Here is a 57,671-nt window from a genome sequence, read left to right on the forward strand (position 1 = left end):
ATATTTAAATGGTTATCAAATAAATGAGGATTAAGGTTGATGCTTAAAGAAGTTCTTTTTAAATTATCGGTTTTTAAAATACCGTCTTGGTTTAAAAAGCCTGCAGAAATTCGATAAGGCATATTCTTTAAAGCCCCTGATACACTTAATTCATTATTCTGTCCTAATGCAGTATGGTAAATTTGTTTCTGCCAATCGGTATTCGCATTTCCCATTAAAGCAATTTGAGCCGGTGTACCATTAGCATTTACATACGCTCTGAACTGTGAAGGACTTAATACCGGTACTTCTTTGGTTGGTGTGTAAACTTGCAGTTGAGAAGTAAAACTAAACTTAGGCTTACCTGATGAACCGGTTTTAGTAGTAATAATAATTACACCATTTGAACCCCTTGCACCATAAATAGCAGTAGCCGATGCATCTTTTAATACCGTAAAACTGGCAATGTCATCGGGATTGATTAATGATAAAGGATTAGCTTGACCGGAAATTTGATTGTTCGACAAGGGTACTCCGTCAATTACAATTAAAGGGTCATTACTGGCGTTTAATGACGCACCACCACGAATACGAATGGTACTTCCTGCACCAGGCGCACCGCTATTTGAGGTAATTTGAACACCGGCTGCTTTACCCATAATTAATTGTTCGGGAGTTGTAATGCTTCCCTTATTAAAATCCTTCGCCGTAAGATTAATAACAGAACCTGTCAAATCTTTTTTCTTGCTGGTTCCATAACCAATTACTACCACTTCATTTAAAGCAGTACTAACAGGTGATAAAGCAATACTCATTTCGCCGGTTTCAATATTTACTTCGCGAGTAGCATAACCAATACTTGAAATGGTAAGCTTTTTGGCATCGGCAGGAACTTTTAAGCGAAACACACCATTGGCATCAGTAGCAGTAGCTATCTGCGTTCCGGCAACAGCAATGGTTACACCTGCTAAAGGACTTCCATCCTTTACATCGGTTACTTTTCCCGTAACCTCCTTGTTTTGTGCTAACGCAGGCACACTAAAGGCAAACATAGCCAACGTTACAGCAACAAGCAGTCGTTTTAAATTCATAGTTGTATGTTTTCTGTTGTTTAAGTAGTAAAAAATTTATTTTGCTAGTAAAAATTTTTGCACTTTTCTGTTTCCATTTTGTTCCAACACAATAAAATACAATCCGTTTGGCAAACCAGCATTCGTAAAATTGTTGCTGTAAAGCGAAATGGTTTGTATTCCCTTTGGTTTAAACCCATTCCAAATATTAGCCATATATTGACCTTCAATATTGTACACATCAATCCTTGCATTACCGCTTACCGGTAATTCAAATTGTACTGTTGCATTGGCCCCTGCAGGATTGGGCATTACCTGAAGTTGCATATTCTCCAATGGATTGGTAATAGGCGGAATAGCTGTTACAACGGTATTATTCACATTCTTATTGGTATAAACATAATATTCACCCGGTTGTAAAGTAATATTATCAGCACCACCGGATGCGGTAATGGTTTTAGAGGTTAAATAGCTGTACCAAGTACCGGCAGTGGGAAAAGTAACGGTAGCGGATTGCTGATTAACATCAAAATTTCCAACAAACACAACGCTTAATGAATCGCCGGTTACAATTAATTGTTTAAAAGCATTACCTAAGTTGTAGCTGATATTTTTGGGCGAAGCAAAAGTTGAACTGTATATAGGATTAGTACGCAACTTAAACAGTTGGGCATATACATTATACAATGCCAAACGGTTGGGTTGGGTTAAGTAGTCCCATCGCAAAGGTTTTGGGTCTGTTCTGCAAGTGCCGGATGGGTCAACTGTGTTCGTTGACATACAATAATTAATACTGTAATCATACCCTAGTTCGCCAAATTGCCACAACATTTTGGGGCCGGGTATCATTGCCCATAATGCAGTAGCCATGGCATTTCGCTTTAATCCGGTTGCCGTGTCTTTTATATTATAACTTCCATTACTGTTGCCATATTGCTCATTTTTATACATCAATCGCTCCTCGTCATGGCTTTCCATATACGTAATTAAATTGGGTTGACTATAACCTCTGTTGGTGTAAACGCCATAACTGATATCCCATGATGGATTACTATACCCCATGGTTGCCTGATTAAAGTTGCTGTTTAAGTTTCCCCATAACATCATACCATAATTGGCTTCCACCAACTCTTCCGAATTATCTGCAAACATTTCCAAAATACAATAAGCACCACTGGAAACGGATTGAATTTTATCGTAAATATTTTTCCAGGTAGCCACTCTACCACTATCATAATTACCCCAGGCAGCTACATTACAATTATTACCATAAGCATCACAAGTATTTTTTTGGGTGAAGCCTTTTGCCAAGTCCCACCTAAATCCGTCAATCTTGTATTTGGTTAACCAGTAAGTGATTACACGATTCCGAAAATCGATTGTAGCCTGACTTTGATGATTAAACTGATAACCCACATTGTAAGCATGGGTGGGATATTGATTGAACCAAGGGCTATTGGCTGCAGGAATATTGTTGACAGGATCCCAATACATTTGCACCATAGGCGAAGAACCAAAAGAATGGTTCATTACCATATCCATTATAACGGCAATGCCTTGCTGATGACAAGCATCTATAAATTGTTTTACAGCTGTTTCAGTTCCATAAACTTTATCGGGGGCAAAATAAAAGTTAGGATTATAGCCCCAGCTACTGTATCCTTCAAAATTATTGAAAGGCATTACTTCAATAGCATTTACACCTAATCGTTTCAAATAGGTTAAGGTGTCTTGTAATCCTTTCCAGTTTTGTGTAGCAGTAAAATCGCGAATCAGCAATTCATATATTAACAAGTTGCGTTTGTCAGGGCGATTGAAGTTTGTTACCTGCCAATTATAAGCCGGTTTAGCGGTTTGCAGTACACTAACCAATGAACCTACAGCCCCTGCAGGGAAAGGTTTTAAATTAGGATAAGTTGTAGATGGAATTTGCGGATCAACATTTTTGTCTAACACCTTTTCCGTATTATAATCGGCAACGTATAAACTGCCATCTATTTGGTATTGATAGGCATATTCCACACCGGGCGTTAATCCTGTTATACGAATCCAAAACCGTAAACTATCCGGTGTTAAATTCATTTGGTAATTCAAGGAAGGAGTCCAATTATTAAAATCGCCCAGCACAATAATTTTATTTTTATGTGGCGCAAATAATACCAATGTTACCGATGTATCACCCGGCTCATAATTTATCCCATCGGTTACACCATTAGGAAGCGGTGCAATATTAGTGCCACCCGAAACCAAAAAACTTACTGTATCTCGCGAAAAGACTGTACCGTTATATGCCTCAGCTATAACTGTTTGCGTGCCTGCAGCAGCAATAACAGGTCTGGCCGACAATGTAACAGCAGGGCTATCTTGCACAATGGCACTACCGTTATAATAAATAGTTAAGCGAGAAGGTTGACTTGCCTTAGCATTGATAACCAAAGTGTCACCAATATTTTTAGTAAAAGGTTCAAGTATGGGAATATAAGTAGGTTGTTTCAGCGGTGTATCAATTCTGGCATACAAGCCATTATCATAAACAGGAATATACATATCCGACCCATCAGCATTTGCCTGTTTTAATGAACCATTTCCATTACGGAATAAAATAGCAATTTTTAAAATTTTTTCATTTGGATTGGTAATATTAAAAAAGTTACGCAAACCGCCGTTAATGGTATACTGCCACAAATTTGTTCCAACAGATGGCGCATTTGCTGCCAGATTTGTAGTACCCCAAGTAAAAGGCACATATTTCCAATCGGTTGAAGAAGTACTGGCCGTTGTAATAACCCCAATGTGTACATACACATTAGTAACAGGTGTATAATTTAACAAGCCTTTATTCCCTTTAGTAGCATCGCAGGTTATGACTATTTTACTGCTGGTATCTTGTATGAAGGCGGGCGACCAACTTAAAAGCTGCGCATGAGCAACAAGAATGCCTAAACATAAAAATGGTACAAGTAGAAATTTTTTCATACGGTCAAAGTTGATCTGCAAACGTTTGCGGCAATGTGTACAAAAAACACATTGACATACAAATTTGTGTATTTTTTACACAATACAAAAATTTTTTGAGTCATTTTTTTAAAGAAAAATGAAATATTTTAAAATCTAGCTTATTCCTGTTTAACGCATAAAATGTAAACATCAAACGATTGCGCTTTTTGGCAGTAATTATTCATAGCTTGTTAAACATTATCTTTAAGTGCTAGACGAATTGAAAAACTGCTGCTGCTTAACTCGAATAAACTAAAGCCATACAATGCGTTTTACAAAACCAACCTTAAGCTTTTGGCAAATTATAAACATGAATGTTGGCTTTTTCGGCATTCAATACAGTTTTGGTTTGCAACAAACAGCCATTAACCCCCTTTATACTTTTTTGCATGCCAAACCGGAAGAGTTGCCATTGCTGAATTTAGCTGGCCCCATGACCGGGTTATTAATTCAACCGCTGATTGGTGCCATGAGTGATAGGACTTGGCATCCACGGTGGGGAAGACGGAAACCCTACTTTTTAATAGGTGCCATTTTTTGCAGTCTTACCCTTTTTGCATTTCCATTCAGTAAAAGCTTATGGATGGCTGCCGGATTACTATGGATTTTAGACGCCGCCAATAATACAGCCATGGAGCCATACCGGGCTTTTATTGCCGATAAATTACCTGAAAAACAAAGGGCCATGGGCTTTTTAACCCAAAGCTTTTTTACCGGCTTAGGCATTACTTTAGCTAACTTATCATTAGGCTTTTTCAAAAACATTATTACAGGTGAAAGTACTACAAGTGATGGGCGCTCGGGTATTCCTTATTGGGTATTTGGTTCCTTTTTTGTTGGAGCTATTTGTTCAATTGTGAGTGTGGTATGGTCGGTAAGCACTACACCTGAAATTCCGCCTACACAAGAAGAATTAACTGAATTAAAAGCCAAACAAACCGGATTGATCGCTTCCATTAAAGAAATATTTGCTGCTATTGCAGACATGCCGCGCATCATGTGGGTTTTAGCCCTCATCTATCTTTTTCAATGGTATGCTATGTTTTGCTACTGGCAATTTGTATCATTGAGTATTGCCGATTCCATTTTCCATACAACCCCCGATGGCAATCCTGCATTGTATGAGCAAGCTGTTGTATGGGCCGGGAAAGTAAATGGCTTTTATAATATTGTAACTTTTTTATCAGCGTTCTTATTGGTTTGGTTGGCCAAAAAAATAGGTGCCAAATATGTACACATTTTATGCTTATTAATGGCCGGTGCGGGACTATTGATATTCCCGCATATTGCACAAAAAGAATTATTGTTTATTCCCATGATTGGCTTTGGCATTGCCTGGGCCAGTATGATGGGCGTTCCATATATTATAGTAGTTGGAAGCATTCCTAAAGAACGCTATGGCGTTTATATGGGTATTATAAATATGATGATTGTAATTCCTATGATTTTACAAACTACTACGTTTGGCTTTGTTTATCATTGGTTATTAAACAGTAAACCTACTAACGCTATTGGCTTTGCGGGCATATTATTATTACTGGCAGCATTTGCCACAACCTTTATTAAACCATCAAAAGCTATTTCTAATGAAGCAACTGTGCCATTTGCATCTGCAGGGCATTAAATGCACAACATTGTTCCGAACGATGCAGTGAGTGACACAACAGGCGATGCCATGAAATACAAAAGCTTACAACAAAATAATACATTATGCAAAAAATAACTTGTATTGGAGAAGCCCTTATTGATATGATTTGTACCGATAAAGGCAAAACGCTAGAGGCAGGTGAACATTTTTTGAAAAAAACAGGCGGTGCCCCAACTAATGTGGCTGCTGCAATTGCCGCACTTGGCGGTAAAGTTGAACTTGCTGCTAAAGTGGGTAACGACCCCTTTGGAATGCAGCTTATACACACTATGCAAGAATTTGGTGTGAATACAGAATATATGATTGCTACTAAAGAACAGTTTACCACTTTTGCTTTTGTATCATTAAAAGAAGATGGTGAACGCGATTTTGTATTTAACCGTGGGGCTGATGGATATTTAACCCTAGATGAAACCAAAAGCTTATTACACAACGGTACCGGCATTGTGCATTTTGGCTCAGCAACAGCTTTCTTGCCCGGACATTTACAGCAAACATACCATAGCTTATTAAACGAAGCAAAAGAAAAAAATTATTTCATTAGCTTTGACCCAAATTACCGACATTTATTATTTGCACATCAACAACAAAGCTTCATAAAGCAATCAATACAGTTTATACAACACTGTCACTTTTTTAAAGTAAGTGATGAAGAAGCACTTTTAATTTCGGGTATGCCAACAGTTGCAGAAGCAGCAGATTGGTTATCACAACAATCACAAGCAACTTTTTGCATTACCTTAGGCAAGGAGGGTACGTTATTAAGCTATAAAAAACAGCAAATTACCATTGCAAGTATACCTGTAAATGTTGTGGATACAACCGGCGCAGGCGATGCGTTTGTAGGTGCATTACTTTATCAATTAAGCACACTACCCTTTACACAACTTAATCAATTAAAGTTTGAAGACTGGCAGCAAATGGTGCTTAATGCCAACAAAGCAGGTGCTAAAACTTGTACTTATATGGGTGCCATGGAGGCTTTTAAACATTTAAGCAACCAAATTTTTCATACATAATTTTTTTAATTATTAAATTTTTGAGGCGTGTTTAAAAAAGAATTACACAACCATATAAGTGAACTGTTACAACAACAGTTCAAGGAAAATACCAACACTCATCAAGCATTTTTTACAAGGTTTATTGCCAATGCCACTGCTATTGAGGCATTGTATCAACAATTGTATGGAAATCATCCCAATGCATTAATGGTATGGAATAATCTGTTACAACTTATTATTAAGACTCACCAACATAGGCCTGTTAACTTACTAAACAAAGACACCCAAAAATTGAAAGAAGATTATTGGTTTGTAAGCAATGAATTGGCAGGTATGAGTTTATATGTTGACCGCTTTTGCGGCAATATAGAAAACCTGAATAAACACTTACCCTACTTCGCTGAGTTAGGTGTAAATGTTTTGCATTTAATGCCTTTATTTGAAAGCCCTGCAAAAGAAAGTGATGGTGGCTATGCGGTATCTAATTTTAGAAAAATAGATAAGCGTTTTGGAAATTTAGATCAGTTGCGTCAGTTACAACAAAATATGGAGCGGCAAAACATGTATTTAATGCTGGATATTGTTTTAAACCACACCTCAAACCAACACGAATGGGCACTGAAGGCAAAACAAGGAGATGAGTATTACCAGCAATTTTATTACATGTATAACGACAGACAAATACCTGACCGTTATGATGAAACCATGCCGGAAATATTTCCGGAATCGGCACCCGGCAATTTCACATTCATTCCCGAATGTAACAAGTGGGTAATGACCGTATTTCATCAATACCAATGGGATTTAAACTATACCAATCCGGAAGTATTTTTAGCCATGCTGGACAATATTTATTTTTACGCCAATTTAGGCGTTGATATATTGCGCATTGATGCACCTGCATTTATTTGGAAACAATTAGGAACAACCTGCCAAAATTTACCCCAAGCACATACACTATTACAATTAATTAAATGCTGTGTAGAAGTTGCAGCTCCGGGCATGGCTTTATTAGGTGAAGCAATTGTAGCACCTAAAAAAATTATGCAATACTTTGGCAATGGCTTATATACTGCACACGAATGTGATTTTGCTTATAATGCTACCCAAATGGCATTACAGTGGGATGCCTTAGCAACACAAGATGTTAGAGTAATGTTAGCGGCGCAGGAAGATTTAATTAAAAAACCTGTTGGCACCAGTTGGATAACGTACACACGCTGCCATGACGATATTGGCTTAGGCTATGAAGATGCCAGTATTCAAAAAGCAGGATATAACCCTTTAGAACACAGACGATTCTTAAAAAATTATTATTCCGGAAACATTGAAGGTTCGCCTGCCCGAGGTGCTTTGTTTTCAGTAAACCCCAAAACACAAGATGCACGTATAAGTGGCACATTAGCCTCATTGTGCGGATTGGAATTGGCAGAAAACACTCAAAATGAAACAGCAATTCAAGAATCTATTGCAAAAATTATTTTAATGCAAGCGCACTCTTTTTTTATTGGTGGATTGCCCATGTTATTTTATGGTGATGAAGTAGGTTATACCAACGATTATTCTTATTTATCTGATCCATCAAAAAATTATGACAACAGGTGGATGCACCGCCCACTCATTAATTGGAATAAAAATGAAAAAAGAAATAAAGCAGGAACTGTTGAGCAGCAAATCTTCTCTAAAACAAAACAATTATTACAACTTCGAAAACAACTGTCGGTGTTAAGTGATTATAGCAATATTGTTTGGTTAACTCCACACAATATTCATGTGGCTGGTTTTATACGTTACAATACTCATCAACGAATTTTTGCCTTGTTTAATTACAGCAACAAAGCAGCTTATTTAACCTGGTATGCCTTTAAAGAAAATGGAGATGCCCCAAAACAGTTACTGAATCATGTAAATCGTCAGGTGTATACCGTTGGTGCCGATTATGAATACTTAATACTAGCCCCCTATGAGTTTGCCATAATGGAACCTTTATCAGTATAACATAAAGCAGTAGTTATGGTTAAACCAAACTACTGCTTTTGATAAACCATATAGTAGTAGCACTGGCAATTAATACTACATTTTTTACAATATACTGTCCTGTTAAGGTTAATACAAAAGCATGTTGCCAGGTATCGCCGGGCAAAAAAAACAGGGGTAAAAATGTTGTAAACATATGTGCAATAAAACACAAAAATGCCAGTTTAGTAAGTTTAGGAAATAACCACAAAATACCCACTGCTACTTCTATCATCCCCAATAAAGTAATAAATACATTAATAGGAATATAATGAACAACCGTTACACTATGTAAATGCTGCACCAGGCCTTCGGCAGGTGATACATGAATAACTTTTAAGTAACCAAACCAAATAAATACTAAGGCCAATGCTAATCGGTTTAACCAAATTACAATATTCAATGCTTTGGCAGAGGAAAAATTATTGGCCGGGTAGTTGGAAGAAAGTGTTGGCTGTTGCATAGTACTATAGTTTACATTTTTACTGAAAAGCTTACGTAAAAAGTTCTGCCATCGGCAGGAAGTATACCGGGTCCGGGATAAAAAGTAATTCGCTGACTAAAATAACTTAAGTTCAACAGGTTATTAATTCCGCCGGTAATACGATATTTTTTTGAGAAAGCATATCCCATTGACCAATCCCATAATGCATATGATGGTATAATTCCCGTAACACCATTTGCACTGCTAATGGTATTTAAGGCATCATTATAACTTTTGTCGGTATAACTAAATTGAAGCGTAGTTGTAAATTGTTTAAACAGTAATGTTAGGCCGGCTCTGTCTGCCCACTGCGGTACATGTTCAACATAATTTCCGGTTAGGTTAATATTTGTACCATTTGCACTTAATTCACCACTGGTATAACGGGCATGTGTATAGGCTAAAGAATTAAACAGTCTAACATCCTTTAATTTATTATTGCCATTAAACAATGCAACCAATGAAACTTCACCATAAGCTTCAACGCCTTTTGCTACTGCATTTCCAATATTAGTGGTTAATAAATATGGATTATTATTCGCATCTTTTTGGGTAATTAAGCCAACTCTGTTTCCAAAAAATACACGAAACACGTCCACATCAAACTGTAGAATATTTTTAATATTGCCACGATAGCCTACACTAATGTCATAGCCTTTGCTATCTTTTAAATTGGGGTCAATTACATCTACCCTGTCGGCAGGTGTAATTTGGGAGTACAAATAAGGTCGGTATTCCTGCGAAATATTACCATACAATTGTGTGGATTTAGTAAGTTGATATTGCAAACCGGTACCAAATAAAGGGAAGCTTCTGTTGCCATTATAAGCAACCGGAACTGTAGCATGGGAAATTAAACCGGTGTAGTCAGACTGAATAAGTTCATAGCGAAAACCGGGAGTGATAGAAAATTTGGGTGTAATTTGAAAAACATTTTCGGCAAATACAGCGGCATTATTGGTATGGAAACGCAACACTGTACCATAAGGTGCTACTAATGATAAATCAAAATTGCTGCCTGTAGTGCCTACTCCTAATTGATCACGGCGAGTAACCTCTGATGATAAGCGAAAACCTGCAGCTAATGAATTGGTAGTTTTCCCAATTTTATAAGTATGCAACAACCTGGCTTCTGTGCTAAAGCTGCTGTAATAATCCCTATCCACCTGGCGCGGATTATAAGTGCCCAACTGTAAATTAACCGTGTCGGGAATATTGGGTGTATTGATGTATTGAACACTGTTGCGTTGGCCAAACAAGGCATTTGAAATTACTTGTAATTTGGTATTGGGTGAAAATGCATATTTGAATATAATAGCAGGAATATTTATTTCGGGATTAAAGAAATTTCTATTTCTAAGTGATTGGCGGGGATTTTGTGCAAATTGAGCATCGGTTAAACCTCCGGCAATTTGTTGCACATAATTCATGCGTGAAAATTGCAAAGCAATACTTCCATTATTATTGAAACGATATTCTATGTTGGCATAGTAAGCCTGATAATCGAACGCTTGTGAAGGTCGCCAACCATTACCGTGTCGATTGTCATAGTAAGCATAATAATTAATTTTTCCTACTGTTCCGCCAACAGCATTATAGGAATTAAAAAAACCATTGCTACCGGCAGTTTGAATACTTTCAACGGCAATAGGTTTTGTACTATCGCCCTGCTTAATAATAAAATTCATCATACCGCCATATTGGCTTCCATACTGCAAGGCTGCAGAACCCCTTACAAATTGAATTTCCTGCACCGCTTCGAGTGGTAAAGTATAGTGATTTTCGGGATAGCCAAAAATATCGCTATTGGTAACATAGCCATTTTGGCGCATGTTCATTTCTATGCTTCTATGCGAGTCAACACCTCTTGAGCCAATGTTTAATTGGGTGCCTGCACCATCCATATCCCATGTAGTAACACCGGGTACTTTTGCAAATAATTGCCTAACATTGTTTTGAGCTAAATTAGCCTGTGTTGAATTGGGTATAACAATGTTGGTTTTTTTCCCTGCAAAAACATACACTCCTTTTACTTCGGGTAAGTATTGTATGGAATCGCGAAGTGTAGTGTTTACTATTACCTCCTGTAATTCATTTACCGGAATAGTATCGGTTTCGGGGTTTTTAGTGTTGTTTTGAAGATTTTCTTGAGCAAATGTGTGAGAACTGGTAATTATTACTAAAAAGAAGCAAAATACCGTGAAACGTAAAATTTTCATATCAATCAAAATATTAAAAGTGAACTATCAAAAAAAAGTTTATTTTTAAGTAATAATTTTAAAAAAGCCCCCGTGTAGAAACACAGGGGGTACGCTAGATGAACTTAATCGAAAAAATTTAATATTTTAATCAGCACCATCCTGTTTAGCTCTTAAAACAGCATAATTGCCTACTTTACTACCTACAACTAATCCACTATCACAATCTATTTTATAATGAATACCTCCCTCTAACCGGGACATTGAAGCTTGATTAGCTAGTGCCCAATATTTATTGGCCTGATCGGGAACTATATGTGCCAATATTGTAGCCGCAGCCCCACTGAAAGTAGAATGCCCGGAGATGTAAGAGGGGAAATTCGGAATACCCGTTAATGTTTTTATGGAAGGGTTTATTTGTGTTGGGCGAGGATTGAAATAATAATATTTCACATCCCAACAAACAATAGCAGCATCCATTAATGCCATGTTTACCAAAGCATAATTACGAGCCCATCTTACCTCACTAAAATTTTTGGTAATGAAATCCTGTGCAGCAATGGCATCCCAATGTCCCGGAGGTGTAAATGTACCAACACCATCAGCCCAAAACTGAACGTGTTGTATATTTTCGCGAGAAGGAGATTTAATTTTATTGTACACTTCAGTTGCCGCATCCATTAAAGTTTGACTTTTTGTTGAAGGCGGAGGTCCGGGACGCAAAGTAGGTACCGTTGCTGCAGGAAATAAGAAAGGTGTTACTTTTCCAAACAAAGGTAACATGGGAGGGCGTTTGGGTGTTTCCAAACTATACCAAGGTGTTTCACCACGAGCCAATGTTACGGTTTCAAAATTTTTCCAATCGGTGGGTGTACCAACTGCTTTACCGGCATTATCGGCTTTTGCTCGTGCAATAAATGCTTCTGCCACCTGGCGACCCAATGCTTCCCCTGCGGCTATATCGCTACGGGTTGCAGCACCGGCCATCATCATTGCTAACTCTTGTTCATGTGCTTTTTGTTCAATATTAGCAATTTCGGTAGGAAATAATAATTTCATCATTTCGGCAGTTACACCGGCCATTACTGCTGCTTCAGACGGATATGATGGCAAAGTTGAAGTGGGCACTTTCGCTTGTATTGTATTGTCATTGGCATAAGGCGCAGCTCTGTTGTATAATTTTTTATAATACCAGCAAGCTACCAATGCATCATATTGTGCGGCACTAACATAGGCATACGCCCTGGCAGCATACGGTGGATTTGCAAATGGGAATAAAGGATAAGCAAATGGGTTAGCAGCGCTGGGTATAGGGTAAGTTCCATCGGGATTTTGATATGCGGGTAAATTGTATTTAGTAACCAAACCACGCATTATTTCATTCCAACGCAATACACCACCGGCAGCCCAATATTTTATTGTATTTAGTTGAGCAGAAGTTAAACTTTTTTGATATCCTTTTATTTCATTCAATTCGGCAATATAATCGGCTGAAGTAACAGCTGAGGGAGCCGCTACCGCAAAAGTATCGGGGCGGGTAAGTAATATGGTTTTCCAGGTGCCTGCATTTAGATCAATATTTTGTGGTTGCAATGGTGGTACATCGGCTGTAATATCCGGTGCATTTTTATTGCATGCATAAATAATTAATCCGGCACTAATGGCAATTGTTATATATATAAATAATTTTTTCATACAGTTAGTTGTTGGTTTGGTGATTGATTTGTTTTTGACGTGCAGAAGCAAAATCGAATACTTTAAAAATGCCGATTGAAGCGGTTGTTGCCTGACCAACATTACGGCCGGCAACTACATAGCTAATTCCACCTGTAATGGAAATGCGATGAAAATGAGGAATGGCATATTTCCCATCAATGCCTACAGTTGTAAAATTCATTTTATTACTTGGGAAAGGCATATCATTTTTACGCATATCAAAACCACCTAACGTGGTATTATTGACGATAGCAATTTCTGCAAAATCTTCTTTCTTTCTATAACCAAACCTTAAAGCAGCATTCATTACATCGGGCATTGCCACTTCATTGGTATAATGCATTTCAGTAGTGTAATAAGCAAATCTGTCAATATAAATATTTTGTCTGTTAGCATAAGCAGCAGTAGCTGTTACAAATACATTCTTTTTTTGATAATCCATGATTAAGCGAATAGAGGCTGTTTTACTTCTTAAACCAATAGCCAATGGCAAGAAATCGGCCTGATAATTGGTAGTGGGGAATGAATAGCCTCCAGTTACATACAAGGCATATTTTTGTTGTTGAACTTTTTTCTGCCAAACTTGCCATTTCAACCAAATACTTGCATCTTGTAAACCTTCCATATCGTGTAATGTACCGGCAGAAGCGTGAGTGTGTACGTAGGGTAAACTATACAATACATTTAACTTGCCGGTAATTCCATAGGCACCCATAAAAGCCAATGATTGGGTAGAAACAGTTCCTAAATTGGCATTGCTTCGTTTAAAAGTACCTTCCCAATAGTTATTCCAACTACTGTAATTATAAACAAAACCGGTACACCAATTTTCTTTGGCCATCATAATACCATCTTGTTCAGTTTGTGCTTGTATGTTTTGAAATGTTAGCATAAATACAATTCCAACAAGTAAAATTTTCAGGGTTACTCTCATAGTTGTTTCGTTAGTTTTGATTGATTGTGGTTTTGGAAAAGCAATACAATACCGTTAGCCAATAACGGCTGTCACTTGCTGTAGGTGCAAGAATTACCCACGATGTAGGGAAAACTTATTTTTTCATTTTAAGTTTTTGTACCACTAAAGTGCCAACTTTAATACCGCTGTTATGGCCTTGTCCGCAGGAATTCCAGTAATGCAAGCCACCATAAAAACGAGCTTTTTCATTTTCAAGTGCAGCTTGTCGGAAAGATTGATAACTCCTGCTTGGAATACCAAATTCTAATTCTGTAGAATCGGTGTAAGGGAAGTTATCGCCATAAATGCTGGTAAGGGCCTCGGCAGCCGATGCCGAAATGGTACAATGTCCACAGGTATATTCAGGGAAAGGCGGAGTTTGCAATTCGGGACGCCAATTTGCATCAAAATATTTATTAATAACAGATTCGGGTCTTATTGTGTTATAAGTATATTTTTCATTCCAGCACTGTATAAATGCGTCGAATAAAGCTATAGCGGTTTTCGCTGTTGCATACACGGTTTGTGCAAAGTCGGCACCTGCTTTTTTTGAAGCAATACCGGCAATGCTCATCCAATGTCCTGCGGGTGAAAACTTTTTAAACACAAACATGGCATGGCCATTTACATTTAGTTTACCCGGATTGTCATCCCAAAAATTTGCAATGTGTTTTTGTTCTGGTGTTAAATTCGTACAACTATCCAACATCATTTTTACTTGTAAATAGTAAGGACTTTTTTTATCCGTTACATTAAAGGGTATAGCTTTTTCTGCTCTGAACTGAGATGCACTATCCATAACCATTGGTCTAATTAAATTCCAATGCGGTTCCATAGCCTGGGCATAAGCCGGCGGAGTAGGTACCCAACGACCGGGACTGTCAATTACCGTAAACTTAGGCATACTGCGTGTTTCAGCGTAATTATCTTTTTTACTCCAGGCAATGATAGATTGCGCAACTGCATCTGCATATTGTTTGGTAGCATTATACATTGCTTCGCTCATTCCATTCTTTTTAACCAACTGTACTAAACTATCAACATAGGTTTTCATACTCCCTTCCGGGAAAGTTACCGCTTCACCCACTTTACAATATGCTAAAATAGCGGCGAAGTTGTAGTTGATAGGTTGTGTTGTGTCGGGCTTAGCTACCGAATTTAAACCGTTTAATTGTCCTTGCAATGATTGATATTGTTGTGGATATCCTGCTGCTATTACTTCATAAGCGGCAATAGCTGCATACGCATAGTTGCGTGATGCTACTACCGGCCCAAAATTATTCCCCATTACTACCGTATTTAATTCGTGCACTGTATTGGTAAACAATTGTGGGTTATTGACTATTTTTTGATAGGCATTATTATTGTTACATGCCATTAAAAATAGGAACGAAAATACCAAAGCAAATATCCTTCTTACAACCATTCTATTACTTTTTGGGCATTGTTATCTCAGTTTTTACAATGCCGGTTATTTTGATGTGAATGAAATTTAGTAAACACCTTTTTGAAAATGAATATACTTGTGTTCTACGGTTTGTATTAGTTGCCACCGTATTAATCAATTAAACATGATTAACCGAGCAGCTAATACAATACCAAATGAAAAACGCACACTAAGCAAGTGTGTTAAGGGGAGATTTTGGAGGTTTGTCTAAACTTTTAATAAGAATGAACTGGTATGCCTGTTGCCTGTAAGCGGCAAAAACAGAAGTCATTTGCAATGCAGGATGCTGAGCACTGTAGGCAACCGGACTTGTATAATCTTGCACTACAGGTTTAACGGAGTGCGCTTGATGGCCTGCATCTTTTTTTGAGGAACCACTATTCACAAAATCATTCGCCAATTTGGCAAATGCATCTCTGGCATTTTTTATACCGGTTTTAGCAAAATTCGGAATACACAACACTTCCAAACTATCTTGGTAAAAACGGCGCTTAACATAAGAATAAGTAATACCGTTAACGGTAATTTCTCCATTTACCCTTTCAAATTTCGGCGAACTGGCACCATAAGGTAACGCGGCAGGAACTTTTATACTGATTAAATCGTTTTGATTGTATTGATTATCATCGAGTTTCTCCTGAAAAGCAATATCGGCACGGTTTTCAAAATAGTCCATCAAAAACCGATAGCCTATCCAGTTAAACAGCAACATGCCCAATAATAATATGGCAACAATCTTTTTCATTCAAAAAATCGGCATGAAAATAGGATATTTTACTGAACCGTAAAAGTTTTTTTCTGAGTACCTACACCTGTTATGGTTAACTTTTTCCATTGCTTAGGTAAAGCAGAGGGAATTTGAGTAATTCCACTTTCGGTTATATTCAGTCCGCCAAATCCCATTAAAACACTTTGAATAATACCGCCTGCACCGGTTGCAAAGTAGGGATTAGTGCCTCCTTTGGTTTCAGCAATTACTCGGAATGGTGGATTTAAATTAGGAATATAAGCGTCTTTAAACCAATGATAAGCTTTTTCTCCATCGCCTAAACGGGCATACAACAAAGCAAATATAGCTTGCGTCATTGCCGGTGTTCCTGCATCGGGCACTCGAGTTGAATAGTATTCTAAATCTTTTTTAATTTGTTGGGGCTGTGTAATTTCTTTTAAAGGATACGCCAATAAATTCACATCTGCTTGTTTAATTCCTTGTCCATTATATGTTGCGTATTCTTTTGTTACGCCATCGGGAAATTGCAGAATTGGAATATTCCTGGCAACATATAACCAATCCGTATCTGCTTTCTCGCCAATTATTCCGGCAGCAGTGGTGGCATATTGCAATACAGCTTTTGCGGCAGCATTGGTAAAAGCATCATTGTCCACATTTTCGGCCCATTCATCAGCCGCCACTACATCTTTAATATCAAAATGACCGGGACCATTTCGTTCTACCCTACTACTCCAAAATTCTGCAACAGCTTTCAATAACGGCCACCCCTTTTCTTTTAACCAGGTTTTATCTTGTGTTACTTCGTAATACTGCCAGGCAGCAATGCCTACACAAGCAGTTATATGGTGCTCAAACGGGCCGCTTAATGCCCATACAGGTGTTTCCTCTACCCCGCTTGCTGCACTTTCCCAAGGGAACATGGCACCTTTATATCCATGTTCAAAAGCATTTTGTTTAGCAGCGGCTAAGCGTGCATAACGGTACTCTATCATGCTTTTAGCCATTTCGGGGTGTAGAACCAATAATGCAGGGAACATCCATAAATCTGCATCCCAAAAAACGTGACCATTATAGCCTAAACCCGATAAACCCATGGGTGAAGGACTTAAATCAGATCCTTCACGCACAAATGAATATAGATGATACAACATACTATGCACATCTTGCTGATCTTGCGCATTGCCATTGATGGTTATGTCGCTCTTCCATAATGCATCCCATGCTTCATTATGAAAATCAATTAATCTTTTACGCCCTTGTAGTTTAGCATAAATGGTTAACCGTTGTGCTTCATTTAGCGGATCGGCATTATGAGCCGAAGTAATAGAAGAACCTACAATACTAAAAGTGTACGATTCACCTGCCTTTAATGATTTTGAAAATTTCATTAAGTGCATATTATTATCCCACATTTCATGAATAATTTGAGGTTCCTGCCCATGTGGTTCATCAAACATAAAACTGTTAGCAGCACATAACAATAATTTACCCGTAGGACTTTTAGCGGAAGAAGTTAAAAGGCTGATAAGCGTATGCGGCCTATCAATTTGGTTATAATAATTCTCAACATCACGTAAAGCATCGGGTGCCTCCATTACACTGGCAGCGCCCAATGTTAAAGGTTGTTTTGCTGTAATGGTAACGGTCATTAATACCGTAAATGGCAATTGTCGCAATGAATAATAAGTATAACTTATTTGCGCCTTATTTTCGAATTGAAAGGAAGTAGTAAAATTGGCATGGTGCATATCTAACACCTGATGCATTTGTGTTACATTATTTTTGTTAATCTGTTCACCATCAATACTCATTTGCATGTTTAATAAATTAAAGCTGCGCAGGAAATTGCTGACCATACCACGGCCATATGTATCATATGCACCTGCCAATACCACTTCTTTTACCTTAAAAGGTTCGGGTGCAGAAACCACACCAATCATTCCATTGGCTACAGTTACGCCATAATAATTGGCTGCATTAATGGAATCAGCCGTTATCTTCCAAGGATCAACAGAGCTTTGTGCACAAACGGAGAAAGACAGTGGAAGGAGTAAAAGTAGCAGAAAATTTTTCATGCTTATTTATTTTAAATGAACATTGGTTTAGATAAGATGTGGTTACTTTAACCCTTATTAAGTGAATATTCTCGCATAAGAATTAGGCTTAAGCAATCACCGGCATTACATATCTGTCAATGCCCCTGCAATTTATTCATAAAAATAAACAGCAAATAACTTATTTAAGTAAGCGGGATAAAAACTTTTACACTGCAACCGTTTCCGGGCGATGATTGAATGCGTGCATAACCGGAGAATAAAGCAGCTCTGCGTTGAATATTCGTAAAATGAATAAAATTTTGTACGGATTTTGTGTCATATCCAATACCATTATCGAACATGTATAATTCTACCCCTGATTCATCTACATTTAAACTCAATTCAATCAAAGTTGCTTTTGCATGCTGATGAATAAAATTCATGTTTTCCTGCACAATGCGATAGAGAATCAACATCAAATCATAAGGCATTTTACAGTTGTTAGGAATATTGTGTACAAACTCTATACTATACTGATGATGGATATTTATCTTATTCAGCAAAAGTTCCAAACTTTCACTAAAACCAATATAATTGAATGTTGGTGGTGCCAGGCGATGAGATATTTGGCGAATGGTTTCAATGGCTTGACGTGTATGTAGCTGAACGGATTTTAGACTTTGTTGGCACTGTGGTAACATTGTTACTGAAAGTGACTGCTGCAAAGAAAATACTGCACCGGTTAAAATTTGGTTGACGTTGTCATGTAATTCGGCACTGATTTCAAAACGCTCTTTTTCTTGTGTATCAAAAATGGCTTTGGAAATTTTATTTTCTGCCTCATTTCTTTCTGTTACATCTAACACTGTAATCATCCTAGCAGGAATGCCTTCATAATCAAAAGGTACACCTCGCATTTCTACATCAAAAAAATTTCCATGCTTTGTAATATGCCTCGTTGAACCTTGAAGCACTTCCGATTTTACCCTTAAATTTTGAACAATCTCCTTAACATTGTCTCTATAAAGAGGGTGAAAAATATCAGTATATTTAATATTTAACCATTCCTTTTTATTATACCCATATTTGATTATAGCCGCATGATTTACCTGAAGAATTGATAAGGTTTGCAAGTCATAAATAATTTTAGGCAACGGGCTCAATTCAAAAATATTCCTATATTTTCTTTCTGATAGTTTAATTTGCTGTTGCAATAAATAGTTTTCAGTAAAATCATTTAAATACAATTCAGCATAACTCAATTTCCTTTGTTTATAATAGAGAACGAAATTCCCTTTTACTATTAAGGGGGCCGTCTTATTTACATAAAGTTTTGTTTTTGGAATTGAGATTATTTTATTAGAAACCGCATTGTTTAATAATTTGTTTCGATTGAAAATAATGGCTATTTCCGGTAATATATCTGACAAATTAAAAACAGAAGTGTTGTAAAAATTATTGATTAATTTAATTTTTAAATTTTCATTCATTAATTCTACAACACCATCAGCATTCACCATTAAATATAATTGACTAGAAACTTCTATTAATTTTTTATACTTCTGACGTGAGAATATCAATTTAGTATAAAATTTTTTACTACTATAATAGGTAAAAAGCATCAGAACCGCCAACCCAAATAAAAAACCAGCCATTAATCTAGCCAGGTTTTTAAATTCTTTCTGTTTGGTTTCGGTTATTTTAGCTAACCTATCCTGCTGCTCTTGCGTTTCTTGTTTTATCAGTTGTGTAAGGGTTTCAATTAATTGCTCCTGTTTTTCAAACAGATCATGCTGAGAAGACAGATAAATATATTCGGCTATATCTCTATTATCGTTTTTTAAATACCTTAAAATTTGCCTGACATATGGAATATTCGCATTCCAGCTTTGATGGAGTTTTTTTAAATGCTTTACAACTATATTATTTTTTTCAAGATCCAGTAATTGATGAATATCCGATTCTACATCACTCCTATTTCTTTCAACTTTTTGTGAATACGTTTGTAATATATTATGATTAATGTTAGTTTTTTGCAACAATAGATGCAGCAAATTTGCTTGAAGAGAATCAGTTTCTTTGCGTAAATCAATTAAAAGCATTAACTTATTAACTGAAATTTCAGTTGATGTATTAAATTGCTTTGTAAGGTTTACTATATTTCTGTATTGGCTTATTTGAACTGTGATAATTAAGCCAAATACTAGCAAATAGCTGCAAATTATGCCTCCCAGTAATAGGGATGGTTTTTTTGCAACATGCATATTGGTTCTTTTAGGAACTGTGGAATAGGTTTATGATTAATGATTAGTTTAATAAATCATTCATAACAAAATTAAATGAAATGGAATAAATAATCCAAATAAATTCACAAAAAAATGAAATATTTTTCCTCTAATTTGGAATTTTTAAGAAAGCGGAATGGATTAAAGCAATTAGAGATTCAAGAAAAATTAGGCATAGAAAGAACCACTTGGAGTAACTATGAAAGAGGAAGATCATTTCCAAACTTGAAATTATTTCACGAAATATCAAAATATTTTGGAATTAGCGAATATGATTTACTGAATACCGATCTTACCAAGTTAAATTACCCGCCTTCTGAAAAGCTAATTATTTCAAATGGCACCCCCCATGAAAAAAAATTTCTAACGGATAGTGCTATTACAAACCATTATTGCACATACTGTATTTTAAAAGATGAAATAATACACAGTAAAGAACAAATTATAGAGGCTTTACAAGGTCAAATTGAAGCATTAAAAATAGCTGCTTTTCATATGGAAGAAAGAATTAAACATTTGTCAGCGGGATAAAAACTTTTACACTGCAACCGTTTCCGGGCGATGATTGAATGCGTGCATAACCGGAGAATAAAGCAGCTCTGCGTTGAATATTATTTAATCCAATACCTTTGCGTTGTGCTTTCATATCAAATCCGCGGCCATTGTCATAAATATACAATTCCACTTCCTTGTCATCAACATTTAAGTTTACCTCAATAATGGTAGCATTTGCGTATTTCTGAATATTATTGAGCTGCTCTTGCAAAATTCTATACAAATTCACCATTAGGTCATCGGGTAGTTTTATTCCTTTTGGCACGTTGTAAACATATTCAATTAGATATTTTCCATCGTGATTAATGCCATTCAACAACATTTGAATACTATCACTGAATTCTACCAAATTAAAGGAAGGAGGTGCTAACCGATGCGAAATTTTACGAATGGTTTCAATTGCCATACTAATGTATTTGTGGGCGGTAGCAATAGCCTCTTGCTGGGGGGCGGGTAATGATTCCTTTTTTAATAATCCTAATGTAAATACGGCACCTGTTAATATTTGATTTACATTATCATGCAGTTCAGCACTAATTTGAAAACGTTCTTGCTCTTGCGTTTCCATTATTGCTTTTGAAATTCTATTTTCTGTCTGGTTGCGTTCGGTAACATCTAAAATAGTAATTAAACGAGCTTTATGTCCTTCATATTCAAAAGGCACTCCCCTAATTTCCACATCTATCAAGTTTCCACCTTTTGTAATGTGCTTCATTTTACTTTCAAAAGCTTCTGAGTTTTGTTGCAGTTGCAATAATGCTGCTTTTGCTTCCGGTAAATAATTAGCCGCAATAATATCGGTAATTTTTAAACTCAACCACTCTTTGTTGGTATAACCATAATGTTGAACAGCAGCAGGGTTTACTTGTAAAATTTCATAGGTATTTATATCGTACATTATTTTAGGCAAAGGACTTAATTCAAATATGCTGCGGTATTTTTTTTCAGAAGACAAAAGCTGTTCCTGCAAATTATATTTTTCTGTAATATCATTGAAATAGGCTTCGGCGGCAACACACCTTCGATTTTTGTATTCTAAAATAATATTTCCCTCTACCCTAATTTTTTTGCCCGACTTAGCTATGTAAGTTTTTTGAACATTTTTTAAAAGAGTACCGTCTAATTCAGGAGAAGGCAACGGATTATAAGTATGTAAGCTATTTTCATCTAATATGTCGGGAATTGATAACTGAGCCAACTCTTCATCATCATAGCCCAATTTTTCCTTAAATGCCTTGTTGGCAAAAATAATTTTTCCTGAACCGTCACATCTGTTAATAATCTCATTCGTATGCTCAATTAAATACCTATATTTTGCTTCACTTTCTGCTAACTGCAAATGGTCTTCTCTCATTTTCTGTAATGTGCGCAAAACAGCAAGCCCCATTACAATAAGCAGGGCAACAATAAATAAATTAATTCGCAATGTTTTTTTATTGTCTGTTGAAATGGTTGTATTAAGCATATTTTTTTGATGGCTGGCAGAATCTTTTACAAAAGCAGACAATAAGGTATTGGCCTTTTGTAAGTGCTCATAGGTTATGTGTTGACTATCTAAATAAAACTGCCTTGCCTCATTAAAATGACCTTGCACAGCCAGGTTCATTAAAAATTTACGCACAGCGGCATTTTGCTTACGGAAATAAACCAAACTATCAAATAAATTTTTTTCTTCTTTTGTTATGATGAGTCTTTCAAACTCACGCATATTGGTATCATTGCGTTCAACCTCTTCCTGAATTTTTTTACGGGTAAACGCTATTTCAGTAGGGTCTTTTGTAAGGAGTAGGTGTAAAACCTGTGTTTGCACATAATCACTTCCCTTTCTTAAATTTATAAGCAATGAAAGCTTGTCAACACTATTACCGGTAATGGCATTATACCGATTGGCTAAATGATTGTATTGCCAAAATTGAGCTAGTTGCACATAGATTAGCCCGGTAAGTAAAATAATAAAAGAAGCAAGCAATAAATAATGAACCGGCAACCGCTTCAAAAACTTTCTCTTCATGGAGGCAAGGTTTTAAATAGATGTAGGTTGATGAATTTAAGGAATGCCTTAAACATTCATTAAATTTATAAAGGGTGTAAAGAAAGCAAAATTTGGGTAAATGCCAAATTATTTTCGGTGAACAGGGAAATTGTCAACGTTCAAACATTAATAAGGGCGCATTATTCATTGATACTATTAGTGCTTTTTTTCCGGTGTTTAACGGCAAAATAACTGCATCTCGAGCCTCGCCGGTATAAAAAAGTCCACTGGTGGCAGGATACACATATTGATAGTTTCCCGATGAGCTGCCTAATAACAATGTTCCATCATTCGCATCTAATCTTCCGGTTTGGGGCTTTAACCCAAAAAAGTTACCGGCAATGAAAAAATCAGTAATACCATCAGCATTAAAGTCGTTGGCAACTATTGTATAAGCAGGTGAAAATTGTGCCCTAACAGGCAAGGGTTGCATGATAAAATTGCCTTTACCATCATTCATAAAAATACAGGTTTGTAATTGTTGCGCTTCTAATACCAATGCCTTTTGTAAAACAGCGGACGGAAAAATATCTTGAATAGATTTTCCGGCAAACGCATTGTATGCCAGAAAATTTTTCTTGATGGAAGGAATTTGAGCTTCCAGTTCGCCTTTTAAATAATACGGATAGGCCTTGCCGTCGGTTTTATAATAAACAGGAATACATTCTTGCCTGCCATTGCCATCAAAATCAGCCACATACAATTGAGCAGGATGTGCATTATCGGCTTTAATATTAGAGTTTAAACCAAAATTACCGGCAATAAAATCAAGATGTCCATCATGATTAATATCGGCAACAGTTATACAATTCCACCACCCGGAAGATTGAGGTATAGTTTTCCATTTATCCAACTTGCCATTCATCCATTTAAATAGCGTAACAGGCATCCAATCACCTACAACAATTAATTCGGGCTTACCATCACCATCTACATCAGCCCACTTTGCATCCGTAACCATTCCAACTTGTTGAAAAGCAGGTGCCGAAACAGCAGTAACATTTTCAAATACTCCTTTCCCTTTATTAAGGAGCAACAAACTTGAAGCAGGTGCGCCATAGTTGCCGGGAATATTTCTTCCCCCAATAAATACATCGGGTAAACCATCATTATTTACATCGGCTATGCAAACACAGGATGCATTTAAAGAAGCAGACGGCCACCCATTGGTTGCTTTGGTGAAAATGCCCTTACCATTATTTAAATATAAACGAGGTGCTAAATAGGGTGAACCTAACGGTGCCATATTGCCACCGGAAGCAACAATTAAATCTAAATCGCCATCGCCATCTGCATCTATAAAGGATGCTCCGGTATTTTCAAAAAATTTATCGGCCACAAATGCCGGCTGTGGCAATTGCCGAAAATGCCCATTCGATAATTGTATAAATATTTTAGCAGTATCACCGGTTGCGCTACCCATGTAAAAATCGGTTAACCCATCACCATTTACATCGCCAATAGCAATTTTAGGTCCTTCGGTAGATAGCATTTTAGGTATTAATCTTTCTACATCAAAATCTACAAATTCGTTTTCATGGTGCGTTATACTTCCCTGAATAACTTTATCAGCCACATTCGTGTACCATGGTTTAGGTGTAGCAGCATCAACCCTTGTTTCAAGTGCATTTGCCTCATTCAATGTAATGGTTTGATTGGCAGCAATTTTAAATAAGGTTTGCATTTTTCCATTAGGCCAATAAACAATAACGCTATCGGCTTGCTGTAATGAATCCAGTCCAAATAATAAAACAGGCTCAACGCTGCTTTGAAAACCACGGGTAGGCATTTGTTCCTGCATTTGTTTGTTTGTTCCTGTAAAAACACAAACACGTGCTCCAAAGCCAAACGTGTTGGGTGCAGTACCCTTTAATTGCACTTTTAAATAATGTGCGTGCTTTGTTTCAACTGTGGTATTTTGGTAAATGAATGCGGGTGCATCTAAATTATTCACTACCAAATCTAAATCGCCATCGCCATCTAAATCTGCATAGGCAGCACCACTACTAAAAGAAGGTTGTGCCAACCCTAAGTTTTGAGATTGATTACTAAATACAAAATTTCCCTTATTTAAAAAACCATAATTGGGTATAGGTACCGAAGGCATTTTGTTCAACAGGTCTTGTAAACCATAAGCCCCTTCGGCCACTTTGCGCATGGTTTCATTATTGTTGAAATAAGCTAGAAAATCCTGATCGGTTAAATCGCGTTTCAAACCATTGGTTACAAACAAATCTTTTTTACCGTCATTATCAAAATCAAACCACAAAGGGCACCAGCTCCAACCGGTAGCATCAACACCTGCTAATTGTGCTATTTCACTAAAAGTGCCATTTTGATTATTCAATTGCAAACAATTACCGGTAAATTGATGATGATAATCCAACACATTTTTCGCATTTTGTACATCATAATCATCAAACTTAACGGTAGTTTTTAGCCGATAATCCGACTCGGGCAACATTTCAGCGGTAAAAATATCCAAGTAGCCATCATTATCAAAATCGGCCATATCATTTCCCATTGAACCATTACTCATGTGTCCTAAAGCTGTATTACTTACTTCTTTGAATGTGCCATTTTTCTGATTGATATACAGATAATCTTTTTCAAAAAAATCGTTTGAAACATAAATATCTTCCCAGCCATCATTATTTACATCGCCTACAGCAATGCCTAGTCCGTAAGCAATAGCACTTCCATAAAGACCGGCTTGTGCACTTACGTCGGTAAACATCCCATTATCGTTTCGGTAAAGGCGGTCTCCATCAGCAGCGTCGCGTAACAATCGTGCATCTTTTTTATAACCAAAACTTTCTATGGATTTTGGATTATTATTTAATACAAAGCAATCCAAATCACCATCATGGTCATAGTCAAAAAAAATGGCTTGGGTTGATGCACCGGTATCATTTAAATGATATTTAGCGGCTTCTTCCTTAAAAGTGCCATTTTTTTGATTGATGTATAATTCATTGGCTCTATCATCGCCGGGCATAATGCCTGCATTACATACATAAATATCTAACCATCCATCACCATTTATATCAACCATGGTAACACCGGTATGCCATTTGTGTTTACTGGTTATACCGGCTTGTTGGGTAATATCTTTAAAATGAAAATTACCTTCATTCAAGTATAATTTATTTTCACCTTGATTCGCAGTAAAAAAAATATCCGGTTTACCATCATTATTTATATCACCAATAGCAACACCGCCACCATTGTAAAAATTATGGTAATTAAAAATATTCATCTCACGGGTATCTGTAACCGTATTGGTAAAGCTAATACCGGTTTGCTGTGCTGAAAGTTGTTTAAAAAGCGGTTGATTTGTTTGCCGATTAGTATTAGTACAACTTGCAAAAACACAAACCATTACAGCACTATACACTAGCCAAAACGTTTCCTTTTTACGAAGCATATTGATGGTAATAAACATTGGGCGAAAATTAAAGCAATTTATGCAGCAACACAAATTAGCCGATGTATATATTTTAAGACAGCATCAAGCAAAAAAGTTAAGATTATTTTATGCTTTAACAATCATTAAAAAATGGTGAATTATTGGGTTTACCATTAATTTGCAATCATTATTGTTTTTTTAAACTACAACAGTAAATGAAAAAATGGTTATTCATTATCATTGCCATACTAGTTATATTCATTGCGGCTGTTTACCTGCTCATTCCACAAGAAGCTACTTTAACCATTAATACACAAATACATGCCAATGAAAATGGCGTAATACGTTTATTGCAAGATACCGGCCATTGGAGAAAATGGTGGAACTATAATACGAATGCCGGATACACCAACACTGATTCAAGTGAGTTTATTGCAGACAATATTCATTTTACCATTACAGAACCTTTGTATAAGGGTTTAAAATTGTTACTCACCTCGGGTAATGAAGTGTATAATGCACAAGTAAATGTAATACCCAACAATATTGATTCCTGTTATTTACTTTGGCAGGTAAAAGTACCTACAGGCAATAATCCATTTTTAAAAATTATTCGTTACCGAACTGCTTTGGGCATAAAACCGGCTATTCAAAATGTGATGAATAGATTTAAACCGTTTGCTGAAGATAAAGCGAATGTTTATGGTGTTCCATTGCGGCAACAAGGCTACAGCGATACCTATTTGGTGGCAACAAAGACAATATTAACCCAACCACCTACCGAAAAAAACATTTATGCATTAATTCAACAATTAACGGCATTTGCCCAACAAAAAAAAGTATATATACCCAATGGCCACCCCATTTATAATATTACGCATTGGGATAAGGATAGTATTCAATTGATGGTTTCCATTCCCATTACACAACCCATTAATGACGAGGGAAAGTTTGCTTTTAAACAAATGGTAAAGGGAAATTTTATTGTTACTGAAGTAAAAGGTGGCCCCTATACCATTGATAAAGCGTATAAAAGACTGATGCAATACTTTTCTGATTATCATAGAACAGCCATGGCTATTCCCTTTTACAGAATAATGAATAATAACCCAACCGCCACCGATACCGCTCAATGGGTAACAGAAATTTATCAGCCGGTATTTTAGCAAGCAAGCCTATTATTAGCACAAAAAGCGCTTATGGCTTTTTGAAACCAATTACCATTGTACCATCATTATTCCGTGCAACAATGAAACATTGTTTCCCTTGAATGCGAATAGGAAGAATATGCCTTATTTGTCCTTTAATTATCAATCCATTTAATGTACTTGCGGTAAGTTGGTGTTGAGCATTTAAACTTAATACGGTTCCAAAATCGGCATCGTAGCGCCCCATTTGAATATTGTTATCGTAAAAATTACCCCCCAGCATTACTTCAGGTAATCCATTGGCATTGCTATCTAACACACAAGCCGTTTTATAGGGTGCTAATTGCGCTTGCCAAGGCATTTCTTGTAGGGTAAAATGCATTTTTCCATCATTCATTAAGATGGCATTTTTTAAATAATTGGCTTCCAGTACAGTAGATGACTGCAGTTTTTCGGCAGTAAACAAATCTGTTAAACTTGCCTTAGCAAAATCTTCTGCATATAGAAAGCGTTTTTTAATAATTGGAATTTGTTTTTGCAATTCATCTTTATTGGCAAAAGGAATTTCTTTCCCTGCTAAGTAATAGGTTAGAATTTGTTCTTTCTGACCATTGTCGTCAAAATCATTTACATAAAGGCGTATGGGTTGTTTATCGGTAGCTTTTAAACGACTATTCAAACCTAAGTTACCGGCAATAAAGTCAATATTGCCATCATTATTAATATCAACAGGATAAACAAAATTCCACCAACCCTTTTTGTCGGTAAGGGTGTTTTTTTCAAAATGCCCATTGGTATTCATGAAAGCATAAATACCGCCCCATTCGGTAGTTACTAACAAATCCTTTTTTCCATCCTTATTTAAATCGAACCACTGGCCTTGCGTAACGAGGCCAATATTTTTTAATCCTGATGCATATTTATCGGTAACATCGGTAAAATGCCCTTTGCCATCATTCAGCAATAAGTAAGAATTAGGGGTTATACCATAATTCCAAGGTACTGCTCGGCCACCAATGAATAGATCCACAAAACCGTCTCCGTTAAAATCATATGCAGCCACCGAAGAGGCAGTCATATAAATATTGTTGAATGCATTGGGCAATTTGGTTAAGTTACCTTTGCCATCATTCAAGTAAACTCTTGGTTGCATGCGTTCATCAGTGCCATAATATTCATTACCTCCTGAAGCTATTACCAAGTCAATATTGCCATCATTGTTCACATCCGTCCAAATGGCATCAACATCTTCATAAGTGCTATCGGCATTTAACGCAGGCTCATTTAAAAATTGAAAAGTTCCATTGGGCTGTTGTAAGAAAACTGCAGGCTTAAAAGTTCGAGCTGCACCAATGAACACATCCTCTAATCCATCGTGATTAATATCGGCAACCGCCAAAGCAGGGCCTTCTGTTGAAACCATGTGTGGAATTAAAGACTCTCGATCAAACTCTACAAAATGATTTTCCTGATGTACATAGTTCAAGTGAGTTGCCTGCGTAAGATCTGTTAATAAAGGAGTTTTATTGGGCTTGAAATTAAGAATGCAGTTATAATTGAATTTGGGTAAGTTTTTTTGGTAGGTATAGGTTTGTTGATTATTAATAACAGCAAGGTTTAACCGTTGATAGGTGTTATCGGGCCATATTAAAAAGGCGGAATCAACTTTTGTACTATCTAAGCCAATATGCAAAGGAATTTCCATACTGCTTTGAAAACCATGTACGGGATACTTTTCATAGGTTCTTATTTCATTTTGAATAAACAGCACTGCTTTTGCGCCCAATGCATGAATATTTTTTTCAGGGCCTTTTAAGTTTAATTCCAAATAAGGTTTTTGGGTAGTTCCATTATTCGTTTTGTTTTCATAAACCATAACAGGTTCATCAATATTATTCACAACTATGTCTAAATCACCATCATTATCTAAGTCGGCATAAATTGCTCCATTTGAATAAGTAGGCTGATTATTTTGGATGCGATTTTCTTCATCGGAAAACAGCAATTGCCCACCGTTATGAAAAAATTTATTCGGAATTTTTATTTCAGGGAATTTATTTACCAATGCCATATCCTGATCGGCAATAGTATTACTGTTTATTTTGCGTTGAATTTCTTCGTTAGAAATAAAATTTACATAATCCATGTCATTCATGCGCTTGGGAATGCCGTTCGAAACGAATAAATCTTTTTTCCCATCGTTATCAAAATCCATCCATAAAGGCGCCCAACTCCAATCGGTTGCAAAAACACCTGAATACAAGCCTATTTCGCTAAACATGCCATTGCGGCGATTGTATTGTAAATTGTTCCTTGTATATTGATAGTTATAACCCACTTTAATTTTATGGAAAAAGATATCGTATTCATCCTCACCAAGCGACCTTTTTAAAATGTAGGGATCGTATGGAAGCATATCCATAGAAATAATTTCCGGATAGCCATCGTTATTAGCATCGGCAACATCTACGCCCATTGAAAACTGACTGGTATGCATTAAGCGATCATTATTTTCCTCTTTAAATGTGCCGTTTTTTTGGTTAATGTATAAATAATCATTTTCATGAAAATCGTTTCCAACATATAAATCGGGATAGCCGTCCAAGTTAATATCGGCAACAACCACACCTAACCCATAACTGATAGCTGAACTGTTAATGCCTGTTTGACGAGTAACATCCGTAAATGTGTTGTTCCCGTTATTTCTAAAAATTCTATCACCGGAAAGAGAATCGTAGGTGCCTAAAAAATTTTGCCTTGGTGCAAATAAACCATTTTGGTGTACAGAATGATTCAACAAAAACATATCTAAATCACCATCATGGTCATAATCAAAAAATACGGCTTGTGTACTAAAGCCGGAAAAGTCAAGGCCATAAGCTTTGGCTTCATCTTTATAATGCGGTACACCTGATGAATCAATACCTGTGCAAATAAGCAGTTGGTTGTGTCCCTGTAGCACATCATAATGCCCTACACAACAAATATAAATATCCAACAGCCCGTCATTATTAATATCCACTACCGAAACACCGGTTGACCAATTATTTGTTTGCGGAATTTCTGCTTGTTGGGTTACATCTTCAAACTTTAAATTTCCTTTATTTAAAAACAGTTTGTTGTTGCCTTGATTAGCAGTAAAAAACAAATCAATCTTTCCGTCATTATTAAAATCGCCTGCGCCAATGCCTGCACCGTTATAAAAATACATGTACTTAAACATATTGAAGTTAGGTGTAGGTGTAAGCTTATTTTGAAAATGTAAGCCGGTTTGAGTATCGGTTAACACCGAAAACAATGGTGCTTGATAAACTTCCTTATTATTGGAATGACAAGCAACCAATGCCATGAATAATGCAAAATATAATGCCAATTGTTTTACCATGCTTTCATTTAATTAGGTGTGTTGCAAATACAATGATGTACAGTTATTTTCTTTTCAATAATTGATTACTACTATTCAGTTTAAACAAAACCGGATAATCATCATTGCGAAGGAATAAATAATAAGGATTTTCGCGTGTAGGAATGGCTAATATATCGCGGACCATTCCATTTAATTCAACCCCCGATTGTTGTGTGGTTAACACTTTAAATACAGCATTACCTCTGTTCATTAATATTGTTCCATAACTGGCATCTAAGCGTTCAAGCTGTGGTAAAAAGCCAAACTCATTACCACCCAGTATTAAGTCCTTTTTACCATCGCCATTTAAATCGGCACATTGAATGGCATTTACCGAAGAGAATTGTACAACAGGGGGTAATTTTTGCAATTCAAACTGCCCATTTCCTTTATTAATAGCAATAACGGAAGGCGTATAATTGAATTGTTTTACAATGCAGCTGTTGATAACCGAAGCCGGAAATAATTCCTGTACTGATTTAGAAGCATAATCGTGGTGTTTTAAATTATTTTTTTTCAATGAGGGTATTTCATCCTCCATATCACGTTTTAAGAACACCGGCAAGTCTTTACCGTTAATGGTACTGGTAAGTACCTTGTCCTGCACACCATTTTGGTTAAAGTCATTAATCCATAACTTAACAGGATGAGTGGAATCGGGATGCAAGTAAAAGTTTTCACCTATGTTTCCTATTACTAAATCAGGCAATCCATCACCATTCATATCAGCAACAGCCAAGCTTTCCCACCAACCGTATTTATTATTTAAATTAGTAGGCACTTCTGTAAATTGTTCGCCATTAACACTGAAAATATGAGGGGTCATCCACTCTCCTACAATAATTAATTGCGGGTTACCGGTTCCTAAAACATCGGCCCATTGGGCACCGGTTACCATACCAATATGTGCAATAGCCGGATTTTTGGTAGAAGCTATATCGGTGAAATGGCCATTCTTATCGTTTACAAACAAATAGCTTTGTGGGTCAACACCATAATTACGGGGTTCATTACGTCCACCTACAAATACATCCGGATAGCCATCATTATTAAAGTCGTGCACGGCAACGGCAGATACATTCATGCCCGTATTAGGAAATGCATCTGTTTTAATGGCAAAGTTGCCTTTACCATCATTGGTATAAAGACGCAATTGCATTTGCCTGGTATTGGAAGGTTGCGCATTACCTGAAGGACACACCAGCAAATCCATATCGCCATCATGGTCATAATCTAAAAATGCTACTGCACCATCTTCAAAATCGCGGAACTGTTCAAAAGTAGGTTCAGGCTTTTGAACAAAAGTGCCATTAGGCTGCTGAAGATAAATTTGTCCCGGATGTCCAACAGTACCTCCGATGTATATATCGGCTAAACCATCACCGTTTACATCCGCCACAGCACCTTTAGGACCTTCACGTGATAGCATTTTCGGGATATTGCGTTCATAGTTAAAGTCTATATTATCATCCTCTACATGACGAAGAAATACAGATTTAACGGAATCGAGCAAAGGGGTAACCGTTGTATTTTCTTTTTTGAAGTAGGTATTAAAAGTATCGGGTTGTTGATAATGATAGACGGTATCAACAGCAGGGGTTAAATAAGTGGTGATACCCAGGTTTGGCCAAATTATGCGTATAGAATCAATATGTGTTAGCTGTCCTAAACCAATAATTTGTTTATAATCCATAGAAGATTGAAAGCCTCGGCTGGGATAAACATCGCGACTCATAATTTGTCCGTTGGCATATACTTCAATTTTACTGCCAATAGCAAAAGTGTTTTGGTTAGTACCTTTCAACATAAAGCCCACATAATGATTATGGTTGAGTTCGCGGCTGTTGTTTTTATACACAAACGCTTCCATGTTTTCATTATTCACTACCAGGTCTAAATCACCATCATTATCTAAATCGCCATAGGCGGCACCATTGGAAAAAGAAGATTGCACCAAGCCCCAATCTTTTGCCTTATCAATAAAACGCAAGTCGTGTTGATTTTGAAAAGCCTTATTTAATAATGGATTTTGCGGAATTTTCAATAATACCTGATCTACATTATCTTTTTTACCGGTAAGAACCATTTTTTGTATCACATCATTTGCAAAAAAATCAATAAAATCTAAGTCAGTCACATCACGGTTCACCCCATTGCAAACATAAATATCATTGTAACCATCATTATCCATATCGAACATCAAAGCACCCCAGCTCCAGTCTGAAGCCGGAACGCCGGCATAATTGGCTATTTCAGAAAACTTTCCATTTTTATCATTTAACTGCAAACAGTTTTTTACATATTGGTAATAAAAGCCTGCCCTTAACTTACTTCTAAACAAATCAATATTATCAAATGCACCGGTGGTTTTTAACCGATAATCATCATCGGGCAGCATGTCGGTATTAAAAATATCAATACAACCATCATTATTTATGTCGGCAAAATCACTACCCATGGAAGAGAAGCTGGTATGCTTAATACGATCTTCAAACTCATCTTTAAAAGTGCCATTACGTTGGTTTACATAAAGGTAGTCCCGTTCATAAGAATCGTTTGATACATATATATCCGGATATCCATCGCCATTTACATCACCTACTGAAATACCCAAACCAAAGCTTATTAAGCTGCTGTGCAGCCCTGCTTGTTGGGTAACATCTACAAAATGGCCATTATCATTACGCAATAAATGGTTCCCGCCACCTTTTAAAAAGTCGGCTATTTTCCAGGCGCTATCGGGCAAATCGCGATTATTGTTAAACCCTAATTGATTAACGGGAATAGGACTATTATCAATAATAAAGCAATCCAAATCTCCATCTAAATCATAATCAAAAAACGAAACTTGTGTGGTATATCCCTTATGGTCTAATCCATATTTATGTGCTTCTTCAGTAAAAGTATTATTATGGTTATTGATATACAGTTTATTGCGTCTGTTTCCATTACTCATGTGGCCTGAGTTACAAACATAAATATCTAACCAACCATCATTATTAATGTCTACAAACACCACGCCTGTACTCCACATACTGTCTTGTTTGAAGCCAGCAGTAGCAGTAATATCTTTAAACTTAAAGTTGCCTTCATTTAAATACAATTTATTTTCACCCATGTTTGAGGTAAAGAAAACATCGGGCAACCCATCATTATTAATATCACCAATAGCAACCCCACCTCCATTGTAAAAATTTCTGAATAAAAAACTATTTTCCAATCTTCCATCGGTAACATCATTTCTAAAATGAATACCGGTATTAGTCATTAAAGTAAACAAAGTATTTTTATTGCTTTGATGGCATGCTGTCAAGAAAAGCAAAAAGAAAAAACCATATAAATATTTCATAATAAAATATACTTATAAAAATAGCAATTGTAAAAATGCAACATAACCACAATTGCTTGTTACATTATTGAATGGTTGTAAATGTAAGTACTATGCACGAATACTAAACAGCAGTACAGCCATAAAAATTATTGAAAAACAATTAATAACCGCTTTTGAAAGTCTTTATTTGGCGAAAGCTATCAATAAATAAAAACCAAACGACCGGATAAATCCGGTCGTTGGTTGAATGTTACTATGAAAGGGGTTGGTTTAATAACCTGGGTTTTGTACTAAGTTTGGATTAGCTGCCAAAGCTTGAGTTGGAATGGGATAAACCAAGTTTTTAGGATCATCATTAGGTTTATACTGCCATGGGGTTAAGAATACACCGAAACGAATTAAGTCGGTTCTTCTGTAGCTTTCCCAATACAACTCACGACCTCTTTCAGCCAATAAAGTAGTGGGGTCATCTACATTTGATGGATTTACTAATGTAATGGAAGTTAGTGTAGGTGCATTACGCGCTGCACGCAATTGATTCACTAAATTCAATGCTTGCGAAGTTTGATTTTTTCTCAAGTAAGCTTCAGCTACCATTAAAACTACATCAGGATAACGCATTAATACTAACCAGTTACCTGAGTTGGAAGAGTAATATTTACCGGTTGGGTCGGTAAAATCAGGCACATATTTCACTACACGAATACCGGTTACTTCCAAGTTACTGCCTGTTTCAATCATATTAGAAGCAATAGTGGGTGTAAAGGCCAACGGATTACCTTTTCTATCTTGTAAAGGATTACCATTTTGGTCATATTGCTGACCCACCAACATACCCGGACGAATACCGGAATAAGGAGTAACGTTGGGATTTTTTCTTAAACCAATTCTGCTATCTAATACAGAATCAGCCATTGAATAAGTGGTTGGTACAACACCACCGGCATTTACCCCGAAAGTGTTATAGAAATCACTCATAGTAGAGAAACCATTCCAACCGGCGTTGGGTGCTTGTGCAGTATATGAATTGTAGTGCAGCGTCATCATCCAACGTGCATCTATACCGGAATTGTTTACAGGATTACCGGAAGTATTAGGATAACCAAATATTAACTCTGGTGAACTACCATTAGTTGCTTTAAAGTTATCGAAATATTCTGAAGAATAGCTATACAATCCACTGTTGATGATTTGATTACCATAATAAATCACAGAATCCAAATCAGATGAAGCAAAGGTTGGTGCAGCACGGTTTAAAAAAGCACCACGTTGTAAATAAATATGCATCAACAATACTTTTGCAGCATCTTGAGTAGCGGTACTTGCACCTGTTCCACCTGTTGAAGCAGGTAAATTTGGCAATGCAGCAGTAAGCTCAGAAATGATAAAGTTAACAGCCGCAGCTCCTGAAAGCACAGTTGGCGCATTCAACAAATTATCGCCCGGATTTCTAATGGGGTATTGACCATATAAGTCTAATAAATAGTATAGTGCATACGCCCTCAAAAACCTTGCTTGCGCTGCTTGAGAAGCATTGGGGGTAAATGACAACACGTTGGTGGCATCAAAGTTTAATTTGTTCAAGTTATTGAACACATTTAATACTTGTTGATGATCTGCATTCCAGGTATGGTTATGAATTACTCTCCAAACACCGTTATCATCCCAGTCACCACCGCGAGTAGGTACCAGTGATTCATCTGTTGAATTTTCTTCCAAAGAAAATACCTGGTCTTGTCCTGTAAAAGGGGTTGCCAAATCAACATAAGCTGCATTCAACAACAACTGTGTTCCATTAGCACCTAAAGCATTAGCTGCCTGCGTAGCTGTCAATGAACTTTTTAAGGATTGATCCAGTTTTGTACAACCCACTATCATGCCTAATAATGGTATTGCAACTGCAAATATTTTTTTATAAGGTAGCATAGTTATAATTTTTAATAATTAACTTATAAAGAGAAATTAACACCAAATGATACAGTACGCTGTGTTGGGTAAGGCAGATATTCGATAGATAATGAAGGATAACCTGCATTACTATGATCCGTATTTACCTCAGGGTCGAAACCGGTGAACTTAGTAATCACGAACAAGTTGTTACCTGTTACGAATGCGCTCATATTTTTGATGTATTTACCCACATTACCAATTTGGTAATTAATGGTTGCATTTCTCAGTTTAAAGAAGTTACCGCTTTGCAGGAAGCGAGTTGAAGCACCAACTGCTGAAGTAACTGCTTCTGGTGAATTGAAGGCTGCTTTATCAATATTTCTTCCACCTACAATACCGGAGATGTTAGTGATGTTTGTAGCAGTATTGCTATATATTAAATATCCACCTTGTCCACCGCCATTTATGGTTAAAGTAAATTTCTTATAACGTATATCGGTACCAACACCATATACAGTAGTGGGGTTAGGGTTACCGGCTATTATAGGATTAGCACCAATTATTTGATTTCCATTCGCATCAAATCCACCAAATGGTTTTAAATAAAACGCATCAATGGGCTGATTGTTCGTCATAATTTGTGCTAAAGTTCCGGATACACCCTGACCGGTAATTTGACCAGTTAAGATTTGTAAAGGTGTTGTAGTTCCTGGTGCATAAAAGTCTGTTAACTTGTTTTTGTTGTAAGCCATGTTAAAGTTTACATTCCAACCGAAGTCTTTTTTATCAACAACTACTGCGCCTAAAGAAAACTCAAAACCTTTGTTTAAGATATGACCGGGTAAGTTAATCCAGTAAGTGGCGGCAGGTGCCGGCTGAATAGCATTGCTTTGGAATAAAATGTTGGTAGTGTTTTTATTGTAGTAATCGAAGCTACCGAATAAACGTCCATTAAAGAAACCAAAGTCTAATCCCAAGTCAACTTGTGAAGTTTGTTGCCATTTTAAATTGGGATTAAATACGTTTGATTGACCTATGTTATTGTACGAGATTACTCCAAATGATTCTTGAGAAGCAGAAGCAGGGAATTCCTGGCTACCTGTAATACCCCAAGAAGCTCTTAATGCTAAGTTGGAAATGGTTTTATTGTCTTGCAAGAATTTCTCATTGCTCATTACCCAACGGGCACCAAATGCGGGGAAATATCCGTATTTGTTATTGGCACCGAACTTATTAGAACCATCTGCACGGAATGACGCATCTAAGAAATACTTATCATCATAATTAAACCTGCCTCTTACAAAGTATGATTGCAAATCGGTGGTAGGATCTACATAAATACTGGGCAAGTTTTGTGTATTCCCATTTTGTAAAATTGAGGTGTAAGGAATATTCACCAACTTAGTCTGATCTAAATTGGTATTGAAACCGGTAGCACTGAAACTTTGGTTTGAATAATCAGAAGTCCAATATTCATAACCTGCAACAGCGTTCAATTTTAATTTTTTAGTAAGGTTTACATCATAGTTCAAAGTATGAGTGAAGGTTTGAGAAGTTAAGGTGGCATCAGAAATAGCACCAAAACCTAAACCGGATAAACCACTATATCCTTGAATAAAACCATCAATATTTGTTAAACGATTACCGGTTGCATGGTTAATGGCATATAAAAACTTGTAACTTAAGTTTTTAGCTAACTTATAAGTTGCATTGATGTTTCCTAAAAAGGTATTCAAATTTGACAAGTCAGAATAGGCAGTTAACAATGATAATGGGTTACCTGAACCATTGGTTGGGTAAATATATAAACCACTGCTATTGGTGAACGGCTGTGTTGGATTCCAACTTAAGGCAGAACTAATTAAGTTACCTTGAGAACCGGCTGTATTAGATACGTTGGGCAACTGGTAAGTTACGTGGCCGGCAATCATGTTAAAACCAATAGTCAAACGCTTATCTAACATTTTATATTCACCGCCAAAAGAAGCAATGTATTTAGACAAGTCAGTATTTTTAATAATACCGGGCTGTGTAGATGCTAAGAAAGAAGCCCTGAAACGACCATTTTCATTACCACCGCTAAAAGCTAAATTATAGTTTTGTGCAATGGTATTTTGTTCAATTGCCTTAAAAGCATCAATATTTGCACCTCCATCTAAACTGCTCGGCAAATTGTATTTAGTTAAAGCTTGTCTGAATTGACTGGCATTTAAAATATCATAACGCTTCATGTAACCCGCATTCACTCCATATGATACACCTGCTTCTACTTTTAAAGGTCCTGCAGTTGCTTTTTTAGTGGTAATTAAAATAACACCATTAGCACCACGAGAACCATAAATAGCGGTAGCAGAGGCATCTTTCAACACATCAACCTGGGCAATGTCATTCATGTTAATAAACAACAATGGGTTATCATCGGGGGTAGTTCCGAAACCACCTGTGTTTAGTGTAACAGAAGGACGAGCAGTTCTACCATCCAAAGGCACTCCATCTATTACATATAAGGGTTGTTGACCGGCTATTAATGAACTGTTACCTCTTAATTTTACGGTAGTGGCTGTTCCGGGCTGACCACCATTTGATACTATTTGTAAACCGGCAACCTTGTTTTGCAACAATTGGTCGGGTGAACTAATAATACCTTGGTTAAAGTCCTTGGCTTTAACTGAGGCTAAGGCACCGGTAAGGTCATTTTTACGAGCAGTACCATAACCAATTACTACCACATCGCCTAACTGATCGGCTGAGGGCACTAATGCTACATTAATGGTTGAGCCCGTAATGGTAATCTCTTGGGTAACAAAGTTCAATGAACTAATTACCAATGTTTTTGAATCGGCAGGGGCATTTAATTTAAAAGTACCGTCAGCACCGGTTTGTGTACCATACTGGGTACCCTTTACCACAACAGAAGCACCGGCAACAGGGCTACCGTCTTTCGAATCGGTTACCTTTCCGGTAATCACTTTTGTTTGGGCAAATGCAGCGGTGGAGAACAAAGCCAAAAATAGGTAGAGCATACCTTTGGCAAGCGTTTTTAAGTTCATAAAGCTAGCGTTTAGTTAGATTAATGTGTTAAATTTACACCTTTTATCTGTTTAAGAAAACTTTTTGTTAATTTTCTCAAAACAATGTGTTAATTAGACATCTAAATTATTCGAAATGTTGCATTCATTTATACATCCTAAAAAATAAAGCCCCTGCAAACGTTTGCGAAAATGTTTGCAGGGGAAAACTTCTTTCACATTTAATTCACATTTAAGCACCCCGGCATGAATACCACTACTTTAAAAAAAATTTCGGAAGTTCTCGGAATTAGTATTTCAACAGCATCAAGGGCTTTAAAAAACCACCCTGATATTTCGGAAAAAACCAAAGCCAAAGTAATTGAACTGGCTCAAACACTTGATTACGAACCCAATGCCAACGCTATTCACTTACGTACCAACAACAATCGGCTTTTAGGTATTGTAGTACCCAGTATTTCTAATTTTTTTTACGATGCATTTATTGCAGCTATTGAGGAAGAAGCTCGACAACAAGGCTATTCCGTTATGATTCTTCAATCGGGCGATAATGCTGAAGTAGAAGCCAATAACTTAAAACTGCTGCGGCAGAACCGTGTTTGCGGGGTATTTGCCTGCATTACACCTACCACAACTCAAATGCAACCTTTTGAAAAATTATTGGCCATGCAAATACCGGTGGTTTTTTTCGATAAGGTTCCCGATTATGCCAATTGTATCCGTATTTCCATTGCCGACGCAGAAGCTGCAAGTATGGCTGCAACTGCTTTAAATGAAGCAGGCATAAAAAAAGTACTTGCTATTTTTGGTAATCCCGCCATGTCTATTACCAAAAAACGTATGCAGGCGTTTAGCAATACCATTCAGTTTCCTAAATCTTGCCGTCTGATACATGCCCATAGCTTTTATGAAGCTTACACACTAACAAAAACTCATTGCAGCCATAAACCCCTACCCGAAGCCGTTTTTTGTATGAGTGATGAAATATTAACGGGTACTATGAAGGCTATTTTAGAACTGGGCTTGCAAATTCCCAAGCAAATAAAAGTAATAGCATTGAGTAATGGCTTTTTCCCGCAACTGTATTATCCTATTATTACCTATGTTGAAACCAGTGGTTACCAACTGGGCAAATTATCATTCCACAAAATGATGGCTTGCATTAATGGCGACAGAACTTCAACAGAACTTACTGTTCCTTGTTCAATCATTAAAGGTGGATCATTATAAATTATGTGAATGAATGCTTGCAACAATCAACTACATCATAACTGTTTATTATTAAGCATTACCGAATATGATAAGGCAGTAATGGCTTGTTGCTGCAACTTTGCAACGTATTTAATCATTTCCATAAATCCTTTTGTATGAAATATGTTTTGACGTTTATCCTAATTCTGTTGATGGCTTCTACCCCTCGGCAGCCCTTTGCACAGGCACATCGCTACGATCCGCCTTGGAACACCCCTCCAAAAAGTGCTTTGAATTTCACCATTCCCGGTGTAGACAATGTTCCTGATTTATATGGCGATATTAACAATGCACAATTAGTAATATTTTTTGCCGGCAATCAATACATGTGCGTAGGCGATTTAATTGATGCTTTTAAAAGAAAATATCCGCAATACCAACGTGTATTCGCCGAAACCTTACCACCGGGCATTTTAGCGCAACAAATTGAAGGTGGGTCCATTACCATTGGTAACTTACGCATTACTTTACAGGCCGATGTATATACCGCCGGAAAAAGCCGTATGCTGCAAATGCTACCCTATGTAACCGATACAGCTACCTATGCCTTTAATAAATTGGCTATTATGGTAGCAAAAGGCAACCCTAAACATATTCACAACCTAAACGATTTGGGAAAACCGGGTGTAAGGGTTAGCATGCCCAACCCCGAATGGGAAGGTATTGCCAAACGTATTGAAGAAGCTTATATTAAAGCGGGAGGTGATGCTTTAAAGAAAACAATTATGGTGCAAAAAGTTCAAAACGGCTCAACTTACCTTACACAAATACACCACCGTCAAACCCCCATGCGCATTATGTATGGAGAAAGCGATGCAGGACCCGTTTGGTATTCTGAAGCATTTTACCAACAAAGTATTGGCCATCCCATTCAATTGGTAACACTTCCCGAATCGCAAAATGTGCATGCCGTATATATGGCCGGATTATTGAAAAAAGCTCCGCATGCACAAGCCGGTAAAGATTTTATGCAATTCTTAAAAACAGATACTGCCAAAGCTATTTATCGGAAATACGGATTCACAACCCCATAACAAATCATTCAATTCATCCCTGTAAAAAAGCCAATACCGTTAGGTTATTGGTTTTTTTGTGCCGTTAGTAAAAATACCGGATATTTTTTCCCATTATTTCTTTCAATAGTAAAACAAGTTTGATGTTGTACATGATTGAATCCAAGTGTATTGAGTTGCTGCCCCAATTCATCCGGATTAAACCCTTTGTGCACCTGCATGCCCGGCTCATGAAAACTGCCATCTTCAGTATATAAATCGGCAATAGCCAAGTAACCCCCGGCATTTAATAATTGATGAAAAGTTTTAAATATAGCCGGCACATCCATAATATGGTGTAATACCATTTGGGTATAAATAATATCAAACTTTTCAGTATACGCCGTATTTTCTAAATCAAGCGCTACTGTATGAATATGTGGTGTTTGGTAATAAGCTATTTTTTCTTCACATACTTTCAGCATCTCAGCCGAATTATCCATTAATACAATTTCTTTGAAAGCATCTTTTAAAATAAAACTAAGTAAGCCTGTACCTGCACCATACTCCAACGCCTTCCAATTTTTTTGCAGCGGTATCATTTGTTGTAAAGCAGCAGCAATAGCCATTGAACGTTCCTGATGCATTTTGTCCTTATCCCATTCTTTCGCTACTGTATTAAAATGTTGTTGACTATTCATAATCATCATTAATAAAATTCATAATTTTTGAATAAACAAAATCTATTTCAAATTATTGTTAAACGCAATCATTCAGTGCATGAATAACAATCAAATCTTTTTTTTGTTGGGTTTTCTGCACCTTTATTTTCATTACAAATATTATTAGCTTTCAATTTTTATTACATTGCTATGGTTCATTAAAAATTTTTATGGAAAATGTATTAAAAGAAATACGCGATAAACAAAAAAACATATGGAATCAATGCTCACCCGGCTGGGAAAAATGGGATGCTTTACTAATGGATTTTTTAGCCCCAATGGGTAATGTCATGATTGAATACATTCAACCCCTGGAACAAAAACTGATATTGGATATTGCCTCCGGCACCGGTGAACCTGCTTTAACTATTGCAAGCCTGCTACACAAAGGCCATATAGTTATGACCGACCTTTCGGAGGATATGTTGGCCATTGCCAAAGCAAAGGCCACTTCCCTTTCTTTACAAAATGTTGATACAAAAGTTTGTGATGTTACTGAATTACCTTTTGCAGATAATACATTTGATGCTGTTACCTGCCGCTTCGGATTTATGTTTTTTCCCGATATGCGCCTGGCGGCACGTGAAATGATACGGGTATTAAAACCGGGCGGTAAATTGGTTGCTGCCGTTTGGGGTTTACCTGAAAAAAACATTTGGATTTCTGCCGTTACCCATGTTATTCAACAGCACTTGCAATTGCCGGAAACACCAGTTGATGCACCGGGCATGTTCCGTTGTGCTAAAAGCGGACTATTGCAACATATTTTTGAAGAAGCACAACTAAAAAATGTATTTGAGCGAGAGGTTGCCAACCAACTGCATTTTGATACTGCAGAAGCATATTGGGATATGATGAAAGATATTTCAGCACCCATTGAAAAAGTATTCAAAACAGCTGATTCAATGACAAAAAATGCCATTAAATCTTCAACTATCCAAATCATTGAGCAACATTTTGGAAAAGTAAATTTGGCTATTGATGCTTCTGCACTTGTTATTGGTGGCGAAAAATAACCCTATGGCAAGTTTAACAGTACCATTATTACTTGTATAAATTATTATACGAAATTTGACCATCATTTAACCACCAAAAACAGGCACCATGGAATACGTTCGTTTTGGCAATACCGGTTTAAAAGTTTCTAAAATTTGTTTGGGCACTATGACCTATGGACGTCCTACGGAGCGTTGGCCATGGGCTTTAAACGAAGCCGACAGTATCCCCTTTATTAAAAAGGCTTTAGACTTAGGTATTAATTTTTGTGATACGGCCGATATATATTCTTACGGTGCCAGTGAAACCGTATTGGGTAATGCTTTAAAAACATACACCAGCCGACACGAAGTGGTTATTGCTACCAAAGTATTTAACCCCATGAGTGCTAATCCTAACGATGGGGGCTTGTCGCGAAAGCACATAATGCATTCTATTGATGCCAGTTTAAAAAGACTACAAACGGATTATGTAGATATCTACCAAATTCATCGCTGGGATTATCAAACACCTATTGAAGAAACCATGGAAGCATTACACGATGTAGTAAAAGCCGGAAAGGCCCGATATATTGGCGCTTCTTCCATGTATGCCTGGCAGTTTGCCAAAGCTTTATACACAGCCGACTTACATGGATTTACACGCTTTGTTTCCATGCAACCGCATTATAACCTTATTTACCGGGAAGAAGAAAGAGAAATGATACCCCTTTGTATGGACCAAAAAATTGCTATTATACCCTGGTCACCATTAGCGCGTGGTTTATTAACCGGAAAACGCACTGCTGCCCGCAATGAAACATTGCGTGCTCAAACAGATGAATACGGTAAAAAATTATACCAAAAAGAAAGTGATTTTGCCATTGTGAATGCAGTAAATGCTTTAGCAGAAAAACGTGGTTTACCGCCTGCTCAAATAGCATTAGCCTGGGTACTTAGTAAACCTTACATTACAGCACCTATTGTGGGGGCCAGTAAACCCGGGCAACTAGAAGATGCCGTAGCAGCTTTGGAAGTTCAGCTTTCACCAGAAGAAATAAACAGTTTAGAAAGTTTATATGAGCCGCACCCCGTATTAGGGCATCAGTAAGCTTTTTATTCGGGCATTAATTTTTCAATACCTCATCAAAAATTTCACGCAGCATTGCTGTGTAAAGTTCTTACTCTTTTTTGGTGCAAGGTGGAATCTGAATTTTTTGCAAAGTAGTTTTAGGGAAATAAAAAGTACTGCCGAATTCTTTTACAATTTCATCCTCATGCACCTCTACCTTATATACCGTATTGGGGTACGATATTAGTTCTGTAACCTTTGCAATATTGCTTTTACCGTTGTAATGAAAACTAATGGTTGTCATAAGATTTTAATTGGCTTTAAAGAATTTGAATGGGTCATTCCGATTCTAAAAAGTAAAGGATGCACTATTAAATTCAGGCGAATTTACTTACACAAATTTGAAAAAGCCGATTTTAGGACTTTTACTACATCGTTTTCAAGGTACAACTACAAGTACGTTATATAACAAAAAGTAAAATAAAGTTCGAGTAATATGATTATTTTTCGGAAATGAACTTAATTTTCTAATGAATTACACTTATTGCTTTTTCTAAAACAAGATCCCTTCCTTCCTGAATACTAGTTGAATTAAATGGAATGAAAACATCCGGTGGAAATCCTATATTCTCGTATATTTTATTGTTTATAAATTTAAAACGAGCAGAAGATAATTGTACACTCATAAAATCCGGGATTGTAAAACTTCCGCAATTCATCGAGCTGTCCTCTACTATTGCACCTGTTGCACCAAATGTATTTTCGCCTATCAACAGACTGTTAGGTAAAGTTTTAAAAAACATTACGAAAGCTTCAGCGGTTGAAGCAGAAAAATTATCTGCAAGAACAATTATAGGCTTACCAATATTATTATAATTATCATTTGGATTAACTAAAGCCGGTAACCACGTAGAATAGCTATAAATTCCTTCACCTATTTTATATTGAGCATAACCATAAAGATGTTGATGATTTACAAAATGTTTTGCAAAAAAATTCAAATCATTTAAATCTCCGCCTAAATTACTTCTAACATCAATAATTAATCCTTTAATAGTATCCGATAAATTATTAAGCATTGCAAAATATGATTGCAAAGCATATTTTATGTAATAACCATTTGGACTAGTGTAGCTTTCGGATAATGAGCAATGATTAAAACTTATGTACAATATTTTATGTTTGATTGTCCCACATAAAACAGTTAAAGCCTCACCGTTGTTGATGAAATCTGTATTTTTAGCCATTAAATACCCTTTGTCTAAATAATTTGTATCAATTTTCCAATAAGGATAAGGGGGATGAAAAGAAATTAATTTACTTTTTCGGTCATAGGCTGGAAATATAGCAGAATCCGTTAATACAGGATTTAGGAAATTAATATTGTAATGATTATCCAATAAATTTTTAGATATGTCTCTAAAATAAGAAACACTTTTTTTAATATCATTTTCCTTATTTAAATCTAAATTATTGAATAAAGGATCATATTTGTTAAACACAGCTGCCCAATTGGTTGTATCTAAATCCCAATAAGCGTAGTTACTTTTCATTTTCATCCAATAGTTTTCAAAAACATCTTTAAATGTCTGAGGATTATCGGAATAACTAAGTGCTGAATTTCGATAACATGAAACTATTAAAGAAAAAAATACAAATAAACTTATTAAAGAAAATAATTTTTTAAAGTTTACCATTTTTTAAAAAATGTTTTGCATGTTTCAACTCTATTAAAACTCCACTTTCAATTACAAAGGTTTTAAAATAACCATAAAGTTGAAAATTGCCCTTGCTTTTTTCATTATTTGTAATGGATTGAAAATACTGACCTTTTAAAGCAAGGCAAATATTTCGATTTATAAGATAATGAATACCAATTCCTGTGTTCCACCCAAATCCCCATCTATTGTCAGCATCTGAAAAAATATATTTCACCTTATATTCCGTTAGTCTTGCATACTGTGTAATATTCCCATTTGAATTCAAGCTATCAATGCTGTTATAAACATTTGGCAAGACTCCTTTAATATGGCTTTGCAGCCAATAACTAACAAATCCACCCCCCGAAATGGAAATTTTAATTTTTTGAGCTTTTAAAAAATAAAACCCAAGTGAAACTGGTAACTGTAAATAATTATTATCATATTGTTGATATATTTCACTATTGTAAAATTTTTGAAATCTAAAATTTTTTGAAATAAATGTAAAATTTGTTTCAAGAAATAGATTATTAAATAAATAATTATAGTTGATACCTACAATATATCCATCTCTATTCCTTTCATTTAATGAATTATCACTGATCAAAATATTATTTGAATAACCAGCTGTAATGCCAAGTTTTGCTTGTGCTAATAAATTATAAGAATTACAAAAAAGAATTAAACAATTAAGAGCTACATAAAACGTTATTTTATACAATTTAAAAAAATATACGGGCATATTAAGCCTATCTATTGAAAATGAAGAAATAAAGCAATAGGATTGGTACCATCAACCACAGATATATTACTTATATCATATCTGTCCAGATATAATAGATTAAAAACATCGTAATTTCCATTAATGCTTATGAAGCCATTTTCTATATTCCAATTTTTACCATAGTCACTTGAAACTGGCGTGCCGGGAAAACCGGTATTATCGCTCCAGCAAATTACCCTTTGTACATTATTTGATTTGATTACATTTAAAATTTGAGCAGTTATTTGGTCTGCACTGGTAGGGGTAATGACAGTTTCCTTTTTACAAGCAGAAAAAATGACAAATACGCATAAAATAGAAATAATTTTTTTCATACATTATCAATTTTTAATTGTTTACAACATTAGCTAAGAAAGTTTTTACGATTAAAGGGCCGTTACCACTGCAGCCAGGAAATTTTACGTTAAAAGAAATCCGGATGGCTGCGGTTGGTGAGTATCTTGCACCTACAAATGAAGGAACTGAAAGATAATTGGTTTGAAGGGCAGTAATATTGCCAATCGTTTCTAATTGTGTACTATCAATATAGGGAATAATTGGAATAGGATTGATTAACACAATTGATTCGTTGTAATTTGTGACATAACTGCTTACAAGTGGGTTAAATATTTTATTAAAAGAATTATCATCGATTTTAAAATTAAAGTTTGTAAAAGTGTTATCAATTGTTTGAGGAGTTCCAGTTGAATAGGTATTTTTAACTAAATGTACTGTTGGTTTAGCAGCAATATTAAAAATACCCATAGGCAATCTGTATGCAGGCATATACCCATCAATGGCCATATTTCCTAAAGTAGTACCAGGAATAAAGAATCCTAATCCAGGATAAGGTATAATCCCACCATTTTCCGAAGAAGTGCCTCTTAATTGAATCTGAGTATTTATGGATAAATTCACTTCTTGAGTATTAGAACTACTCCCGCCGAAAATAGCATTAAAAACATTATTAACTACCCCCGACAGGCCAGATGTTAACCCAGTTTCGACAGCAGAAACTGCTTTAGCAGAAAGACCTATCGAAGTAGGAATATTTTTATATTTATCGATAGCCTGAATGCCAGTGGCCTCAAATGTCCCTTTTAAAAGATTGCTGAACAAATTACTGGGTTGACTTGGTGTAGAGATAATACCATTAATTGTACCATACTGATCCCCTGAAAATTGAAAAGTACTTATATTAGTCCATTGAAAAAACCAATTTAGATTAATTTGATCAGTTGAAGTATTTGTAATGTTCGGATCATAAGCAATTTCAAACTGACTTGCATACCAAGTATTTATTGCAATTTGTGTAGGTTCTATTTTGGTAACTGTAGTATTATTTTGCGAGACATCAATTAAATCTTGACCAATAAAATTCAACATAGAAGAGTTATTCGCGTTAGGTCCTAAATTTAAACCCGAGGTAAGGTATGTTGAAGGTAAAGAGTTGACATCATCTACAAACATATAAATCCTTAACAAACCACGATATTGATTATAAAGAGCAAACCATGGATTGTGTTGTAAGATATTTGTATTAAAAGTATTGTAGACCAAAACCCATCCATCACTTTGTTTAATGTCATATAAAATGTCAGAAGAAAATCCTCTAACAGCTCCACTAGCCCATGGAGATAAGATTTGTATTCCTGATGGAGTTGGCATAAAATCTAAGTTTTCCCAGTTGCCTAAAGGGTAAGTATGTATACTATCTTTAGCGTTAACAGAAATTAAAGATGAACTGTGAAAATCTTTTTTACAACCACTTGTTACCATGAAAATAAAGGCAAATAAAAGAAAGCTAAAGTTTATCAAAAACTTTTTAGGCTTTAACCATAAATAAATGTAATTTTTTGCGGGGGTGGGGGGGGGGGGAGAATTTTTTTCATAAAAATTGAATTTGTTATTCAAATTTAAAAATATATTTTAAAAATTCAAATTAAAATTAACTTAAATAAAAATGTTAATCTTTTATTGCAAAGAACGCCTCATTACATTAAACAAAAAATCAAATATTTTCAACATTTATGTTCCCTCTCATTTCCCATCAATTGCACTACGCACTTTATTTTCAAATATACCGGTGCTGCGTACTTCTAAAACAATGTTGTACGATAAATTATCAGTTGTAGTAGTGTTGTTGGTAGCATTGGCGGTTTGGCCAAAACCTGCAATGCGGGCATCGGTATTGGCTAAGTTTATTTGTAAATAAGTGTGGTTGTTTTGTTCGTACAAATGCATCATCCATGCACCATTTAAAATGGAAGGACGAATAGTAGGTTGTACCATAGTCCAATCGCGGTATTTTGAACATACCACATAGGCTAAACTATCGGTGGGTGCATCATTGGCATTTTCCCAGGTGTAATGTTTTAAAAATGAAACCTTATCGGTTATAAGAATGCCATCCGCTTTATCCAATGTTTTCAATCCAATTCCTTCTCTCGTAAAAAAATTAATTAATGTATCCCATGCTGCTGCTTTACTCAATTCGGTTGAAAAAGTATAACCTTCTTTATGATAAGTACCTTTTAGCGGAATCACATGCATGGCACAGGAACTGCATAAACAGAGCAAACAAATAACGAAAAGGTTTTTCATAAAAGAAATTTAATATTTTACAAAATTGGCATAATAATTAATGGTTAGGTTATTGGTATTTATTTTCAGTTGCAGGCTAACTGTATTTAATTGCGTAATTAATAAACGGGCAGTATCGGTACTTCCCATTAAGCTTAATTGGTTATTGGTTACTTTATAGGTAGTATAAGTAGTTCTTCCACCTAAAATATAATATGCCGTATCGTTGGCAGTAAACTGTAACGAGTCAGCAAAATTGGTAACCAATGCAGTATCATAAACAGTGTGGGAATTATACAATTTACCCGCCGAATTCAGGGTATCGATCTGGCTGTTTTGATAACGCCAATTACCTACAATAGCAGCAGTATAGTTCACACTATCATTTTTCTTACAACCAATTGCAATGAATACCGCCAATACAATGAATAATACATATTTCATACAATCTACAATTTAATGAATGGGTGTTTTTAATTGATTTACATAAGCAGTATCACGGTAATACACCCCGTTATAAGTAGTAACAAAAAAGTATTTTCCTACTCTTGTCAAAGAAGTTATTCTTGAATTGTCTGGAATGCCGGTATTGTTCAGTTCATTCAAATAAAAATTATTCCCATTCATGCCCACAATAAAAAGTTTATTGGAACCCATCATGGTAGCATAAAGTTTATCATCAATTGTTCTGAAAATAATATAACTTAAAGCATTGGGGTAGTTGGAAATAGTATTGAATTGTTGCCAGGTTTCACCCTTATCGGTTGAGTAGAAAATATTGCCGTAGGAATTAATGAATAAATTATTTCCGATACTAAACATATTATAAAATCGGAAGTTATTTGCTACGGTTGGGGTTACCGGGTTATACCCAAATGCCTTTACGTTACCCAATGTATCAATTCTATATAACTGGCTATTGAAATTAACAAAAAACTTGTTGAAGAATGTTGCACAATAATAAAAAGAGGTTGCGGGTAGTGTTCCGGCTGCCGGCGATACACTAACCATTTTTACGGAAGACATATTGGGATGTGTAGGTAAGCCGGGCGAACCAATAAAACTTGTATCTAAATTTACTAAATCAAAACGAACTGTATTATAATCAGCTGTTTCCACCGGCGACAGCATATAATGACCGCTATTCAATGGATAAGATCCTACAGGAAAGCATTGGTCAGGCGAATAGTAAAGCTGGCTGAATATACTATTTAAACCCGGCGTATAATTGGGCACATAAATAAACTGAGAAAACTGATTATTATAAGGTATATGCAAAATATTGATGGTATTATTGGTAGCGTAATAGATGCAGTAATTATTATAAAAATTAATGGCAGAAGTGGCTTGTAAATTATCATTAACATTTAATAGAGTCAAAAAAAACGCATTACTGAAACCATTTTTGCCAACATTCATGGTAAAGTAGCAGGTACCGTTGGCAAGCGTGAACAAACTATCATTAAAACAACCACTATTGTAAAAATTGGCCCCAATAAGATTTACTGCATCTAAAGATTGCCATGTATTATTGGTATTATTTGGTGCGGACTGCACTATTTGTGTAACCGTTTTTTTGCAGGCAACCAAAAATAATAGGCCGACAACCATTATTGCCAATGCCTGCTTTGCTTTTCTCTCTTTCATAAGCAAAAAATATTATTCAAAAATAACCGAAGTGATTTATAGAAAAAAACGTATTTCTACGTATTATAAAATGTATTTTTTTAATTTATAATCTTTTTTAAACTAAGTATATGTTGCAAATGCAGGCAGATAAGCATTTTAGAGGGTTTAACCGAAAAAGATAGCATGGCATTAAAGAATCATTAAAAAGCTATTATTCTTAAAAAATCAATATCTGCTAATGCTGAATTACAAAATGATCATAAAAAAAAGCAGCTTGAATAGCTGCTCGCCTTGTTAAAAAAGATGGTTGTATGTGGTCTCACCAAGAATCGAACTTGGATCTAGAGTTTAGGAAACTCCTATTCTATCCATTGAACTATGAGACCCTACCCCTTTTTAAGTGAAAAAAGGGCCACAAATGTAGGCGTTTCCTGCTTAAAATTGATAGCAGACGGGTACAAAAATACAACACAGCCTGCCGAATACAACAAAATAGGGTTATGGTTTAGCGTTGGCTGTTGCCGTAAATAAAGTCCATGGCCAGGCTTTCATATTTTGCAAGAACTTTGATTGCCAAGCATATTCGGGATGGGCTTTGTAAAATTTTTCACCCACAAAATCTTCTCCACAGGGATGCCCCATGTGTGCCCAAAACTGCATATGCGCCGCTAAGTCGGCAGTTGTTACCTTGCCTTGCACCGCTCCCATAGGATAATAAGGTGCTAAATCCCACTCTTTGCAACCTTTGGCATCTTCATCAATATGCCCGCAAATAACACAACGGTTATTGGCTTGTGTATTATCTAACGCATCAAAATGATCGGCTTCCACTTGTTTTCCGGTAGTGGCATCTAATTTTCCTTTCAGGTTAACGCACACCAACTGTTCCATTCTGCGCTTACGGGCATTGGGGCTGGTAGTGCTATCGTTTACATTAAAGGTTGTTTCCTGTTGTATGATTTGCGGATCGCTGGGGAAGTTAGAACCAATAATAGCCGTATCCTTACTGCGCCATACCCGATAATTTTTTAATCCCAGTTCCAACTTGGCTACTTCATTGGTTTTGGTATCACCAATCAACCAGTCGTTGGCATAACCGCCGTTATTGCCTTGCGTAAAAATAGCAATGGCATCATCAATACTATGGGCATATTGTGCCACTTTGCGTGCCCTTTCAAATTCAGGAATACCGGTGGTATCAAATCCTACAAACTGTGTAATAGTGGTTTCAGTGTACATTAATCCATTGTCAGTAATTACAAAGTCATCACCACTATGAATAAAACCGGGCATACAATCCATCATTAAATGATTGCCTTTTTCCGGAACAATATCGGCAATAACATTCCAGTGTTGGCCAATAATGTATTCGGTCCAGTTATTATGCCCCATTACAATTTTTCCATCTTTGGTATAACTGCCGGTAGCTATAAAAGCACTACAATTACCCGGTGCTTTATTATTCCCACTGCCGGGATTTAAGCGGTTCATGATTTGTGGCACATAATAAAAAGCCAATTCTTCCACCGCATTATAAGCCGTTAAATCAAGGCTATCATAATGCAACCCTTGGTCGTGCAAGCCGGCTACTATGCCATTCAATTCATCTTTATATTCCCTATCTAATTTATTCCACAAAAAGTTTTGGGCACAGGTACGGTAAAAACTCCAATCTTTTTGGGTTTCGTGTGCCAAGTAATAGGCCACTGATTGTATGGAAGTATCAATTTCATGTGCCAATAAATAACCATGCTGATAACCAATTTCAGAGGGTGTACCGGCTAAGTGTACATAAACCCATCCATTTTTTCTTTCTTTTGAAGCTTTACTCAATGTATTATGATAAGCATTGTTGTGGCAAGCAGAAAGTACTACTAAACCAAATAAGCATAGGGCTAATTTCATGAGCAAATGTTTTGGTAGATGGAAGTTACATGGAATATTGGCGCAACAGGCTGAAAATTAGCTTAAATACCCAGTCATAAAAAGCAAATGAAATGAGTAAAAGATGGTTGCTGCTGTAAAAAAAATATATGGGTTCCAAAGCCTACCCCTTTCCAAACTGGTTCGAGACTGCTTCGAGTCAACAGCGTTGCGCAACGCTGTAAGTCCGAATGAATATCGAATTTGAATAGAGGGTGAATAAAAGGTATTACCGGTGTTGCCCAATTCCGGCCAAAAGTACAACAGTGAATATAAGCATCCCCATCTTGCCCATAATACCTTTGATTTTTGTGGGGTTAAAACATTAAATAAACCTTATGCAGCTATTTTAGGTACAGTAGCCGCTTAAAATTGGTATCTTCCCATCTAAAATTTACGTATGAAATCACTTGCTATTGCCATTTTCGCTATTTTATTATGCAGCGGCCAATCGTTGTTTGCTCAAAAAAATGCCATGGCCGGCATGCATCCCACCCTTAACCACATTGCAGTGTATGTGTTTGATTTGCAAAAGCAAGCCGATTTTTACCATGATGTGATGTATTTAGACACCATACCCGAACCCTTTCACGATGGCAAGCATGTTTGGTATCGCATAGGCCCACACAGCCAATTACACTTGATTCAAGGTGCTAAAGCGGTTAAAAACCACGATATTAATACCCATATTTGCTTCAGCGTGCCCAACTTAAAAGCATTTATTGAGCATTTGAGTAATTTGGGGGTTGCTTATCAAAGTTGGACCGGCGAAAAGCATGGCATTACCAAAAGGCAAGACGGCGTACAGCAAATTTACCTGCAGGATACAGAGGGGAATTGGATAGAAGTGAATGATGACCGCTTTTAAAGGTTAAAAGCCCCTTTAAAATCAGGTTTACGCTTTGTACTTTTGCACCCTATCTTTGCAGCCCATAAAAAACAAGTATGAAGTTTTACAACCTGATTATTAAATATAGATTCTGGCTAGGCATTTTAGCATTGATTTTAGCGGTAATAGTTACCATTACCAGTGGTTTTTGGCCGGCCTTCGTATTGTATTTATTGGCTGTAATTGCCATTTTTACCCATTTCTTTATTGGGCCACTGCGTTTAATTCAGGACCCCATGGAACAAGGAAATGTAGAAGAAGTAGAAAAAATATTGAATTCCATTTGGTTTCCCAACTTATTATACAAACCTGTTCGCTCAACCTACTTTACCATTAAAGGTAATTTAGCCATGATGAACCAGGATTTTGATACAGCCGAAAAACACCTGAAAAAAAGTAATGATTTGGGTGCCCCCATGCCGGAAGCAGAAGGCGCCAATAAATTACAATTGGGCATGATGGCTATGCAAAGAGGCGATTTAAAACAAGCCGAAAGTTATATGCGTGCAGCTATACGTTTAGGTATTCCCGATAAAGAAAGTGAAGCTGTTGCATTTTTAGGCATGTGCCAAATTTTTATGAACAAGCGCGAATTCAGAGCTGCTAAAGACTATTTTAGAAAAGCCAAAGCCTGTAAGCCCAAAACCAAGCAGGTGGTTGATCAGATAAAAGAAATAGAAAAATATATTTCACGTATTCCCGGTTAATTAACCTATTGAATAGTATATGTATTCGCAAACAATATTGCTAAATGGGCTAAAAAAAATAATGACCTTATGCCTAATTACAGCTTTTAGTTTGCATACATTGGTTACTTTACCCAACCATATAAACGCAGGTAGAAGTTTTATTGCTTTGTACAATTACTGCTTGCAAGAAGACGACAATTTGAATTTATTAGAATTCATTGGCGAAAAATTATTATTAGCCGGATTTGACCCCACCGAACAACAGGAAACACACAACAATGGCAACCATCCTTTTTTGCCGGTACCCAATACTGCCGCCATTAGTTTTTCTATTTTATTTTTTCAGAACGTAAATACTTTCAATAATAGCATTTGTTTTATTTCACAACAACCCTATACCGTTGTTACTGCTTTTAATGGCCTTTCTACCGGCTACGCAGGCAATGTATTCCACCCCCCCTTACGCATAATTGGTTAAGCAACACTGCCATGCAATGGTAACGTTTCAGCATTCAAAAAATGCTTATTGAAAACGGCTACACATTATGATTGTTGATGCAGGTTAAAAAATATCGTTTTCACAATAACACCAACGGTATATCCCTGCCGTAAACTTTTATCCACTTTATTAACTTAAATACCCATGTTACGTATCTATATTACGTTATTACTCATACTATTTTATGAAGCAACCCTTTCGCAGCAAATAGTGCGTGGGGTAGTATTAGATAGTGCAGGAACGCAGCCATTAAGTGGCGTTACCGTTAAACTGCCTGAGATAAAACAAACAACCATTACCGATAGCACCGGGCATTTTATTTTTCGTTTAAACACCTCTGAACTAAAACAAAAAATTCGCTTCAGTTATACCGGTTTGGCCAATAAAGATTCTACTATTCAATTACCCGGAAAAGGGGAAGTAATGCTGCATGTACATTTACAGCATACAACCAACCAATTAGCCGATGTAATAGTGGTAGCTGCTTCAAAAACCAATTCAAGAATGGAAGATTTGCCGACCAGAGTAGAAGTAATTGGCACTGAAGAAATTGAGGAAGAAACGCAAATTAATCCGGGCAATATGTTGGGTTTATTAGGCGATGTGGCAGGCATACAAGTACAACAAACCAATGCCGCTACCGGCAATGCCGATTTACGTATTCAAGGCCTACCGGGCAGGTACACGCAAATACTGCGCGATGGAATGCCCTTATTTGCCGGTTATTCAGGCAGCTTTGGCTTGTTACAAATACCACCTTTAGATTTAAAGCAGGTTGAATTAATTAAAGGTGCAGCTTCTACTTTATATGGTGGTGGCGCCATTGCCGGTATGATGAACTTAGTTTCTAAAACGCCGAAACGTAACCAACCCGAAAACAGTATTTTATTGAATAGAACTTCCTTATTGGAAAATAACGTAAACCTGTTTTCATCTGCCCGAAATAACCATTTGGGCTATACTTTATTTGCGGGTGGCAATACACAAGAAGCCGTCGATATCTATCACAATGGCTTTAGTACAGTACCCAATGTAAAAAGCTTATTTATACATCCGCGGATATTTGTTTACAACAATGCCAATAGCACCTTCATTGTAGGTTATACACTCAATGCAGAAGACCGAAAAGGGGGCGATATGCAAGTGTTAGAGGGAAAAGCGAACACAGCCCATCAGTTCTTCATTCAAAATAAAAGCTTACGCAATACCATTGACGCAGATTGGGAATACCAATTAACCAACGGAGCACATCTTAGTTTGAAAGGCACAACCAGTTTATATAACCGTAAGGTACTTACTGATTTATTTGGCATGGAAGCCCATCAAAATTTATGGTACAGCGAATTGGCTTACAGCAAAAAAAATGAACACCATAACTGGGTTGCCGGCTTAAATTTTAACGGTGATGCCTTTGTGAAAAAGCAACCGGAAAGTACTTTATTAACCAATGAAAATGGTTATACCATAGGTGCCTATGTACAAGACGATTGGAAAATTACCTCCCATTTAACGGCTGAGGCGGGAATGCGGTTTGACTACCACAGTGTATATGGCAATTTTTTATTGCCGCGTATATCGTTCATGTATCGGTTTAGCCCGCAACTTACCGTTCGATTGGGTAGCGGCATGGGTTATAAAACTCCTTCTTTATTTTCGGGCGATGTAGATGAACGTTTTTACCGTTACCTGGCAGGATATAAACCCGGTACCATTGCAGAAAAAAGTGTTGGTGCAAACTTTGATGTTAATTATAAATGGCGTACCGATGAATGGCAGTTCACTTTGAATCAAAGCTTTTTTTATACCGCCATTCAGCACCCGCTGCTATTAGACTCAATAACGAACCCCTATAATATGCGTTGGTATAATGCAGCACAAAATATTACTACTGCCGGTTTTGAAACCTATTTGCAGGCAAGAGAGGATGAAACCGAATTATACCTTGGTTACGTATATACCAATACTAAGCGGCAGTATGATGCTCAGGCGCCAAATTTTCCGTTGATAGCCAAGCATAAAATTGCAGCTTTGGCCAATATTGAGCCGGTAGATAATGTTAGAGTAGGGTTAGAATTATCGTACACCGGCCAACAATATTTGGATGACGGCAGTAGCACCAGAGGTTATATACTTTCTGCTGCCATGCTGAATTATCGTTTTAAAAAAATATCATTTGTATTAAATTGTGAAAATCTATTTAACTTTAAACAAGGCAATTACGGACAGTTGGTTTATCCACCTTATACCAATCCGGTATTCAGTGATATTTGGGGACCGCTGGAAGGTAGAGTTTTTAACTTTTCAGTGCAGATAAAATGGTAGTAATCCTTTACAAATGATTAAAGTCATTTTATACCGCCCAACAACTGCATAATTTTACTGAAACATGAAGCTAATTTGGTTGCGCCTTTTAATCATTTGTATTTTATGTGCTTTATTGGCATGGGGTGTAGCCGGCATTATTCAATATTTTTTACCTGATAATTATTAGCGAACTAAATAACCAAAATATTGTTGAAAATCATTCATTAAAAAAAACACCTAGCATATGAAAAAAAACATGGGCGCCGCCGATCGCATCATACGCATTATAGTGGCTATAGTATTGGCCATTCTGTTT

At 36.4% G+C, this 57,671-nt stretch carries 40 protein-coding genes and 1 tRNA gene (2 of these 41 only partly in view); 14 read left to right on the plus strand and 27 right to left on the minus strand.

Annotation, left to right across the window (positions count from 1 at the left end):
- Both LX80_RS09150 and LX80_RS09155 read right to left on the minus strand, forming a co-directional pair.
- Positions 1-1,070, minus strand: partial view of a SusC/RagA family TonB-linked outer membrane protein gene (locus LX80_RS09150; RefSeq protein ID WP_245898027.1) — the beginning only. 1,927 nt of this gene lie to the left of the window's left edge; the window shows 1,070 of its 2,997 coding nt (coding positions 1-1,070); the start codon lies at positions 1,068-1,070; its stop codon lies off the left edge, out of view.
- A 36-nt stretch (positions 1,071-1,106) separates the two neighbouring features.
- Positions 1,107-4,025 carry an alpha-amylase family glycosyl hydrolase gene (locus LX80_RS09155; protein WP_111295496.1) on the minus strand — a complete coding sequence of 973 codons (2,919 nt, stop codon included), beginning with the start codon at positions 4,023-4,025 and terminating at the stop codon, positions 1,107-1,109.
- A gap of 286 nt (positions 4,026-4,311) precedes the next feature.
- On the opposite strand from LX80_RS09155, the gene LX80_RS09160 reads away from it, so the two are divergent.
- From LX80_RS09160 to LX80_RS09170, 3 genes are all read left to right on the plus strand, one after another.
- Complete coding sequence (locus LX80_RS09160; protein ID WP_111295498.1) at positions 4,312-5,670, plus strand: MFS transporter; 1,359 nt, start codon at positions 4,312-4,314, stop codon at positions 5,668-5,670.
- Positions 5,671-5,756: 86 nt separating this feature from the next.
- Positions 5,757-6,713, plus strand: a complete 957-nt coding sequence (locus LX80_RS09165; RefSeq protein WP_111295500.1) for a carbohydrate kinase family protein — start codon at positions 5,757-5,759, stop codon at positions 6,711-6,713.
- 27 nt (positions 6,714-6,740) lie between these two features.
- Positions 6,741-8,693, plus strand: a complete 1,953-nt coding sequence (locus tag LX80_RS09170; RefSeq protein WP_111295502.1) for an alpha-amylase family protein — start codon at positions 6,741-6,743, stop codon at positions 8,691-8,693.
- Positions 8,694-8,712: 19 nt separating this feature from the next.
- On the opposite strand, the gene LX80_RS09175 is transcribed toward LX80_RS09170, so the two are convergent.
- The 8 genes from LX80_RS09175 to LX80_RS09210 all read right to left on the minus strand — a co-directional run bounded on the left by LX80_RS09175 (position 8,713) and on the right by LX80_RS09210 (position 20,544).
- Positions 8,713-9,174, minus strand: a complete 462-nt coding sequence (locus LX80_RS09175; RefSeq protein WP_111295504.1) for a hypothetical protein — start codon at positions 9,172-9,174, stop codon at positions 8,713-8,715.
- 11 nt (positions 9,175-9,185) lie between these two features.
- On the minus strand, positions 9,186-11,414 hold the full coding sequence (locus LX80_RS09180; RefSeq protein WP_111295506.1) for a TonB-dependent receptor family protein: 2,229 nt from the start codon (positions 11,412-11,414) through the stop codon (positions 9,186-9,188).
- Between the two features lie 126 nt (positions 11,415-11,540).
- A complete protein-coding gene (locus LX80_RS09185; protein WP_111295508.1) occupies positions 11,541-13,088 on the minus strand; it encodes a phosphatase PAP2 family protein in 1,548 nt (515 codons plus the stop codon).
- A 4-nt stretch (positions 13,089-13,092) separates the two neighbouring features.
- Positions 13,093-14,043, minus strand: coding sequence for a hypothetical protein (locus LX80_RS09190; protein ID WP_111295510.1), 951 nt, complete (start codon positions 14,041-14,043; stop codon positions 13,093-13,095).
- 115 nt (positions 14,044-14,158) lie between these two features.
- Complete coding sequence (locus tag LX80_RS09195) at positions 14,159-15,490, minus strand: vanadium-dependent haloperoxidase (protein ID WP_245898028.1); 1,332 nt, start codon at positions 15,488-15,490, stop codon at positions 14,159-14,161.
- Positions 15,491-15,680: 190 nt separating this feature from the next.
- The gene (locus LX80_RS09200; protein ID WP_111295514.1) at positions 15,681-16,256 is read right to left on the minus strand and encodes a hypothetical protein; all 576 of its coding nucleotides are present in this window, start codon (positions 16,254-16,256) and stop codon (positions 15,681-15,683) included.
- A 29-nt stretch (positions 16,257-16,285) separates the two neighbouring features.
- Positions 16,286-18,319, minus strand: a complete 2,034-nt coding sequence (locus LX80_RS09205) for a glycosyl hydrolase family 95 catalytic domain-containing protein (RefSeq protein WP_111295516.1) — start codon at positions 18,317-18,319, stop codon at positions 16,286-16,288.
- A 164-nt stretch (positions 18,320-18,483) separates the two neighbouring features.
- Positions 18,484-20,544: a PAS domain-containing sensor histidine kinase gene (locus tag LX80_RS09210; protein WP_111295518.1), complete on the minus strand. Its 2,061-nt coding sequence runs from the start codon at positions 20,542-20,544 to the stop codon at positions 18,484-18,486.
- Positions 20,545-20,658: 114 nt separating this feature from the next.
- On the opposite strand from LX80_RS09210, the gene LX80_RS09215 reads away from it, so the two are divergent.
- Complete coding sequence (locus LX80_RS09215) at positions 20,659-21,096, plus strand: helix-turn-helix transcriptional regulator (protein WP_111295520.1); 438 nt, start codon at positions 20,659-20,661, stop codon at positions 21,094-21,096.
- Here LX80_RS09215 and LX80_RS09220 read toward each other — a convergent pair.
- Both LX80_RS09220 and LX80_RS09225 read right to left on the minus strand, forming a co-directional pair.
- Positions 21,074-23,131, minus strand: a complete 2,058-nt coding sequence (locus LX80_RS09220) for a PAS domain S-box protein (protein ID WP_111295522.1) — start codon at positions 23,129-23,131, stop codon at positions 21,074-21,076. The genes LX80_RS09215 and LX80_RS09220 overlap by 23 nt on opposite strands.
- A gap of 133 nt (positions 23,132-23,264) precedes the next feature.
- Positions 23,265-26,597 (minus strand): VCBS repeat-containing protein, encoded by a 3,333-nt coding sequence (locus tag LX80_RS09225; protein ID WP_111295524.1) that lies wholly within the window; start codon positions 26,595-26,597, stop codon positions 23,265-23,267.
- A gap of 179 nt (positions 26,598-26,776) precedes the next feature.
- Here LX80_RS09225 and LX80_RS09230 point away from each other — a divergent pair, with 179 nt between their 5' ends.
- The gene (locus tag LX80_RS09230) at positions 26,777-27,727 is read left to right on the plus strand and encodes a GyrI-like domain-containing protein (protein ID WP_111295526.1); all 951 of its coding nucleotides are present in this window, start codon (positions 26,777-26,779) and stop codon (positions 27,725-27,727) included.
- A gap of 31 nt (positions 27,728-27,758) precedes the next feature.
- Here the strand turns inward: LX80_RS09230 and LX80_RS09235 are convergent, their stop codons facing one another.
- From LX80_RS09235 to LX80_RS09250, 4 genes are all read right to left on the minus strand, one after another.
- Positions 27,759-31,094 (minus strand): VCBS repeat-containing protein, encoded by a 3,336-nt coding sequence (locus LX80_RS09235; RefSeq protein WP_111295528.1) that lies wholly within the window; start codon positions 31,092-31,094, stop codon positions 27,759-27,761.
- Between the two features lie 43 nt (positions 31,095-31,137).
- Positions 31,138-34,464 (minus strand): FG-GAP-like repeat-containing protein, encoded by a 3,327-nt coding sequence (locus LX80_RS09240; RefSeq protein WP_245898029.1) that lies wholly within the window; start codon positions 34,462-34,464, stop codon positions 31,138-31,140.
- Positions 34,465-34,716: 252 nt separating this feature from the next.
- Positions 34,717-36,372, minus strand: a complete 1,656-nt coding sequence (locus LX80_RS09245) for a RagB/SusD family nutrient uptake outer membrane protein (protein ID WP_111295530.1) — start codon at positions 36,370-36,372, stop codon at positions 34,717-34,719.
- 23 nt (positions 36,373-36,395) lie between these two features.
- Positions 36,396-39,359, minus strand: coding sequence for a SusC/RagA family TonB-linked outer membrane protein (locus LX80_RS09250; RefSeq protein WP_170120425.1), 2,964 nt, complete (start codon positions 39,357-39,359; stop codon positions 36,396-36,398).
- Between the two features lie 252 nt (positions 39,360-39,611).
- Here LX80_RS09250 and LX80_RS09255 point away from each other — a divergent pair, with 252 nt between their 5' ends.
- Both LX80_RS09255 and LX80_RS09260 read left to right on the plus strand, forming a co-directional pair.
- On the plus strand, positions 39,612-40,595 hold the full coding sequence (locus tag LX80_RS09255) for a LacI family DNA-binding transcriptional regulator (protein ID WP_111295534.1): 984 nt from the start codon (positions 39,612-39,614) through the stop codon (positions 40,593-40,595).
- A 137-nt stretch (positions 40,596-40,732) separates the two neighbouring features.
- Entirely contained in the window at positions 40,733-41,650 is a 918-nt protein-coding gene (locus tag LX80_RS09260) for a molybdate ABC transporter substrate-binding protein (RefSeq protein WP_111295536.1), read from the plus strand.
- Between the two features lie 44 nt (positions 41,651-41,694).
- Here LX80_RS09260 and LX80_RS09265 read toward each other — a convergent pair whose 3' ends face one another.
- On the minus strand, positions 41,695-42,309 hold the full coding sequence (locus LX80_RS09265; RefSeq protein WP_170120426.1) for a class I SAM-dependent DNA methyltransferase: 615 nt from the start codon (positions 42,307-42,309) through the stop codon (positions 41,695-41,697).
- 191 nt (positions 42,310-42,500) lie between these two features.
- Here LX80_RS09265 and LX80_RS09270 point away from each other — a divergent pair, with 191 nt between their 5' ends.
- Positions 42,501-43,346 (plus strand): class I SAM-dependent methyltransferase, encoded by an 846-nt coding sequence (locus LX80_RS09270; RefSeq protein WP_111295540.1) that lies wholly within the window; start codon positions 42,501-42,503, stop codon positions 43,344-43,346.
- An 88-nt stretch (positions 43,347-43,434) separates the two neighbouring features.
- Positions 43,435-44,415, plus strand: coding sequence for an aldo/keto reductase (locus LX80_RS09275; protein WP_111295542.1), 981 nt, complete (start codon positions 43,435-43,437; stop codon positions 44,413-44,415).
- Positions 44,416-44,485: 70 nt separating this feature from the next.
- Here the strand turns inward: LX80_RS09275 and LX80_RS09280 are convergent, their stop codons facing one another.
- From LX80_RS09280 to LX80_RS09325, 10 genes are all read right to left on the minus strand, one after another.
- A complete protein-coding gene (locus LX80_RS09280) occupies positions 44,486-44,680 on the minus strand; it encodes a hypothetical protein (RefSeq protein ID WP_111295544.1) in 195 nt (64 codons plus the stop codon).
- 223 nt (positions 44,681-44,903) lie between these two features.
- Positions 44,904-46,073, minus strand: a complete 1,170-nt coding sequence (locus LX80_RS09285) for a S41 family peptidase (RefSeq protein WP_111295546.1) — start codon at positions 46,071-46,073, stop codon at positions 44,904-44,906.
- Positions 46,060-46,818 carry an outer membrane beta-barrel protein gene (locus tag LX80_RS09290; protein WP_111295548.1) on the minus strand — a complete coding sequence of 253 codons (759 nt, stop codon included), beginning with the start codon at positions 46,816-46,818 and terminating at the stop codon, positions 46,060-46,062. The genes LX80_RS09285 and LX80_RS09290 overlap by 14 nt, the downstream gene beginning before the upstream one ends.
- Positions 46,819-46,829: 11 nt before the next feature.
- Positions 46,830-47,174, minus strand: coding sequence for a hypothetical protein (locus LX80_RS09295; protein WP_111295550.1), 345 nt, complete (start codon positions 47,172-47,174; stop codon positions 46,830-46,832).
- 13 nt (positions 47,175-47,187) lie between these two features.
- Entirely contained in the window at positions 47,188-48,618 is a 1,431-nt protein-coding gene (locus tag LX80_RS09300) for a hypothetical protein (protein ID WP_146250454.1), read from the minus strand.
- Positions 48,619-48,879: 261 nt separating this feature from the next.
- Positions 48,880-49,443 carry a hypothetical protein gene (locus LX80_RS09305; RefSeq protein ID WP_146250456.1) on the minus strand — a complete coding sequence of 188 codons (564 nt, stop codon included), beginning with the start codon at positions 49,441-49,443 and terminating at the stop codon, positions 48,880-48,882.
- A gap of 9 nt (positions 49,444-49,452) precedes the next feature.
- On the minus strand, positions 49,453-49,866 hold the full coding sequence (locus LX80_RS09310; RefSeq protein ID WP_111295556.1) for a hypothetical protein: 414 nt from the start codon (positions 49,864-49,866) through the stop codon (positions 49,453-49,455).
- A gap of 12 nt (positions 49,867-49,878) precedes the next feature.
- Positions 49,879-51,069 carry a hypothetical protein gene (locus LX80_RS09315; protein ID WP_111295558.1) on the minus strand — a complete coding sequence of 397 codons (1,191 nt, stop codon included), beginning with the start codon at positions 51,067-51,069 and terminating at the stop codon, positions 49,879-49,881.
- Between the two features lie 296 nt (positions 51,070-51,365).
- A tRNA-Arg gene (locus LX80_RS09320) sits at positions 51,366-51,437 on the minus strand.
- 112 nt (positions 51,438-51,549) lie between these two features.
- A complete protein-coding gene (locus tag LX80_RS09325) occupies positions 51,550-52,956 on the minus strand; it encodes a C45 family autoproteolytic acyltransferase/hydolase (RefSeq protein ID WP_111295560.1) in 1,407 nt (468 codons plus the stop codon).
- Between the two features lie 418 nt (positions 52,957-53,374).
- Here LX80_RS09325 and LX80_RS09330 point away from each other — a divergent pair, with 418 nt between their 5' ends.
- The 5 genes from LX80_RS09330 to LX80_RS09350 all read left to right on the plus strand — a co-directional run.
- Positions 53,375-53,842, plus strand: coding sequence for a VOC family protein (locus LX80_RS09330; RefSeq protein ID WP_245898030.1), 468 nt, complete (start codon positions 53,375-53,377; stop codon positions 53,840-53,842).
- A 77-nt stretch (positions 53,843-53,919) separates the two neighbouring features.
- Entirely contained in the window at positions 53,920-54,570 is a 651-nt protein-coding gene (locus tag LX80_RS09335) for a tetratricopeptide repeat protein (RefSeq protein ID WP_111295562.1), read from the plus strand.
- Between the two features lie 61 nt (positions 54,571-54,631).
- On the plus strand, positions 54,632-55,030 hold the full coding sequence (locus tag LX80_RS09340) for a hypothetical protein (RefSeq protein ID WP_111295564.1): 399 nt from the start codon (positions 54,632-54,634) through the stop codon (positions 55,028-55,030).
- A gap of 165 nt (positions 55,031-55,195) precedes the next feature.
- Positions 55,196-57,373, plus strand: coding sequence for a TonB-dependent receptor (locus tag LX80_RS09345; RefSeq protein WP_111295566.1), 2,178 nt, complete (start codon positions 55,196-55,198; stop codon positions 57,371-57,373).
- A gap of 226 nt (positions 57,374-57,599) precedes the next feature.
- Positions 57,600-57,671, plus strand: the 5' end (the start) of a protein-coding gene (locus LX80_RS09350; RefSeq protein WP_111295568.1) for a YgaP family membrane protein. The gene runs 156 nt beyond the window's last position; only the first 72 of its 228 coding nucleotides appear in the window; its start codon is at positions 57,600-57,602; its stop codon lies beyond the right edge, outside the window.

This window comes from Hydrotalea sandarakina, from assembly GCF_003254115.1.
GTDB lineage: Bacteria > Bacteroidota > Bacteroidia > Chitinophagales > Chitinophagaceae > Hydrotalea > Hydrotalea sandarakina.

Coding starts and splice junctions, on each gene's coding strand:
- LX80_RS09160 (WP_111295498.1), top strand. CDS start 4,312: ATGCGTTTTACAAAACCAACCTTAAGCTTTTGGCAAATTATAAACATG.
- LX80_RS09305 (WP_146250456.1), bottom strand. CDS start 49,443: ATGAAAAACCTTTTCGTTATTTGTTTGCTCTGTTTATGCAGTTCCTGT.
- LX80_RS09315 (WP_111295558.1), bottom strand. CDS start 51,069: ATGAAAGAGAGAAAAGCAAAGCAGGCATTGGCAATAATGGTTGTCGGC.
- LX80_RS09225 (WP_111295524.1), bottom strand. CDS start 26,597: ATGTTTATTACCATCAATATGCTTCGTAAAAAGGAAACGTTTTGGCTA.
- LX80_RS09330 (WP_245898030.1), top strand. CDS start 53,375: ATGAAATCACTTGCTATTGCCATTTTCGCTATTTTATTATGCAGCGGC.
- LX80_RS09295 (WP_111295550.1), bottom strand. CDS start 47,174: ATGAAAAAAATTATTTCTATTTTATGCGTATTTGTCATTTTTTCTGCT.
- LX80_RS09180 (WP_111295506.1), bottom strand. CDS start 11,414: ATGAAAATTTTACGTTTCACGGTATTTTGCTTCTTTTTAGTAATAATT.
- LX80_RS09215 (WP_111295520.1), top strand. CDS start 20,659: ATGAAATATTTTTCCTCTAATTTGGAATTTTTAAGAAAGCGGAATGGA.
- LX80_RS09270 (WP_111295540.1), top strand. CDS start 42,501: ATGGAAAATGTATTAAAAGAAATACGCGATAAACAAAAAAACATATGG.
- LX80_RS09245 (WP_111295530.1), bottom strand. CDS start 36,372: ATGCTACCTTATAAAAAAATATTTGCAGTTGCAATACCATTATTAGGC.
- LX80_RS09205 (WP_111295516.1), bottom strand. CDS start 18,319: ATGAAAAATTTTCTGCTACTTTTACTCCTTCCACTGTCTTTCTCCGTT.
- LX80_RS09210 (WP_111295518.1), bottom strand. CDS start 20,544: ATGCATGTTGCAAAAAAACCATCCCTATTACTGGGAGGCATAATTTGC.
- LX80_RS09235 (WP_111295528.1), bottom strand. CDS start 31,094: ATGGTAAAACAATTGGCATTATATTTTGCATTATTCATGGCATTGGTT.
- LX80_RS09260 (WP_111295536.1), top strand. CDS start 40,733: ATGAAATATGTTTTGACGTTTATCCTAATTCTGTTGATGGCTTCTACC.
- LX80_RS09185 (WP_111295508.1), bottom strand. CDS start 13,088: ATGAAAAAATTATTTATATATATAACAATTGCCATTAGTGCCGGATTA.
- LX80_RS09280 (WP_111295544.1), bottom strand. CDS start 44,680: ATGACAACCATTAGTTTTCATTACAACGGTAAAAGCAATATTGCAAAG.
- LX80_RS09165 (WP_111295500.1), top strand. CDS start 5,757: ATGCAAAAAATAACTTGTATTGGAGAAGCCCTTATTGATATGATTTGT.
- LX80_RS09285 (WP_111295546.1), bottom strand. CDS start 46,073: ATGGTAAACTTTAAAAAATTATTTTCTTTAATAAGTTTATTTGTATTT.
- LX80_RS09190 (WP_111295510.1), bottom strand. CDS start 14,043: ATGAGAGTAACCCTGAAAATTTTACTTGTTGGAATTGTATTTATGCTA.
- LX80_RS09310 (WP_111295556.1), bottom strand. CDS start 49,866: ATGAAATATGTATTATTCATTGTATTGGCGGTATTCATTGCAATTGGT.
- LX80_RS09265 (WP_170120426.1), bottom strand. CDS start 42,309: ATGAATAGTCAACAACATTTTAATACAGTAGCGAAAGAATGGGATAAG.
- LX80_RS09240 (WP_245898029.1), bottom strand. CDS start 34,464: ATGAAATATTTATATGGTTTTTTCTTTTTGCTTTTCTTGACAGCATGC.
- LX80_RS09155 (WP_111295496.1), bottom strand. CDS start 4,025: ATGAAAAAATTTCTACTTGTACCATTTTTATGTTTAGGCATTCTTGTT.
- LX80_RS09325 (WP_111295560.1), bottom strand. CDS start 52,956: ATGAAATTAGCCCTATGCTTATTTGGTTTAGTAGTACTTTCTGCTTGC.
- LX80_RS09250 (WP_170120425.1), bottom strand. CDS start 39,359: ATGCTCTACCTATTTTTGGCTTTGTTCTCCACCGCTGCATTTGCCCAA.
- LX80_RS09290 (WP_111295548.1), bottom strand. CDS start 46,818: ATGCCCGTATATTTTTTTAAATTGTATAAAATAACGTTTTATGTAGCT.
- LX80_RS09275 (WP_111295542.1), top strand. CDS start 43,435: ATGGAATACGTTCGTTTTGGCAATACCGGTTTAAAAGTTTCTAAAATT.
- LX80_RS09255 (WP_111295534.1), top strand. CDS start 39,612: ATGAATACCACTACTTTAAAAAAAATTTCGGAAGTTCTCGGAATTAGT.
- LX80_RS09340 (WP_111295564.1), top strand. CDS start 54,632: ATGACCTTATGCCTAATTACAGCTTTTAGTTTGCATACATTGGTTACT.
- LX80_RS09345 (WP_111295566.1), top strand. CDS start 55,196: ATGTTACGTATCTATATTACGTTATTACTCATACTATTTTATGAAGCA.
- LX80_RS09230 (WP_111295526.1), top strand. CDS start 26,777: ATGAAAAAATGGTTATTCATTATCATTGCCATACTAGTTATATTCATT.
- LX80_RS09200 (WP_111295514.1), bottom strand. CDS start 16,256: ATGAAAAAGATTGTTGCCATATTATTATTGGGCATGTTGCTGTTTAAC.
- LX80_RS09220 (WP_111295522.1), bottom strand. CDS start 23,131: ATGAAGAGAAAGTTTTTGAAGCGGTTGCCGGTTCATTATTTATTGCTT.
- LX80_RS09335 (WP_111295562.1), top strand. CDS start 53,920: ATGAAGTTTTACAACCTGATTATTAAATATAGATTCTGGCTAGGCATT.
- LX80_RS09175 (WP_111295504.1), bottom strand. CDS start 9,174: ATGCAACAGCCAACACTTTCTTCCAACTACCCGGCCAATAATTTTTCC.
- LX80_RS09195 (WP_245898028.1), bottom strand. CDS start 15,490: ATGGTTGTAAGAAGGATATTTGCTTTGGTATTTTCGTTCCTATTTTTA.
- LX80_RS09300 (WP_146250454.1), bottom strand. CDS start 48,618: ATGGTAACAAGTGGTTGTAAAAAAGATTTTCACAGTTCATCTTTAATT.